At 73.4% G+C, this 57,194-nt stretch carries 48 protein-coding genes (1 of these 48 running past the window's edge); 21 read left to right on the top strand and 27 right to left on the bottom strand.

Annotation, left to right across the window (positions count from 1 at the left end):
• Together ABTY59_RS34690 and ABTY59_RS34685 are read right to left on the bottom strand one after the other, a co-directional pair.
• Positions 1-411, bottom strand: the 5' end (the start) of a protein-coding gene (locus ABTY59_RS34690; RefSeq protein WP_352023113.1) for an acyl-CoA dehydrogenase family protein. The gene continues 768 nt to the left of window position 1, outside the view; 411 of the gene's 1,179 nt are visible here — the first part of the coding sequence; it begins with the start codon at positions 409-411; the stop codon falls past the left edge of the window.
• A gap of 179 nt (positions 412-590) precedes the next feature.
• Positions 591-791 carry a hypothetical protein gene (locus ABTY59_RS34685; RefSeq protein ID WP_352023112.1) on the bottom strand — a complete coding sequence of 67 codons (201 nt, stop codon included), beginning with the start codon at positions 789-791 and terminating at the stop codon, positions 591-593.
• 160 nt (positions 792-951) lie between these two features.
• Between ABTY59_RS34685 and ABTY59_RS34680 the strand changes: the two genes are divergently transcribed.
• The gene (locus tag ABTY59_RS34680; RefSeq protein WP_352023111.1) at positions 952-1,797 is read left to right on the top strand and encodes a siderophore-interacting protein; all 846 of its coding nucleotides are present in this window, start codon (positions 952-954) and stop codon (positions 1,795-1,797) included.
• A gap of 70 nt (positions 1,798-1,867) precedes the next feature.
• Here ABTY59_RS34680 and ABTY59_RS34675 read toward each other — a convergent pair whose 3' ends face one another.
• Positions 1,868-5,320 carry an AfsR/SARP family transcriptional regulator gene (locus tag ABTY59_RS34675; protein WP_352023110.1) on the bottom strand — a complete coding sequence of 1,151 codons (3,453 nt, stop codon included), beginning with the start codon at positions 5,318-5,320 and terminating at the stop codon, positions 1,868-1,870.
• A gap of 276 nt (positions 5,321-5,596) precedes the next feature.
• Here ABTY59_RS34675 and ABTY59_RS34670 point away from each other — a divergent pair, with 276 nt between their 5' ends.
• Together ABTY59_RS34670 and ABTY59_RS34665 are read left to right on the top strand one after the other, a co-directional pair.
• A complete protein-coding gene (locus ABTY59_RS34670; RefSeq protein WP_352023109.1) occupies positions 5,597-7,681 on the top strand; it encodes a SpoIIE family protein phosphatase in 2,085 nt (694 codons plus the stop codon).
• A gap of 10 nt (positions 7,682-7,691) precedes the next feature.
• Complete coding sequence (locus ABTY59_RS34665; protein WP_352023108.1) at positions 7,692-8,720, top strand: PHP domain-containing protein; 1,029 nt, start codon at positions 7,692-7,694, stop codon at positions 8,718-8,720.
• A gap of 24 nt (positions 8,721-8,744) precedes the next feature.
• On the opposite strand, the gene ABTY59_RS34660 is transcribed toward ABTY59_RS34665, so the two are convergent.
• Entirely contained in the window at positions 8,745-10,142 is a 1,398-nt protein-coding gene (locus ABTY59_RS34660; protein WP_352023107.1) for an NADP-dependent succinic semialdehyde dehydrogenase, read from the bottom strand.
• A gap of 114 nt (positions 10,143-10,256) precedes the next feature.
• Entirely contained in the window at positions 10,257-10,916 is a 660-nt protein-coding gene (locus tag ABTY59_RS34655) for a ThuA domain-containing protein (RefSeq protein WP_352023106.1), read from the bottom strand.
• A 124-nt stretch (positions 10,917-11,040) separates the two neighbouring features.
• Here ABTY59_RS34655 and ABTY59_RS34650 point away from each other — a divergent pair, with 124 nt between their 5' ends.
• Both ABTY59_RS34650 and ABTY59_RS34645 read left to right on the top strand, forming a co-directional pair.
• Positions 11,041-11,856: a DUF3626 domain-containing protein gene (locus tag ABTY59_RS34650; RefSeq protein ID WP_352023105.1), complete on the top strand. Its 816-nt coding sequence runs from the start codon at positions 11,041-11,043 to the stop codon at positions 11,854-11,856.
• 83 nt (positions 11,857-11,939) lie between these two features.
• Positions 11,940-12,746 carry a class II aldolase/adducin family protein gene (locus ABTY59_RS34645; protein WP_352023104.1) on the top strand — a complete coding sequence of 269 codons (807 nt, stop codon included), beginning with the start codon at positions 11,940-11,942 and terminating at the stop codon, positions 12,744-12,746.
• Here the strand turns inward: ABTY59_RS34645 and ABTY59_RS34640 are convergent.
• The 4 genes from ABTY59_RS34640 to ABTY59_RS34625 all read right to left on the bottom strand — a co-directional run bounded on the left by ABTY59_RS34640 (position 12,710) and on the right by ABTY59_RS34625 (position 15,946).
• Entirely contained in the window at positions 12,710-13,372 is a 663-nt protein-coding gene (locus ABTY59_RS34640; protein WP_352023103.1) for a TetR/AcrR family transcriptional regulator, read from the bottom strand. The genes ABTY59_RS34645 and ABTY59_RS34640 overlap by 37 nt on opposite strands.
• A 136-nt stretch (positions 13,373-13,508) precedes the next feature.
• On the bottom strand, positions 13,509-14,801 hold the full coding sequence (locus ABTY59_RS34635; protein ID WP_352023123.1) for a streptophobe family protein: 1,293 nt from the start codon (positions 14,799-14,801) through the stop codon (positions 13,509-13,511).
• Positions 14,802-15,137: 336 nt separating this feature from the next.
• Entirely contained in the window at positions 15,138-15,743 is a 606-nt protein-coding gene (locus tag ABTY59_RS34630) for a universal stress protein (RefSeq protein WP_352023102.1), read from the bottom strand.
• The gene (locus ABTY59_RS34625) at positions 15,740-15,946 is read right to left on the bottom strand and encodes a hypothetical protein (RefSeq protein ID WP_352023101.1); all 207 of its coding nucleotides are present in this window, start codon (positions 15,944-15,946) and stop codon (positions 15,740-15,742) included. Before ABTY59_RS34625 ends, ABTY59_RS34630 begins: the two co-directional genes overlap by 4 nt.
• Positions 15,947-16,046: 100 nt before the next feature.
• On the opposite strand from ABTY59_RS34625, the gene yczR reads away from it, so the two are divergent.
• Together yczR and ABTY59_RS34615 are read left to right on the top strand one after the other, a co-directional pair.
• Complete coding sequence (yczR, locus tag ABTY59_RS34620) at positions 16,047-17,516, top strand: MocR-like transcription factor YczR (RefSeq protein WP_352023100.1); 1,470 nt, start codon at positions 16,047-16,049, stop codon at positions 17,514-17,516.
• 61 nt (positions 17,517-17,577) lie between these two features.
• Entirely contained in the window at positions 17,578-18,081 is a 504-nt protein-coding gene (locus ABTY59_RS34615) for an FBP domain-containing protein (RefSeq protein WP_352023099.1), read from the top strand.
• 63 nt (positions 18,082-18,144) lie between these two features.
• Here ABTY59_RS34615 and ABTY59_RS34610 read toward each other — a convergent pair whose 3' ends face one another.
• On the bottom strand, positions 18,145-19,326 hold the full coding sequence (locus ABTY59_RS34610; RefSeq protein WP_352023098.1) for an acyl-CoA dehydrogenase family protein: 1,182 nt from the start codon (positions 19,324-19,326) through the stop codon (positions 18,145-18,147).
• Between the two features lie 186 nt (positions 19,327-19,512).
• On the opposite strand from ABTY59_RS34610, the gene ABTY59_RS34605 reads away from it, so the two are divergent.
• From ABTY59_RS34605 to ABTY59_RS34590, 4 genes are all read left to right on the top strand, one after another.
• Entirely contained in the window at positions 19,513-20,721 is a 1,209-nt protein-coding gene (locus ABTY59_RS34605) for a CaiB/BaiF CoA transferase family protein (protein ID WP_352023097.1), read from the top strand.
• A 65-nt stretch (positions 20,722-20,786) separates the two neighbouring features.
• The gene (locus tag ABTY59_RS34600) at positions 20,787-21,461 is read left to right on the top strand and encodes a GntR family transcriptional regulator (RefSeq protein ID WP_352023096.1); all 675 of its coding nucleotides are present in this window, start codon (positions 20,787-20,789) and stop codon (positions 21,459-21,461) included.
• A 151-nt stretch (positions 21,462-21,612) separates the two neighbouring features.
• Positions 21,613-22,206, top strand: coding sequence for a TetR/AcrR family transcriptional regulator (locus tag ABTY59_RS34595; RefSeq protein WP_352023095.1), 594 nt, complete (start codon positions 21,613-21,615; stop codon positions 22,204-22,206).
• Between the two features lie 140 nt (positions 22,207-22,346).
• Positions 22,347-24,416, top strand: coding sequence for a galactose-binding domain-containing protein (locus ABTY59_RS34590; RefSeq protein ID WP_352023094.1), 2,070 nt, complete (start codon positions 22,347-22,349; stop codon positions 24,414-24,416).
• 65 nt (positions 24,417-24,481) lie between these two features.
• On the opposite strand, the gene ABTY59_RS34585 is transcribed toward ABTY59_RS34590, so the two are convergent.
• A complete protein-coding gene (locus tag ABTY59_RS34585; RefSeq protein WP_352023093.1) occupies positions 24,482-25,732 on the bottom strand; it encodes a YncE family protein in 1,251 nt (416 codons plus the stop codon).
• 153 nt (positions 25,733-25,885) lie between these two features.
• Between ABTY59_RS34585 and ABTY59_RS34580 the strand changes: the two genes are divergently transcribed.
• Positions 25,886-26,491, top strand: coding sequence for a CBS domain-containing protein (locus ABTY59_RS34580; protein ID WP_352023092.1), 606 nt, complete (start codon positions 25,886-25,888; stop codon positions 26,489-26,491).
• Between the two features lie 132 nt (positions 26,492-26,623).
• Here the strand turns inward: ABTY59_RS34580 and ABTY59_RS34575 are convergent, their stop codons facing one another.
• Positions 26,624-26,923 (bottom strand): DUF1876 domain-containing protein, encoded by a 300-nt coding sequence (locus ABTY59_RS34575; protein ID WP_352023091.1) that lies wholly within the window; start codon positions 26,921-26,923, stop codon positions 26,624-26,626.
• 97 nt (positions 26,924-27,020) lie between these two features.
• Positions 27,021-27,866 (bottom strand): maleylpyruvate isomerase family mycothiol-dependent enzyme, encoded by an 846-nt coding sequence (locus ABTY59_RS34570; protein WP_352023090.1) that lies wholly within the window; start codon positions 27,864-27,866, stop codon positions 27,021-27,023.
• Between the two features lie 169 nt (positions 27,867-28,035).
• Here ABTY59_RS34570 and ABTY59_RS34565 point away from each other — a divergent pair, with 169 nt between their 5' ends.
• From ABTY59_RS34565 to ABTY59_RS34550, 4 genes are all read left to right on the top strand, one after another.
• Positions 28,036-28,971, top strand: coding sequence for a LysR family transcriptional regulator (locus tag ABTY59_RS34565; RefSeq protein ID WP_352023089.1), 936 nt, complete (start codon positions 28,036-28,038; stop codon positions 28,969-28,971).
• Between the two features lie 38 nt (positions 28,972-29,009).
• Positions 29,010-29,372, top strand: a complete 363-nt coding sequence (locus ABTY59_RS34560) for a DUF952 domain-containing protein (protein ID WP_352023088.1) — start codon at positions 29,010-29,012, stop codon at positions 29,370-29,372.
• Between the two features lie 244 nt (positions 29,373-29,616).
• On the top strand, positions 29,617-31,086 hold the full coding sequence (locus tag ABTY59_RS34555; RefSeq protein ID WP_352023087.1) for a multicopper oxidase family protein: 1,470 nt from the start codon (positions 29,617-29,619) through the stop codon (positions 31,084-31,086).
• Positions 31,087-31,177: 91 nt separating this feature from the next.
• On the top strand, positions 31,178-32,566 hold the full coding sequence (locus ABTY59_RS34550) for an FAD-binding oxidoreductase (protein WP_352023086.1): 1,389 nt from the start codon (positions 31,178-31,180) through the stop codon (positions 32,564-32,566).
• Positions 32,567-32,633: 67 nt separating this feature from the next.
• Here the strand turns inward: ABTY59_RS34550 and ABTY59_RS34545 are convergent, their stop codons facing one another.
• Positions 32,634-33,101: a VOC family protein gene (locus tag ABTY59_RS34545; protein WP_352023085.1), complete on the bottom strand. Its 468-nt coding sequence runs from the start codon at positions 33,099-33,101 to the stop codon at positions 32,634-32,636.
• A gap of 534 nt (positions 33,102-33,635) precedes the next feature.
• Between ABTY59_RS34545 and ABTY59_RS34540 the strand changes: the two genes are divergently transcribed.
• The 3 genes from ABTY59_RS34540 (at position 33,636) to ABTY59_RS34530 (ending at position 35,219) form a co-directional block, all read left to right on the top strand.
• Entirely contained in the window at positions 33,636-34,154 is a 519-nt protein-coding gene (locus tag ABTY59_RS34540) for a GtrA domain-containing protein (RefSeq protein WP_352023084.1), read from the top strand.
• A gap of 62 nt (positions 34,155-34,216) precedes the next feature.
• Entirely contained in the window at positions 34,217-34,789 is a 573-nt protein-coding gene (locus ABTY59_RS34535) for an antibiotic biosynthesis monooxygenase (protein WP_352023083.1), read from the top strand.
• A gap of 178 nt (positions 34,790-34,967) precedes the next feature.
• Complete coding sequence (locus ABTY59_RS34530; RefSeq protein ID WP_352023082.1) at positions 34,968-35,219, top strand: EF-hand domain-containing protein; 252 nt, start codon at positions 34,968-34,970, stop codon at positions 35,217-35,219.
• 9 nt (positions 35,220-35,228) lie between these two features.
• Here the strand turns inward: ABTY59_RS34530 and ABTY59_RS34525 are convergent, their stop codons facing one another.
• The 13 genes from ABTY59_RS34525 to ABTY59_RS34465 form a co-directional block, all read right to left on the bottom strand.
• Complete coding sequence (locus ABTY59_RS34525) at positions 35,229-36,833, bottom strand: glycoside hydrolase family 13 protein (RefSeq protein WP_352023081.1); 1,605 nt, start codon at positions 36,831-36,833, stop codon at positions 35,229-35,231.
• 55 nt (positions 36,834-36,888) lie between these two features.
• Positions 36,889-37,764 (bottom strand): carbohydrate ABC transporter permease, encoded by an 876-nt coding sequence (locus ABTY59_RS34520; protein WP_352023080.1) that lies wholly within the window; start codon positions 37,762-37,764, stop codon positions 36,889-36,891.
• Between the two features lie 16 nt (positions 37,765-37,780).
• Entirely contained in the window at positions 37,781-38,743 is a 963-nt protein-coding gene (locus ABTY59_RS34515) for a carbohydrate ABC transporter permease (RefSeq protein ID WP_352023079.1), read from the bottom strand.
• A gap of 85 nt (positions 38,744-38,828) precedes the next feature.
• On the bottom strand, positions 38,829-40,247 hold the full coding sequence (locus tag ABTY59_RS34510; protein ID WP_352023078.1) for an ABC transporter substrate-binding protein: 1,419 nt from the start codon (positions 40,245-40,247) through the stop codon (positions 38,829-38,831).
• Positions 40,248-40,367: 120 nt separating this feature from the next.
• Positions 40,368-44,654 (bottom strand): discoidin domain-containing protein, encoded by a 4,287-nt coding sequence (locus ABTY59_RS34505; protein ID WP_352023077.1) that lies wholly within the window; start codon positions 44,652-44,654, stop codon positions 40,368-40,370.
• A gap of 205 nt (positions 44,655-44,859) precedes the next feature.
• Positions 44,860-48,222 carry a CARDB domain-containing protein gene (locus ABTY59_RS34500; RefSeq protein WP_352023076.1) on the bottom strand — a complete coding sequence of 1,121 codons (3,363 nt, stop codon included), beginning with the start codon at positions 48,220-48,222 and terminating at the stop codon, positions 44,860-44,862.
• Between the two features lie 169 nt (positions 48,223-48,391).
• A complete protein-coding gene (locus ABTY59_RS34495) occupies positions 48,392-49,402 on the bottom strand; it encodes a LacI family DNA-binding transcriptional regulator (protein WP_352023075.1) in 1,011 nt (336 codons plus the stop codon).
• Between the two features lie 143 nt (positions 49,403-49,545).
• Positions 49,546-50,988 (bottom strand): PP2C family protein-serine/threonine phosphatase, encoded by a 1,443-nt coding sequence (locus ABTY59_RS34490; RefSeq protein ID WP_352023074.1) that lies wholly within the window; start codon positions 50,986-50,988, stop codon positions 49,546-49,548.
• A gap of 702 nt (positions 50,989-51,690) precedes the next feature.
• Entirely contained in the window at positions 51,691-52,014 is a 324-nt protein-coding gene (locus ABTY59_RS34485; protein WP_352023073.1) for a plasmid stabilization protein, read from the bottom strand.
• 158 nt (positions 52,015-52,172) lie between these two features.
• Positions 52,173-52,358 (bottom strand): CsbD family protein, encoded by a 186-nt coding sequence (locus ABTY59_RS34480; protein WP_352023072.1) that lies wholly within the window; start codon positions 52,356-52,358, stop codon positions 52,173-52,175.
• A 178-nt stretch (positions 52,359-52,536) separates the two neighbouring features.
• A complete protein-coding gene (corA, locus tag ABTY59_RS34475) occupies positions 52,537-53,619 on the bottom strand; it encodes a magnesium/cobalt transporter CorA (RefSeq protein WP_352023122.1) in 1,083 nt (360 codons plus the stop codon).
• Positions 53,620-53,705: 86 nt separating this feature from the next.
• Positions 53,706-55,004 carry a molybdopterin molybdotransferase MoeA gene (locus ABTY59_RS34470; RefSeq protein WP_352023071.1) on the bottom strand — a complete coding sequence of 433 codons (1,299 nt, stop codon included), beginning with the start codon at positions 55,002-55,004 and terminating at the stop codon, positions 53,706-53,708.
• 478 nt (positions 55,005-55,482) lie between these two features.
• On the bottom strand, positions 55,483-55,803 hold the full coding sequence (locus ABTY59_RS34465; protein WP_352023070.1) for an STAS domain-containing protein: 321 nt from the start codon (positions 55,801-55,803) through the stop codon (positions 55,483-55,485).
• A 143-nt stretch (positions 55,804-55,946) separates the two neighbouring features.
• Here ABTY59_RS34465 and ABTY59_RS34460 point away from each other — a divergent pair, with 143 nt between their 5' ends.
• Positions 55,947-56,507 (top strand): hypothetical protein, encoded by a 561-nt coding sequence (locus ABTY59_RS34460; RefSeq protein ID WP_352023069.1) that lies wholly within the window; start codon positions 55,947-55,949, stop codon positions 56,505-56,507.
• A gap of 15 nt (positions 56,508-56,522) precedes the next feature.
• A partial coding sequence (locus ABTY59_RS37730; protein ID WP_502995466.1) for a hypothetical protein occupies positions 56,523-57,194 on the top strand: 672 nt, incomplete at its 3' end.

The raw sequence follows: 57,194 nt of genomic DNA, 5'->3' as shown, positions 1-57,194 counted from the left end.
GGCGGCCAGGTCGGTGCCCGCGTCGGGCTCGCTGTAGCCGATGGCGAAGTCGATCTCGCCGGAAAGGATCCGGGGCAGGAAGTACGCCTTCTGCTCGTCCGTGCCGTACCGCATGATCGTCGGGCCGACGGTGTTCAGCGCCATCAGCGGCAGCGGGACTCCGGCCTGCGCGGCCTCGTCGAAGAAGATGAACTGTTCCATGGGCGTCAGCCCGCGCCCGCCGTACTCGGCGGGCCAGCCCACCCCGAGCCAGCCGTCGGCGCCGAGGCGCCGCACGGTCTCGCGGTAGAAGCGCTTCTGGGCGGCCGGGTCCGCGTAGCGCGTGTGGACGTCCTCCGGGACCAGCCCGGCGAAGTACGCCCGCAGCTCGGCGCGCAGGCGGTTCTGTGCGGGCGTGTACTCGAGGTGCATGGCGTCCTCCCGTGGCGGCGTCCTGCGGCGTCCGCTGCGTCCCCGTGCGGTGCGACGCGCGACGGCCGACACGGTAGAACGTGTTCCATAAATGCGGAAGCCTCAGGAAGCCGCCCGGCAGCCCGCGACCCCGGTTCGGCGGCGGCCGATCCGGGGCCCACGGGAGGGTGATGTGCCTCCTACGGCAGGAGTTCGTCCATGCAGGCGCGGCCCTTCTCGGCCATGCGGCGTTCCGCCCAGGCGAGATTCTTCGGATTCACGTCGCGACCGGAGGCGAGGACCACGTCCTCCGGCGTGAAATCGCCCTCCGACCCTGTGTGCAGCAGCCGGTCGGGCGTCGGGAAGTCCCCCGGGGACGTCTTGTCGGGCTCAGCGTTCATGCCGCCTCCTACGTGTTCGTCCGGCACTCGCCATTCTCGTGTCCGGTCCCCGCGCGCGCATCCGGGGCCGCGGCCGCCCCGTGTCGACGGCCTGTCGGCGGCCTGTCGACTCGCAGCGGGAGGGTGGGGGGACCGATCCGCCGCCCCCGAGGAGTACGCGATGTCCCAGCCCCTGCCCCTGCACCGTCTGCGGGTGACCGCCGTCCGCCCGGTGACCCCGCGCACGCGCCGGATCACCCTCGGCGCACCGAGCCTCGACGGCTTCGCCCTCGCGGGCCCCGACCAGCAGGTCAAGCTGTTCTTCCCCCGGCCGGGCCGGACGGAGCCCGTCCTGCCCGCCCCCGGTCCCGACGGCGACGCGATGCGCTGGTACGGGGCCTACGCGGCACTCCCCGAGGCGGACCGCCCGTGGATGCGGAGCTACACCCTCCGGGCGCACGACCCGGCCGCCCGTACCGTCGACGTCGACTTCTTCCTCCACGGCGAGGGCGAGGAGGAGGGGCCCGCGACCCGGTGGGCCAGGTCGGCGCGCCCCGGCGACGTCCTCGGCATGTTCGGCCCGTCCGCCGCGTTCGCCGTCCCCGTCGACCCGTGCGCGGGTGACTGGACGCTGCTGTACGCCGACGCCTGCGCGCTCCCCGCGCTCGCCACGGTCGTCGCCGCGCTCCCGCCCGGCCGGCGGGCCCTCGCGTACCTCCAGCTGCCCGACCCGGCCGAGGAGCAGCCGCTGCCGACGGCGGGCGACCTGACCGTGCGCCGCCTGCCCGACGGCGCGTCTCCGGCCGAGGCCGTCCGCGCGGCCGTGCTGCCCGCCGGACGGCCCTCCGCCTGGCTGGCGGGCGAGGCCTCGGCGGTCCGCGCGCTGCGCCGCCACCTCGTGGAGGAGCGGGGCGTCGACCGCCGCTCGGTCCACTTCACCGGGTACTGGCGCCGCCGCCTCGCCCAGGACGACGCCCCGACCCCGGAGGACCTGGCCGAGGCACGCGAGCGGCTGTCACAGCACTAGTGCTGTGACAGGAAAGGTTCACCGGGTCGCGACGCCCGGCACGGCACTAGGTCCTGTCCTGCGCCGCGCATCAGGCGGGGCTCTCCGGACGGTGCCGGGAGCCGTCCGGGTCCCGTACGAGGTCGGCGGCCGCCCTGGCCGAGAGGCCGGCGCCCTCCTCGTACCGGTGGGTGTACGTCTCCGGGGGCAGGGCCGCGCGGAGCACGGCCTCCGCGCGGTCGCGGATCGCCTCCTCGGTCCGCGCCGTGAAGGGACGGAACCCGCCACCGGTGTCCGCGCCCGCGTGGACGTCGTACGCGCCGAGCAGCCGCGCCCCCGCCTCGGCGTCCCCCGGCGCACCGCGTCCGCCGCGGGCCCAGGCCGCCGTCCCGAACTGGGCGACCAGCAGGTGCGGGGCGACCAAGTGGGCGAGGGTCTCGACGTCCGCGACGGCCCGCGCGAGCCGCTGCAGGGCCCGGTCGTGATCCCCGTCGACGCAGTCCAGCCACGCCCAGGTCCCGCCGACGAGCCCCCAGAAGAGCGCGGGGGTGACCTCCCCGAACTCCTCCTCCAGGAGGGCCAGCTGCGCACGGGCGAGGCCGGTGCGTCCGGTGTGGCCGTAGTGCTGGGCGAGCAGCAGCCGCCCGGCGCCGGCGGACTCCGCTCCCCACTGCCCGGCCTCGTCGGCGGCCTCGACCAGGAGCCGCTCGGCCTCCGCGTCCCCCTCCGGGGACAGCCGGAGCCGTACGGCCGCGAGACGGGCCGTGAAGACCGGTACCTGGGAGCGCGCGCCGACCCGGGCGGCGGCCTCGGTGGCGCGCTCGAAGTCGGCGGCGGCCTCGGCGAGCCGCTCGTCCCGCTCGTAGGCCTCTCCCCGGGCGGCCAGGGACTCCGCGATCCCCCACGAGTCCCCCGCCGCCTCGAACAGGGCCAGCGCCTCGGCGGCGTCGCCCTCGCCCCGGCCGGCGAGCTTGGCCCGCATGAGGAGCGCGAAGCCCAGGTCCCAACCCGTGCCGTGGGCGCGGCCGGCGTCGACGATCAGGGTGAGGGTCTCGTCGAGGCCCGTGAGCTCCCCGGTCATCAGCCGGGCGAAGTACCACATCGTGCCGGGCTGGCGGCAGGTCTGCGGCAGCCCCGGGCGGTACGCGGCGACGAGCGCGGAGAGCCGGGCGCGGGTCTCGGGCCGTTCGAGGACGGTGGCGCCCTCGCCGCCCTCGGTCGCGAGGGCGTACAGCCGGCCTCCGCGCCGGGCCTCCCACAGCCGCTCGCCGGTCCACGGCGGCGGCACGTCCACGCACCGTCCGTCCAGCGGTTCCGCCGGGCGGACGGGCTCCTGGAAGGGGTCGGGGCCCAGACGGCCCGCCTCGGCGGCCCACGTGCGGGCGTCGACCTGGTGGTTGCGGAGCTGCCAGAACCAGCTGAGCGCGTGGACCAGGCAGAGCACCTCCTGCTCGTCGCCGAGCGCCACGGCCGTGCGCAGCGCGCCGCGCAGGTTGTCGTGCTCCCGCTCGCATCGGGCGACGGCGGCGACCTGCCCCGGGCCGCGCAGCTCCGGGTCGGTCCTGCGGGCGAACTCCCGGTAGTACGTGAGGTGTCGCCGCTCGACCGCCGCGCGCTCCCCGGCCTGGTCCAGCCGCTCCCCCGCGTACTCGGCCACGGTCTCCAGGAGCCGGAAGCGCATCCCGCCCCCGTCGGGGGCGGCCACGACGAGCGACTTGTCGACGAGGGCGCCGAGGAGTCCGAGGACGTCGAGGACGTCGACGTCCGGGGCGGCGGACGTGGCGTCCGGGGCGGCGGGCATGGCGTCCAGGGCGGCGGGCATGGCGTCCGGGGCGTCGGACGTGGCGTCCTGGGCCTCGGGGTCCGCGGCTTCGGCGTCCAGGGCCTCGGCGTCCTGGGCCCCCGCCGTGCCGCCCGCGCACACCGCCTCCGCCGCCGTCAGGTCGCAGCCGCCCGTGAACACCGCCAGCCGTCGCAGGACCGCGCGCTCGGCCTCGTCCAGGAGCTCCCACGACCAGTCCACCACCGCCCGCAGGGTCTGCTGGCGCGGCAGCACGGTCCGCGCGCCCGAGGTGAGCAGCCGGAAGCGGTCGTCCAGCCGGTCCGCGATCTGCCGGACCGACAGCATCCGCAGCCGCGCCGCCGCGAGTTCGATCGCCAGCGGCAGCCCGTCGAGCCGGCGGCAGATCTCCTCCGCCGCGTCCGGATCCTCCGCCGGATCGAACCCCGGGCGCGCGGACGCGCCCCGTTCGGCGAGGAGCCGCAGCGCCATGTCCCCGGGCAGCGGGCCCAGGGGCCGTACCTCCTCCCCCGGCACTCCCAGGGGCTCGCGGCTGGTCGCGAGGACGGTGACGCCGGGGCAGCGCGTGAGCAGCGCCTGGGCGAGTTCCGCCGCCTCGGCGACGACGTGTTCGCAGTTGTCGAGGACGAGCAGCATCCGCCGTCCGGCACAGTGCTCCACGAGGTCCGCGAAGCGGTCCTTCGGCCCGGCCGGGGCGACGGCCGGTGTGTGCCACAGCTGGGTCTCGCGGGCCCCGAGCGCGGTGAGGACGGCGGTGGCGACCGTGGACTCCTCGCGTACGGAGGCGAGTTCGGCGACGTGGACGGCGCCCTCGTACGTCCCCGCCGCCTCCAGGGCGAGCCGGGTCTTGCCGACGCCGCCCGGCCCGGTGAGGGTCACGAGCCGTCGCGACGTCCAGGCGGCGGCGAGCGAACCGAGTTCGTCGGTGCGGCCGATGAACGAGGTCAGTCGGGCGGGGAGGGAGCGCGCGGCCCCGGTCCGGGGCGGCACGGGCCCGTCGTCCGCGAGGAGTTCGGCGTGCAGGGCGCGCAGTTCGGGCCCGGGGTCCGTGCCGAGGCGGTCGGCGAGGGCCGCGCGCACCCCCTCGTACACCGTGAGGGCCTCGGCGGGCCGTCCGGCCGCGCGCAGGGCGCGGATCCGCAGCGCCTGGAGCGGTTCGTCGAGCGGCTGCCCGGCGGCGAGCGCGGCGAGCGGCGCGAGCACGTCGGCGGCCCGCCCGAGGGCCAGGTCGGCGGTGAGCCGGTCGCGCCGCGCCTGGGCGTGCCGCTGCTCGACCCGTACGACCACGGGGTCGGTGTCCCGTCCCGGCAGGTCCGCGAGGGCGGGCCCGCGCCACAGAACGAGGGCTTCGTCGAGGAGCGCGGCCGCACGCTCGGCATGCCCGGCGGCGAGTGCGGTGGCCCCTTCGGCGGCGAGCCGTTCGAAGCGGTGCAGGTCGACGGTGTCCGGGTCCGCGGCGAGCCGGTAGCCGCCGCCGGGGACGGAGACGACGGCCTCGCGGCCCAGGGCGCGGCGCAGTCGGCCGACGAGGGCCTGGAGCGCGGCCGTACGGCCCTGGTCGTCGGCCGGGTCGCCGTCGGCCCAGACCTGGCCGATCAGCGCGCCGGGGCCCACCGCGCGCCCGCCGGCCGCGGCGAGCGCGGTGAGGAGGGCGCGGAGCCGGGCACCGCTCAGGGCGGCCTCCGTCCCGTCGTCGGTACGGAAGGCCTGGCACGGACCGAGAACACGGTAGGGCGGCTGCACCGGCCCATTCTGCCCCGGGGCGGCGACCGGGGCGCCGGGCCCTCGGGTGCGGCCCCGTCGCGAGGTCCGGGGCACCGGGCCCTCGGGTTCGGCCCCGTCGCGACGTCCGGAGCGCCTGGCCCTCGGGGGCCCCGAACACCCATCCGCCCGGACGCCACGACGGACGCCGTGGCGTCCGCCCCGGGGCCGCCCGATTCGTCACCCTCCGCGGCGAACTCGCGCCACGCCGTGTCACCGCCATGGCGTCCGCGGGGCGCGGGTTCGACAATGGGGAGGATGACCGATGACGACCGGCGTACGCGCAGTGGCGAGATCGGGCCCGCCGAGTGGCTCGCCATGAACCGGACCGGCAGCTTCGACTGGGATCTCGACACGGGCACCATCGATGTCGACGAGTCCGGGCTGCTGATCTTCGGCGTGGCCCCGGACGCCTTCGACGGCAGCCCGGTGTCGCTCGTGACGCGCCTGGCCCCCGACGAGCGGGCCAAGCTGGAGGGCGTCGTCCGGACGGCCGTCAAGGGCGGCGCGGTCTCGTACACGGCGCACTTCCCCATCCCGCAGGCCGACGGTTCACCCCACTGGACGCACGTGCAGGCACGGATCCTGCGCTCCGCGGACGGCCGGGCCCGGCGGATCGTCGGCGTCGTGCGGGACACGACCGCCGAGGTCGCGCACTTCGCCTTCGTGCGCGAGCTGGAGAAGCGGCGCGAGGTGCAGACGAACATCGTCGAGCGGACGACGAACGCGCTGTCGCGGGCCGTCACCGTGGACGACGTGACGGCCGCCCTCACCGGTCCCGGCGGCCTCGCCCGCCTCGGCGCGGACGGTCTGGCGCTCGGTCTCGTCGAGAACGGCTCGCTCAACATCATCGCGCTCAGCGGTGAATCCCTCGACATCCTCAACGACTTCCGGAGCCGCCGTCTCGACCGGAGGCTGCCGCTGGCCGAGGCGGTGCTGAGCGGGCGGCCCCGGTTCGTCTCCAAGTTCCCCTCGCTGGGGCGGGACTTCCCCGAACTCGCGCCCTACGTGGCGCGGCTGGAGTTCCAGGCCGCCTGCTACCTGCCCCTGGTGGCGCAGGCGCGTTCGCTGGGCGGCATGGCGCTCTTCTACCGGGGCCGCACCTCGTTCAACGCGGACGAGCGCAACCTCGCCCTCGGTCTCGCGGCGATCGTCGCCCAGTCCCTCCAGCGGGCCATCCTCTTCGACGAGGAGCGGGAGCTGGCGACCGGACTCCAGGCGACGATGCTGCCGCGCCGGATCCCCCAGTTCTCCGGCGGGGAGATCGCGGTCCGTTACCACGCGGCCTGGAGCGGTCGGCAGGTCGGCGGCGACTGGTACGACGTGATCCCGCTGCCCCGGGGCCGGGTCGGGATCGTCGTCGGTGACGTCCAGGGCCACGACACGCACGCCGCCGCCATCATGGGGCAGCTGCGGATCGCGCTGCGCGCGTACGCCGGAGAGGGGCACGCCCCGTCGACCGTCCTGGCCCGCGCCTCCCGCTTCCTCGCCGAGCTGGACACCAACCGCTTCGCGACCTGCACGTACGCGCAGGTGGACCTGGCGAGCGGCACCCTGCGCGCCGTACGGGCCGGACATCTCGGGCCGCTGATCCGGCACACCGACGGCCGGGTCGGGCAGCCCAAGCTGCGGGGCGGGCTACCGCTCGGCCTGGCCACCGTGTTCGGGGAAGAGGAGTTCCCCGAGACCCGGCTCGACCTCGTGCCCGGCGAGACGCTGGTGCTCTGCACCGACGGGCTCGTCGAGCAGCCCGGCGCCGACATCGAGTCCGGTCTGGCCGCGCTGTCGGGCGCGATCAGCAGCGGCCCGCCACAGGCCGAGGCGCTCGCCGACCACCTCTCCGAGCGCCTCTGGGAGCGCTGGGGCTCGGGCGACGACGTGGCGCTGCTCGTGCTGCGGCGCAGCCCGGACCCGGGCACGCCCCGGGCGCCGCGCATCCACCAGTACATCCACCAGGCCGACCCGGCGGGCCTCTCCGACGCGCGCGCGGCCGTCGGGCAGGCGCTCCGCGACTGGGGCATGCCGGAACTCGCCGACGACGCGGAGCTGTTGACCGGCGAGCTCCTGGTGAACGTGCTGCTGCACACCGAGGGCGGAGCGGTGCTGACCCTGGAGGTGCTGCCCGAACCGGTGCGGCGGGTACGGCTCTCGGTGCAGGACCGGTCGAGCGCCTGGCCCAGGCGGCGCACCCCGGGAGAGGCCGCCACCTCGGGCCGGGGGCTGCTGCTGCTCGACGCGCTGGCGTCCCGGTGGGGCGTCGAGCCGCGCGGCGAGGGCAAGGCGGTGTGGTGCGAGATCGGGCCGGTGCCGGTGGCCGCCGAGGCCGCCCCCGGCGGTGGGTGAGGAGGTCGTCGTGGACCCCGTGGCCGCCCTGAACAGGATCGCGTTCCTCCTGGAGCGGTCCCAGGCGCCCGGCTACCGGTCGCGCGCGTTCCGTACGGCCTCGGCCGCCGTCGCCGCCCTCCCGGAGGGCGAGGCCGCGAGGCGTGCGGCCGACGGGACGCTGGAGTCCCTGAAGGGCGTGGGTCCGAAGACGGCGGCGGTGGTGCGCGAGGCGCTGGAGGGGCGCGTGCCGGAGTACCTCGCGCACCTGGAGGAGGAGGTGGAGGCCTCCCTGGGCCCGGCGGAGACGGACGGGCGGGGCGGCGAGGCGCTGCGGGCGGCCCTGCGCGGTGACTGTCACCTGCACTCGGACTGGTCCGACGGCGGGGCCACGATCGAGGCCATGGGGCGTGCGGCGGCGGACCTCGGGCACGAGTGGGCCGTCCTCACCGACCACTCGCCGCGGCTGACGGTGGCGCGGGGCCTGTCGCCCGAGCGGCTGCGGGAGCAACTGGACGTCGTGGCCGGGCTCAACGAGCGGTGGGCGCCCTTCCGGCTGCTGACCGGGATCGAGTGCGACATCCTGGAGGACGGCTCGCTCGACCAGGAGCCCGAGCTCCTCGCGCGGCTCGACCTGGTGGTCGGCTCGGTGCACTCGAAGCTGCGGATGGACTCCCGGTCGATGACCCGGCGTCTGGAACGGGCCGTGCGCGACCCGTCCGTGGACGTGCTCGGGCACTGCACCGGACGTCTGGTGGCCGGCGGCCGGCTGCGTCCCGAGTCCGCGTTCGACGCGGAGCGCGTCTTCGGGGCCTGCGCCGAGTCGGGCACGGCCGTGGAGATCAACAGCCGCCCGGAGCGGCTCGACCCCCCGCGCCGGCTGCTGCGCGAGGCCGTCGCGGCCGGCGTGTACTTCGCCGTCGACACGGACGCCCACGCGCCCGGTCAGCTGGAGTGGCAGATCCTGGGCTGCGCTCGGGCCGAGGAGTGCGGGGTGCCGCCGGACCGGGTGATCAACACCTGGCCGGCGGAGCGCCTGCTGGAGTGGACCGCGGAGTGAGCCGGCGAGGGACCGCCGTGGGGGTCAGGCCCGCTGCCAGACCGTGGTCGCGTTGCAGAACTCGCGGATGCCGTGGCCCGAGAGCTCGCGTCCGTACCCGGAGCGTTTGACCCCGCCGAAGGGCAGCGCCGGGTGCGAGGCCGTCATGCCGTTGACGAAGACCCCGCCCGCCTCCAGGTCGCGGACGAAGAACGCGACGTCCTCCGCCGAGCGCGTCCAGACGTTGGAACTGAGGCCGAACGGCGAGTCGTTGGCGACGGTCACGGCCTCCTCGATGTCGCTGACGGGGTAGACCGTGGCGACCGGGCCGAAGGCCTCCTCCTGGTGGATCCGCATCTCCGGGGTGATGCCGGTGAGGACGGTGGGGCGGTAGTACCAGCCGTTCCGCAGGGCCGGCTCCTCGGGGCGGTGGCCACCGCAGAGGGCGGTCGCGCCGCGTTCCACGGCGTCGTCGACGAGCGCTTCCAGGTCGGCCCGGCCCTGTTCGGTCGCGAGGGGGCCGACGTCGGTGGACTCGTCGAGGGGGTCGCCGACGGTGAGGGCGTTCATGGCGGCGGTGAAGCGCTCCGAGAAGTCGTCGTACACGTCGCGGTGGACGATGAACCGCTTGGCGGCGATGCAGGACTGCCCGTTGTTCTGCACGCGCGCGGTGACGGCGGTCTTGACGGCTCCGACGATGTCGGCGGACGGCATGACGATGAACGGGTCGCTGCCGCCGAGCTCCAGGACGGTCTTCTTCACCTCGTCGCCCGCGACGGCGGCGACGGCCCGGCCCGCGGGTTCGCTGCCGGTGAGGGTGGCGGCCACGACCCGGGGGTCCCGAAGGACGCCCTCGACCTCGCGGGAGCCGATGAGGAGGGTCTGGAAGCAGCCGTCGGGATATCCGGCGCGGCGGAAGAGGTCGCCCAGGTAGAGCGCGGTCCTCGGCACGTTGGAGGCGTGTTTGAGGAGGCCGGTGTTGCCCGCCATGAGCGCGGGCGCGGCGAAGCGGATCACCTGCCAGAGCGGGAAGTTCCACGGCATGACGGCGAGGACGGGGCCGAGGGGGCGGTAGTGGACCCGGGCGGTGTCCGCGCCGGAGTCCTGGACGTCGCTCTCGGCCGGGTGTTCGTCGGCGAGCAGCCGCTCGGCGTTCTTGGCGTACCAGCGCATGGCCTTGGCGCACTTGGCCGCCTCCGCGCGGGAGGCCGCGATGGGCTTGCCCATCTCGGTGGTCATGGTGCGGGCGATGTCCTCGTTGTCCTCGTCGAGGAGGGTCGCGGCGGCGCGCAGCAGCCGGGCGCGTTCGGCGAAGGACGTCGTGCGGTACTGGCGGTAGGCCTCGTGCGCGGCGGCGACGCGGCGCTCGACCTCCTCGGGCCCGTGGGCCTCGTAGGTGCGCAGCGTCTCGCCGGTCGCGGGGTTCACGGTGGCGATGCCCATGACGTTCCTCCTCCTGCCATCGGCCCCCGTCTTCCCAACCTTCCGCTCCCCATGCGTCGGCGCAACAGGGGCGGGGCGCCGGGGTGACCGCCCGGCCGGCCGGGTCCGTCGGGCTCAGGCGGTGAGCCAGGTCAGGGCGCCGGAGAGGTGGGCGCGGAACGCCGGGTCGCGGTACGCCTCCGAGGCGTGCCCGAGGGCGGTGAAGAGGACGCGCCCCCGGTCGACGCCGCGGCACCAGACGAGCGGGTGGTCGTCGCCGTGGGTGCCCCCGCGGTACGCGGACTCGTCGGCCCGGGCGAGGATCCGCGCGCCCGCGGCCCCCGGGTGGGAGGTGAAGTTGTACCACTCGTCGGTCCAGGCCCAGCGGTCCGGGAGGGGGGCGGTCGCGGGGTGGTCGCGGGCGTCGACGAGGACGGTGCCGGGCTGGATCTCGGGGTGGCCGTCGAAGCGGGTGCCGAGCAGCTCGCCGTAGAAGGGCCAGTCCGGTTCGGCGTTGGCGGCGGCGTGCACGGCGAGGAGCGAGCCGCCGCCCCGGAGGTACGCCTCGAAGGCCGAGCGTCCGTCGGGCGTCAGGACGTTCCCGGTCGTGGACAGCAGGACGACGGCGGCGCACCGCCCGAGGCGCTCGGGGGTGAAGGCGCCGGGATCCTCGGTGATCTCGGGCGTGTGTCCGAGCTTCCGCGCCAGCTCGGCGAGGGCGGCGGCGCCCGCGGGGATCGAGTCGTGGCGGTATCCCGCCGTACGGGTGTAGATCAGGACGTCGGCGGTGGGCACGCGGTGGACTCCAGGGACGGTACGGGACGGGCCGAGCGGCAGGGGAAAGCGCTTTCCCCTCCGGGGGACCGTAGCCACCCAAAACCCCGGGCCGCAAGCCCCGGCCCTGCGCCACACTGCTCCGATGACGCCCCTGCACGCTCATGCCCGGGCCGCCCTCGCCCATGTGGCCGACCGCTCCACCGGCGCCCCGCTCGACCCGGCCCTGCGGGTCACGCTCAACTTCCACCCGCACTTCCTCGACCGGCTCGCGGACGAGGGGGTCTACCGCTCCCAGTTCGTCACCGGCACCGGCAACGGCGGCCTCACCGCCCGCCCGGGCGGGGACCGTTGGCGCTGGGAGAGCCGCATCTTCGGCGGGGCCTACGACGAGGCACCGGCGGAGGCCCGTCCGGTCTACGGCGCCCTGGACTTCCGCCGCCGCCCCTTCGGCGCCGCCCCCCGCTTCGGCTCCGCCCATCTGCGGCTCTCGGCCGCCGCCCTGGACCGCGCGACCTTCTGCTACCCGGACAGCTTCCTGGAGCCGGCCGACTTCGGCGTCGCCTCCCGGATGGGGCTGATCGCCCTCGCCGAGGCCGACGCCCAGGATGCGCTCGACGACTCCATCGAGGCACAGGTCCACGGCCTGGTCGTGATCGGGCGGGACGTGGAGGCACTCGTCCTGGATCCGAGCCACCGGGGCACGGAGGTGGAGGAGGCGGCGCGGCGGCTGCCGTGCGCCGTGGAGTGGCACGGGGGGTTCCGCGTCTCCGTCGACGAGCTGCGGCGACACCCGTCGTTCCGGGGGCCCGCGTACGTGGAGCTCGCGGCCCGGATCGCCGTCGACGGGCTCCTGGACCCCCGGATCGTCCAGGAGGCGTCCGCGTCGGGGCGGTACGACCCGCTGGACGTGAAGCGGGTCTGGCACTGCCTGGCCCGCTTCGGGGCGCCCGCCGTGTGATCCGTTGTCGTATCGGATACATCTCTGTATCTTTTGGCGCGCCGTGCGTCCCGCCCGCGCCCCACGCTCACCGAGGAGCCGTCATGAGCACCGTGCCGCCCGCCATCGCCGCCGCCGTCGGACCGCTGCCCGAGGGCGCGATCGTGCCGCTGCCGCCCACCTTCGCGACCGTCGAGGAGGAGCGCCGCCACCGCAAGGAACAGCTCGCCGCGGGCTTCCGGATCTTCGGCAGGTTCGGCTTCTCGGAGGGCGTCGCCGGACACATCACCGTCCGCGACCCGGGCGACCCGAACGCCTTCTGGGTCAACCCGTTCGGGATGAGCTTCACGCAGATCAAGGCCTCGGACCTGATCCTGGTGAACCACGAGGGGAACGTCCTCGAAGGTCGCAGGCCGGTGAACCGGGCCGCGTTCGTCATCCACTCGCGGGTGCACGCGGCCCGCCCCGACGCGGTCGCCGCCGCGCACTCGCACTCCCTGCACGGCAAGGCCTTCTCCAGCCTCGGCGTCCCGCTCGACCCGATCACGCAGGACGCCTGCGCGTTCTTCGAGGACCACGGGATCTACGACGACTACCGGGGCGTGGTCAACGAGACCGAGGAGGGCGAGCGGGTCGCGAAGGCTCTCGGCGCGTACAAGGCGGTCATCCTCAAGAACCACGGGCTGCTCACCGTCGGCCACTCCGTCGCCGAGGCCGTGTGGTGGTTCGTCACCATGGAGCGCTCCTGCCAGGCGCAGCTCCTCGCGATGGCGGCGGGCACCCCGCAGCTCATCGACCGCGAGACGGCGCTGCTCACCCGGGGGCAGATCGGCGGGCACCTGGCCGGCTGGTTCCAGGCGCGCCCGCTGTGGGATCAGATCACCGCGTCCGACCCGGACCTGTTCGACTGACCGGCGGGCCCCCGGCCGGGGATCTCGCGGGTCGTCGCCTCCAGGAGCGGGGCGAGGAACTGCCGTTCCAGGGTGCCGGGCGGCAGCTCGGCCGGTTCCACGTAGCTCTGCGCGAGACCGCCCTCGCGCAGGGCGATCAGGAGGCGGGCGAACCGGTCGGCCTCCACGGTCAGCTCGCGTCCGGCCCTGCGCAGCACCAGCGTGAGGCCGCGGGCGATCTCGGCCCGCAGCCGCTCGTCGTGGCGGGCGAGCACCCAGGCGGCCTGCGGGTCGCGGATGGCGTGCAGGGTGAACTCGGTGGTGACGAGGTACCACTCCCGCTCGTCCGGCTCGACGCGCGCGGCGAGCTCCGCGAGCCGGGTGAGGGTGTACTCCTCGGGGGTCAGCGCGTCGATGGCCTCGGCGAGGCGCCGTACGGTCCGCTCGCTGTGCTCGTCGAAGAGGGCGAGGAAGAGCTCTTCCTTGCTGGCGAAGTTCGAGTAGTACGCGCCCCGCGTGTAGCCGGCGCGCTCGCAGATCTGCTCGATGGTCGTCGCGTGGAAGCCGTGCTCGGCGAAGGTCTCCAGGGCCGCCTTCAGGAGCGCCGCGCGGGTGCGGGGCCGCCGCCTGGTGACACCTTTCGGCACGGGTGGATCCTCCTCGCTCGGGCCGCTCGCGCGGCGGACGCCCACCTTACCGGCGCCGCCTTCCCGGACGGCCGGGGCATCCCGCCCCGGATCTCGCCCCGTGGTCCGTCCCGGGCCCGCGCCCTGTCCTGCCCGGCTACTCGACCTCGCCCCTGCGGCGGACCCGGGTGGCGAGGAGGCCGCCGAGGAAGCCGAGGACCAGGCCCCAGAGGAGGGCGAAGCCGGTCGTCTTCCAGACGTGCGGACGGAGCACGACCTCACCGCCGAGGGAGTCGAGGTCGCCGATGCCGAGGACGGAGAGGCCGAAGTGGGCGTCGACGAGGGTGACCGGGGCGGCGACGAGCATCGTGAGGGCGAAGGCGACGCCCAGGTGAAGGGCGTGCCGCCCGACCGGCATCCGGGCCGGGGAGCGGACGGCGGCGAGGAAGGCCGCGCCGAGCACCAGGACGCCGGCGACGGGCAGCAGCCACCACGCGCGCGCGTCCTGGGCGGCGAGCGAGGACAGGTCCACGGTCGAGAGGCCGGAGCTGTCGCCGTCGCCGCGCAGGACGGCGTCGAGGATCTGTGGCATGGGCAGGCCGAAGGGACCGTCCACCCTGCCTTCCCAGGAGCCGCCGATGCCCACGCCGAGGGCGAGCCAGGTGACGTTGGGGAGGCCCAGGAGGAGGACGGCGAAGGTGTCCGCGGGGTGGCCCTTCGTCGCCGCCACGACGATCCCGATGACCAGGCCCACGACGACGTACGCGAGGAGCAGCAGGAGCATCGCGAAGGCGGCGGGCCGGACGGCCTCCTGGTGGCGGACGAGCCGGGACGGCAGCGGGGTCCTGCGGGAGACGAGGAGCGCGATGACGAGGACGCCGAGGATCCACAGGAGCCCGTAGAAGAGCGTGGGCCCGAGGTCGGTGCGGAAGCCGACGGTCGGGTTCACGGCGTCCAGGAGGTCGCCGAACAGGTCCATGAGGGGGTCCCCGGAGTCGCCGCCGAGGGTGAGGGGGAAGTCGTGGCGGGCGAAGGCCGAGAGGCCGGCGAGGGCGGCCAGCCAGAGCACGACGACGGCGGCCGCGCGGAGCAGGAGTTCACGGGCGGCGGTCACCGCGTGGTGGCGCAGGGGGCGCAGGAAGCAGAAGCCGGTGACCAGTGCGCCCACCAGGGTGACGGTGAGCGGCATGGCGGTCAGTTCGCCCTGCGTTCCGGCGAGGGCGCCCGCGTCTCCGGAGAGTTCGACCTTGCCGCCCGCGGCCATGACGACGACCGCTGCGAGGACGGCGCCGAAGCCGCCGGGCAGGTCGGCGGCGCCCGCGGCCCAGAGCCCGAGCACGGCGACGACACCCATCGCGGCGAACCCGGCCGCGACGGCGGCCAGGGCCTGGAGGACGACACGCGCGTAGCGCCCGGCCGGGGTCGCGGGGGACCGCGCGGGGGTGGGCATCCGACTGCTCGTCACCCTGCCCACGCTAGTGCCGGCGACGGGGGTCCGCTTGCGGGCCGGGAGGCCGCGGCTCACCGCCCGGCCTCCTTCGGCGCCCGCGCGTACCGGGGCTCCGGGTGACGCGGGGTCGCCCCCCGACCCCCGTGGGTGCCCGCCGGTACCGACGCTCCGGATGAAGCGGGCTCACCGCCCGACCCCCGTGGGTGCCCGCCGGTACCGACGCTCCGGATGAAGCGGGCTCACCGCCCGACCCCCGTCGACACCCGCCCCCACCGACGCTCCGGATGACGCCCGCGGCGCGGAGGCCGCCCCGGGGCCGCCGTCGTCCGGCGGCCCTCAGGCGCGGCCCGGCGACGGTCCGGCCCCGCCCGCCGGACCGGGTCCCGCGGCGCGCCCGTCCCGTACTCCCGCACCGGTCCGGCCGTCCGGTGCGCGGACGCGGGCGTGGCGTCGCAGGACGCGGGCCTCGCCCGGGAACAGGGCCGGACCCGGCACGGTCAGGACCGGGCCGGAGGCGCGGCGCAGGACCCCGCGCAGCACCGGGCGGCGGCGCGGCCGGGCGAGGCGGCCCCGGCCCGGCGCCGAGCCGAGGACGAGCAGGTCGCCGGGGCGGTCGGCCGCCGCGCACAGCGCGGCCGCCGGGGCGCCCCGGACGACCCGGCCCTCGAAGGCGAGGCCCGCGGGGACGCCGCCGAGGCCGTCGACGAGCGCGTCCTCCAGGCGCCGCCGGGCGTCGTCGCCCCAGAGGCGCGCCCAGGCACGGTCGGGCATCCGGGCGAAGAGCCCCTCGCCCTCCGGGGGTTCCCAGACCAGCACCGCCAGGAGCGGTGTGCCGTCGCGGCGGGCGAGGGCGGTCGCGTACCGCAGGGCGGCGAGCGAGGCGAGCGAACCGGTCACTCCGACGACGATCCGGCCGTCGCCGCGCGGGTGCGGGCCGGTCACGCCGGTTCGCCGGCGTGGGCGCGGGGCCTCGGCGTCGCGGTGCGGCGCTCCTGGGGGCGCGTCGTCCTCGGGCGCAGGGCGCGGAGCCGGGCGCCGACCGGCAGGGCCCGGAGCCAGGCGCCGACCGGAAGGGGCCGGGCCGCCCGCTCCTCCGCTCGCCGCTGCCACATCCGCTCGTCCCGGTCGGTGAAGTGTCCGGACATCGGTCGTCTCCTTTCCCTGAGGACCATGGCCACCAGGCCACTGGAGAGGAGTCTGTAGTCTTATTGGCCCGGACAGCAGAGCCAATGAGGAGTGATTGGCATGGCAGTGGCACGTGTGGTCCACACAGCGGACCGGACCCTGACGGGTCGCCAGCTCGCATCGCTCCTCACCCCTCCCCCGGAGGGCCGTTTCGGCTACCGGGAGCTGGCGCGGGCCGTGCGGGAGGCGCTGCTCGACGGCCGGGTGGCGCTTCGCCTGCGGCTGCCGGCCGAGCGGGAGCTCTCCGCGGTCCTCATGGTGAGCCGGACCACCGTGACGGGGGCGTACGACCTGCTCCGGGAGAGCGGTTACGCGCACAGCAGGCGCGGCGCCGGCACCTGGACCGCGCTGCCGGACGGGCAGGCGCCGACCGTCCTCGGCGCCTTCCAGGACGACTCCGGCGGCACCATCGACCTGGCGCTCGCCGCGCCGCCCGCACCGGAGGAGGAGCTGTCGGCCGCCCTGGCGGTGGCCGCGGCCGAACTGCCGCGCTATGCCGGATCGCAGGGCTACCACCCGTACGGACTGCCCGCGCTGCGCGCCGCGATCGCCGACCGCTACACGGCCAGGGGCCTGCCGACCCTCCCGGAGCAGATCCTCGTCACCACCGGAGCGCAGCAGGCCGTCTCGCTGGTGCTGACCCTGCTCGGCCGGGCGGGCGACCGGGTGCTCGCCGAGAACCCCTCGTACACCAACGCCCTCGACGCGATGCGCGGGCGCCTGCTCCGGATCACCCCGGTGCCGGTGACCGAGGCGGGCTGGGACACCGGGCTGATCGACGCGGCGCTGCGGCAGACCGCGCCGCGCCTGGCCTATCTGATCCCGGACTTCCACAACCCGACCGGGCGGCTCATGCCGTCCGAGCAGCGCCGGGAGGTCGCGCGGTCCGCGCGGGCCACCGGGACCTGGCTGGTGGTCGACGAGACGCTGACGGACATGGCGCTGGACGTGCCCGCGCCGGTGCCGTTCGCGGCGACGGCCGGCGGGGGCGACGGCGAGCAGATCGTCTCCGTCGGCTCGCTGAGCAAGAGCTGCTGGGGTGGCCTGCGGGTCGGCTGGGTGCGGGCCGCGTCCCGCGTGGTGACCGAGCTGGCCCGGGTCCGGATCACCGCCGACCTGGCCGGTTCCGTACTCGACCAGCTGGTGGCCGTCGCCCTGATGGACCGCCTCGACGCGATCCTGCCGCAGCGCCTCGACGGGCTGCGGCTGCGGCGGACCGCGCTGACCGAGGCGCTCGCCCGCCATGTGCCCGAGTGGCGGTGGACGGTGCCGCCGGGCGGGATGTGCCTCTGGATCGACCTGGGCCGTCCGGTGGCCTCGTCCCTCGCGGCCCGTGCGCTGCGGCACGGGGTACGGGTGGAGGGCGGCGCCCGGTTCGGGGTGGACCCCGGCACGCACGAGCACCGGCTGCGGATCCCGTTCACCGCGCCCGTGGACGTGTACGAGGCGGCGGCGGAGCGGCTCGCGGCGGCCCTGGACGGCGCCCCGGGCCACTTCGCCGATCCGGCGCTGCCGGACTGGGTGGCCTGAGGAGCCGGGGCGGCCCTTATTCGGGTGCCCGGCCCGCGCCGGTCCGTGTACGGTCCACCGGGTGGAACCTCTGACCGACAAACAGATCCGCTCGTCCTTCGTGAACTGCACCAAGGGCGAGGCGGCTCGCCTCAGGCTGCCCCTCGACTTCGCCGAACTCCCCTGGGAGGACCTGGACTTCCTGGGCTGGGTCGACCCGGGAGCGCCGCTGCGGGCGCACCTGGTCGTGCCGCGCGAGGAAGGGCCGCTCGGTGTGAGCCTGCGGGTCCCCGCCACCGGCCGGACCAGCGCCGTGAAGTCGAGCATGTGCCAGGTCTGTCTGACCGCGCACGCCTCCTCGGGCGTCACGCTCCTGGTGGCGCCGCTGGCGGGCAGCCGCGGCCGCGAGGGGAACACGGTCGGGATCTACCTCTGCGCGGACCTCGCCTGTTCCCTGTACGTCCGGGGCCGGCGGCAGCCGAAGCTGCGCCACCGGCGCCACGAGGAGTCCCTCACCCTCGACGAGCAGGTCGCCCGGCTGACGGGCAACCTGGACGCGTTCGTCGACCGGGTGACGGGGGGCTGACGGCCTGGGCGCGGCCTCGGCCCGGCCGGCGCGGCCCGGTCGTCCCGGCCCGGCCCGCCGCGTTCAGCGGAAGGCCTGCTCGCCGGTGAGCGCCTTGCCGATGACCAGGGAGTGGACCTCGCTCGTGCCCTCGTAGGTGAGCACCGACTCCAGGTTGTTGGCGTGGCGCAGCACCGGGTACTCCAGGGTGATGCCGTTGGCGCCCAGGATGGTGCGGCACTCGCGGGCGATCGCGATCGCCTCGCGGACGTTGTTCAGCTTGCCCACGCTGACCTGCTCGGGGGTGAGCGCGCCCGCGTCCTTGAGGCGGCCGAGGTGGAGGGCGAGGAGCATGCCCTTGCCGAGCTCGACGGCCATGTCGGCGAGCTTCTGCTGGGTCAGCTGGTAGGAGGCGAGGGAGCGGGCGAAGACGACCCGGTCCCTGGCGTAGGAGATCGCGGTCTCCAGGCAGTCGCGGGCGGCGCCGAGGGCGCCGAAGACGATGCCGAAGCGGGCCTCGTTGAGGCAGCCGAGCGGGCCGGAGAGGCCACGGGCCTCCGGGAGCATCGCGTCGGCGGGGAGGCGCACGTCGTCGAGGACGAGTTCGCTGGTGACGCTCGCCCGCAGCGAGAGCTTCATCCTGATCTCGGGGGCGCTGAAGCCGGGGGTGCCGGCCGGGACGAGGAAGCCGCGGACGCCGTCCTCGGTGCGGGCCCAGACGACGGCCACGTCGGCGACCGATCCGTTGGTGATCCACATCTTGGTGCCGTTGAGCACCCAGTCGGAGCCGTCCCTCTTGGCGTGGGTGCGCATGGCACCCGGGTCCGATCCGGCGTCGGGCTCGGTGAGGCCGAAGCAGCCGATGTACTCGCCGGCCGCCATCTTCGGCAGCCACCGCTGCTTCTGCTCCTCGGAGCCGTACTTCCAGATCGCGTACATCGCGAGGGAGCCCTGCACGGAGACGAGGGAGCGCAGTCCGGAGTCGACGGCCTCCAGCTCCAGGCAGGCGAGGCCGTACGCGACGGAGTTGGTGCCCGCGCAGCCGTAGCCCTCCAGGTGCATGCCGAGCACGCCGGTGCCGCCGAGGGTGCGGGCGAGCTCACGGGCGGGGATCTCGCCCTTCTCGAACCAGCCGGCGACGTGCGGCCGCAGCTCGCGGTCGGCGACGGCGCGCACGGTGTTCCGGATCTCCCGCTCCTCGTCGGTGAGGAGTCCGTCGACGGCGAGCAGGTCGAAGGGGTGGACGGGGGTGGACGGCGACTTCACGGACGGCCTCCTGGCGGCTGTGGCAACGCGGTGGCAACTCGGCGAGCCGAAGCGTAGCCCCAGATCGAATATTGGATCCAGTATTGAATTTCCGACACCCGAGCCGTACGGTCCGATTGGATCCAATCCATGGGCCGGGATCGGACCACCGGTCTCCGGTACGCCGGCGGGAGCGAGGAGAGCGGAATGCGCGCAGAGCGGCCGGACACCCCGGGGACGGCGCCGGAGGCCGGAGCCCTGTCCGGAATCGTCGTCGCCGACTTCGGCCGGGTCCTCGCCGGGCCGTACATGACGATGCTCCTCGCCGACCTGGGCGCGGACGTGATCAAGATCGAGCGGCCCGGGTCCGGCGACGACACGCGCGCGTGGGGCCCGCCGTTCGCCGCGGGCGAGGCCACCTACTTCCTCGGCGTGAACCGGAACAAGCGCTCCGTCGCGCTGGACCTCACCGACCCGGGTGACCTGGCCACGGCCCGCGCGATCGTGGACCGCGCGGACGTGCTCGTCGAGAACTTCCGGCCGGGCACGATGGAGAAGCTCGGCCTGGGATACGAGGACGTGCGGGCGGACAACCCCGGGCTCGTCTACTGCTCGGTGACCGGTTTCGGCACCGAGGAGGGGGCCCGGCTGCCGGGCTACGACCTGCTCGTCCAGGCCATGGGCGGGCTCATGAGCGTGACGGGCGAACCGGACGGGCAGGGCACCAAGGCCGGGGTCGCCCTGGTCGACGTCATCACCGGCCTCCACGCGGGCATGGGCGTCCTCGCCGCCCTGCGGCACCGGGAACGCACCGGGGAGGGACAGCGCGTCGAGGTCTCGCTGCTCGGCTCCCTCCTCTCGGCCCTCACCAACCAGGCCGCCGCCCATCTGGGCGCCGGGGTCGTGCCGCGCGCGATGGGCAACAGGCACCCGAGCATCGCACCGTACGAGGTGTTCGAGGCGCGGGACCGGCCGCTCGTCCTCGCCGTGGGCAACGACCGGCAGTTCAGGACCCTGTGCGGGCGGCTCGGGCGACCGGACCTCGCCGGGGACCCCCGGTTCGCCACCAACACCGCCCGGGTCGCCCACCGGGAGGAGCTGGTCGCGGCACTCGCCGCCCCGCTCGGCGCCCGTACCGCCGACGCCTGGTTCGAGGAGCTCACCGCGGCCGGCGTGCCCTGCGGGCCGATCAACGACCTGGCCGCCGCCTTCGACCTCGCCGACCGGCTCGGGCTCGCCCCGCGCGTCCCGGAGTCCGCGGCCGGCCCCGGCCAGGTCGCCCACCCGATCCGGCTCGGCGCCACCCCTCCCTCCTACCGCGCCGCTCCCCCGCGCCTCGGCGAGCACACGGACGGCGTGCGGTCGGAGCTCGGCGGAGCCGTCCACGGGCCGTCGGCGCAGGACGGCGACGCGTAGGAAGATGGTCGGCACCGGCGGCGGGTCCGCCGGCGGGGACGTGAGGGAACGGAAGGTCACAGGCGATGAGCAGCGCGGTGCAGAAGCGGCGGCCGCAGACCGCCCAGCAGTTCGTCCTGGAGGAACTGCGGCGCGCCATCACCAGCGGGGAGCTCAGGCCCGGGCGGCCGATCCGGCAGGAGGCCCTGGCGGCGCGGTTCGAGGTGAGCCGGGTGCCGCTCCGGGAGGCGCTCAAGGCCCTGGAGGCCGAGGGCCTCGTCGTCCACCACGTCCACCGGGGCTACTTCGTCGCCGAACTCTCCCTCGCCGACCTGGAGGAGATCTACCGGATCCGGGAGCTGCTGGAGACCGAGGCGGTCCGCGCGGCCGTGCGGCGGCTTCCGGAGGACACGGTCGACACGCTCGAACGGATCCAGCGCGAGGTGGAGCGGGCCGCCGAGGCGGCGGACGTGGCCGCCATGGCCGTGGCCAACCGCCTCTTCCACTTCACCCTGATCGAGGCGTCCGGGATGCCGCGGCTGGTCCGCCTCGTCACGACCCTGTGGGACTCCACCGACGCGTACCGCTCGCTCTACTACACGGACTCCCCGCACCGGGAGCAGGCGGTACGGGAGCACCGCGCCGTGATCTCCGCCCTCCGCGAGCTCGACGCGGAGGCCGCCGTCCGGCTGCTCGACGAGCACCGGGCGCACGCGGTGGCGGCGCTGCGCTCGGTACTGGAAGCGCCCGAACAGGACTGACCCCGGCCGTCGTCGTCCCGCGTGCGGAGCCGGACGGCGGCACGAGCCCGGCCCGGTGGGCACGGCACCCCCTCGGCGGCCGGACGGGATCGCGTGCGGCGCCGCGGGCGGAGGCGGCGGTTACCCTGTGCGCCGGACGCGAGGAGGAACCATGGCGCGGATGCCGTCGGCCGAACGACGCAGGCAGCTGGTCGAGGCGGCGATCAGGGCGATGACCAGGGACGGCGTGGCCCGGACCACCACCCGCTCGATCTGCGCCGAGGCAGGCGTGTCACTGAGCGTCTTCCACTACTGCTTCGACTCCAAGCAGGCCCTCCTGGAGGCCGCCATCGAGTCGATCAACGACACCTACGTCGTCCACGTGATGTCGGCGGTCGAGCCCAGGACGACCCTGCACGAGACGGTGCGGGGCGCCCTCGGCACGTACTGGAAGCACGTCACCGCCCATCCGGCCGAGCACATGCTGACCTATGAGCTCACCCAGTACGCCCTGCGCGAGGAGGGGTTCGAGCACCTGGCGCGGGCCCAGTACGAGCAGTACGTCGCCTCGGGGACCACCCTGATCGAGCAGGTCTGCGCAGTGTGCGAGGTCGAGCCGAAGGTGCCCGTGAACCTGCTCGCGCATCTGCTCGCGGCGATGATCGACGGGCTGACGCTGCAGTACCTGGTGCTGGGCGACGAGCGGACCGCCGCGGCGCTGCTCGACGCGACGGCCGAACAGCTGGTCACGCTGATCGGGGGCTGACAGGTCATCAACAGGTCATTTGACCCGGACTCTTGACTCACTCGGCGTTCCTCGCGATCCTCAGGCCGAGCCGCTGTTACCGCAAGAAACATTCGGCGGCCCACGCCCGGTACACCCCCATGACCGAAGGCTCGCTGACCATGAATCGACCAACAACGCGCAGAGCGGGCGGGCGGTTCGCCCTCGTCTCGCTCTTCATCGCCCTGGCCACCGTCGTCTTCGGCGCCGGGCCGGTCCCCGCGGCCGACGCCGGTTCGTGGTGGGAACCCACCGCTCGGCCCGCACCCGACTCCCAGATCAACGTCACGGGCGCCCCCTTCAAGGGCACCGACGCGCAGGGCAAGGTGCGCGGCTTCGTCGACGCGCACAACCACCTGATGTCCAACGAGGGCTTCGGCGGCCGGATGATCTGCGGGGCGACGTTCTCGCCGGCGGGTGCCGCCGACGCCCTGAAGGACTGTCCCGAGCACTACCCGGACGGCTCGGGGGCGCTCTTCGAGCACCTCACGGGCGGTGACAACGGCAAGCACGACCCGGTCGGCTGGCCCACGTTCAAGGACTGGCCCGCCAACAACTCGCTGAGCCACCAGCAGAACTACTACGCCTGGGTCGAGCGCGCCTGGCGCGGCGGCCAGCGGATCCTCGTCAACGACCTGGTGACCAACGGACTGATCTGCTCGCTCCTGCCGCGTGACCGCAGCTGCGACGAGATGACCGCGATCCGGCTCGAAGCCCGCAAGACCTACGAGCTCCAGGACTACATCGACGGCATGTACGGCGGGCCCGGCAAGGGCTGGTTCCGGATCGTCACCAGCGCCGACCAGGCCCGCTCGGTGATCAAGGACGGCAAGCTCGCCGTCGTCCTCGGCGTGGAGACCTCGGAGCCCTTCGGCTGCAAGCAGATCCTGGACGTCGCCCAGTGCAGCCAGGCCGACATCGACAAGGGTCTGGACGAGCTGTACGGACTCGGTGTGCGCAGCATGTTCCTCTGCCACAAGTTCGACAACGCGCTCTGCGGCGTCCGCTTCGACAGCGGCACGACGGGCGTGGCGGTCAACATCGGCCAGTTCCTCTCCACGGGCACCTTCTGGGCGACCGAGAAGTGCGCGGGGCCGCAGCACGACAACCCGATCGGCCTGAACGCCGCCCCGGCCGCGATGGCCGAGAAGCTGCCGGCGGGGGTGAGCGTCCCCTCGTACGCCTCCGACGCCAAGTGCAACACCCGGGGTCTCACACGGCTCGGGGAGTACGCCCTGAAGGGCATGATCCAGCGCGGGATGATGCTGGAGCTCGACCACATGAGCGTCAAGGCCGCCGGGCGGGCGCTCGACATGCTGGAGGCCGAGGAGTACCCGGGCGTCCTGTCCAGCCACAGCTGGATGGACCTGGACTGGACCGAGCGGCTCTACCGGCTCGGCGGTTTCGCGGCCTCGTACATGCACGGCGCCCAGGGCTTCGTCGGCGAGGCCTCGCAGAAGGCGGAGCTGCGGAAGAAGTACGGCGCCGGGTTCGGCTACGGCACGGACATGAACGGCGTCGGCGGCTGGCCGGGCCCGGTCGGCAACGACGCGCCGAACGCCGTGAAGTACCCGTTCCGCAGCTTCGACGGGGGCTCGGTCATCGACCGTCAGGTCACCGGGCAGCGCACCTGGGACCTGAACACGGACGGCGCGGCGCACAACGGTCTCGTGCCGGACTGGATCGAGCAGATCCGGCTCACCCCCGGCGGCCCGAGCGTCGTGGACGAGCTGTCGCACGGAGCGGAGTCGTACCTGACGACGTGGAAGAAGACCGAGGACCACGAGCCGGGCGTGAACCTGGCGGCCGGGCAGCCGGTGTCGGCCTCCACCACCCAGTGGTGGAACCCCTTCGTGAACTTCTCGCCGGGTCTCACCGTCGACGGCGACACGGGGACCCGCTGGGCCAGCGAGTGGTCGGACGACCAGTGGCTCCAGGTGGACCTGGGCTCGGTGCGCCGGGTCGGCCGGGTCACGCTGGACTGGGAGCGGGCCTACGCGCGCGCGTACCGGATCGAGCTGTCCGAGGACGGCGCGACCTGGCGGGACGTGTGGTCCACGGACGCCGGTGACGGCGGCTACGACACGGCGACGTTCGACTCGCAGTCGGCCCGTTACGTGCGCGTCCACGGGGTGAGGCGGGCCACGGACTGGGGCTACTCGCTCTACGAGGTGGCCGTCAACAGGTCCTGACCGCAAGGGGGAAGGGGCTGTCGGATCCGCGTGCGGATCCGACAGCCCCTTCCGTGTGCGCGGGTTCAGCCGGCCGTGGGGCCCGTCCAGTCGGCGGGCACGCGGGCGAGACGTACGCGCTGGGGGTGGTCGCCGACCTCGACGGAGGCGACGCGCCGCCCGGTGGCGAAGTCGATCGCCGTGACGCGGTCCGCGCCGCTCTCGGAGATCACGCAGGACCGGCCGTCGCCGCTCACGGTCGCCCAGTACGGCTTGGAGGCCTCGACGAGCGGGCCCTGCTGGAGCGTGGCGCGGTCGACGACGGTGGCGTAGTCGTCCATCGTCCCGGCGACGCAGAGCTTGGCGCCGTCGGGGCTCATCGAGAGGCCGTGGTGGCGCGAGTCGTTGACCCAGGTGGTGCGGTCGGGGTCGGTCGCCGGGTTGCCGGGGAGGTTCTTGAGGCGGGTGATGCGGTCGGACTCGACGTCGTACTCCAGGAAGCCGTTGAAGAACGAGACCTGGAAGTAGACCTTCTTCTCGTCCGGGGTGAAGACGAGCGGCCGGACGGCGTCGGAGAGGTCGCCGCGGCCGAAGGCGTCGAGGCGGGAGCGCATGTCGATGACGCGGACGGTCTCGAAGGTGCGGGCGTCGACGACGGTGATCTTCCGGTCGCCCTTGGTCCAGTCGAGCCAGGGGGCGTCGAGCGCGGTGGTGACCTCGCCGATGGACATGTTCCAGAGCAGGCCGTCGGAGGTGAAGACGTTCTCGTGGGGCTTGTCGCCGGTCGCGAAGGAGCCGACCTGGCGTCCGGTCGCGATGTCCAGGACGTGCACGGTGTTCGCGGTGGAGGCGGAGACCGCGACGCGGGTGCCGTCGGGTGAGACGGCCATGTGGTCGGCCCGGTAACCGGCGACCGGGAAGCGCCAGTTGATCCGCCCGGTGCGCAGGTCGAGGGAGACGACGTCGGCGAAGCTCGGCCGGGAGACGACCATGGAGGCGCCGTCGGGGGTCGCGTACATGTCGTCGACGAACTGGTCGTGACCCTCGCCCGGTCCGGTGCGGACACCGAGGAAGAAGGCGAGCTTCACCGGGTTCAGATAGATCTCGCGCAGGCGCTCCTCCTTGTCGGGGATCACGTTCACCCGGCCGACGCGGTGGAGGTCGCCGCGGGCGGCGATGACGTCGGCGGTGCCGTCCCAGTTGTTGCCGACGAACATCACCTCCTGGAGCCCCGCGGGGGCGGCGGCTCCGGTGCCGCCGGTCGTGGTGACGAGCGCGAGGGCGGCGGCGAGGGCTCCGAGAAAGCGGCCGGTCCCGGACGTTCGGGGAGAGGGCATGAGGTTCCTTCTTCCGTGGCGCGACGCAGACTTACCGGAGGTAACCATGGTCACGTCGAGCCCACAAGACTCTGGGAGGCACCCCCTCCGCGTCTCGCGTCCCGCCCGGTGCGGGATCATGGAAGCAGGAACGCAGAAGGGACGGAACGGACGATGAGGCACCGCAGTGTCGCGGACCTGATGACCCCCACCGCGGTCGCGGTGCAGCGCGGGACGTCGTTCAAGGAGATCGCGCGGCTCCTCGACGAATACGGCATCACCGCGGTCCCCGTGGTCGACGACGAGAACCGGCCGGTGGGCGTGGTCTCCGAGGCGGACCTGCTGCGGCGGCACACCGCGAAGGACGGGCCGAGCTCGGCGGAGGCGATGATGTCGAGCCCGGCCGTCACCGCCCGGCCCTCCTGGACGGCGGTCGAGGCGGCCCGGCTGATGGAACGGCACCGGGTGAAGCGGCTCCCGGTCGTGGACGCGGACGGCCGGCTGATCGGGGTGCTCAGCCGCAGCGACCTGCTCCAGCTGTTCCTGCGCCGGGACCGCTCGATCCAGGAGGAGGTCCGCGAGGACGTCATCGTCCGCATCCTGCGCCTCTCCCCCTCGGCCGTGCACATCGACGTCGACGAGGGGCGGGTGACCCTGAGCGGCACCCTGGAGCGCCCGGGCCTCGGCCCGATCCTGGTCCGGCTGTGCGAGACGGTGGACGGGGTGGTGGAGGTCGTGGACCGGATGACGTACGAGGGGGAGGGCGAGGTCGCGCTTTAGGGGGCGGCCGTCCCCCGAGGGCGAGACACCCCCCAGGGGGCCGGCCGTCCCCCCGGGCACGGCGCACCGGCCGGGGTACGGCCGGTGCGGAGGCACGGACGGCCGATGCGCGTCAGACGGGCGGCGGTTCCGTCAGGAGACCGCCTCCGGCCAGCCGTACCCGGGGCCGGTGTGCTGAGGTACGGTCCCGGCGCCCACCGCCTCCATCTCCCGGTTGGCCTCTCGCATGAGCTTGCCGGCCAGGTCCTTCATCGCCCGGCTCGCGGCGAGCTCGTCGCCGATCGCCGGCACGTCCACGTCCGCCGGGTTGCACCGCGCCGAGCCGTGGCCCGTGAGGGTCGAGTTTCCGGTGGTCAGCCGCGCCTCGGCCTTCGTCCTGCCGCCGTCCTCGGTCAGCTCGACGCCGACCGTCCACTCCAGCGTGCGGCTCATGGTCCGCCTCCTCGCCTCGCCGGGCCGCGCGGAACCGGGGCGCGGCCCCTTCCGATACCTCCAGGATCCATCCGGCGCGGCGGGAACGCGCGGCGGCCTACGGCGCGCGGAAGAGGCGGGGGAAGCGGGGGGCGAGCCAGGGCTTGCGGCCCCAGCCGAGCGCCTTGCCGCGCGCGATCACCGGCCACGGGTCGACCCGCCCGAGGCCGAGGAGCAGGAAGGCGACGGGCTCCGTGAGGATCGTGCAGTCGGGGCGGGCGGGCGGCTCGTGACCGGTCCTGACCACGCCGTCCGTGACGGTCACGCCGAAGCCGGGGCCGCCTCCCCGGAGCCGTACGGCGAAGGTCGCGGTCAGTCCCGCGACGGCCGCCGGGTCCGCGACCCGGGGCATCGCCTGGACCATGAAGGGCAGGGTGAGCGCGACGCGGCGGGGGTCGAGCATGTGGGGGCGGCCGAGGGCGAGGGCGAGGTCGTAACCGTGGCCGAGCATGTGGGTCAGCAGGTACGAGCCGAGGACGGCCGGGGTCATGCGGCCCAGCGGGGTGGACAGGAGCTCCGCCGGGTCGCGCTCCTCGACGTCCGCGAGGAACGCGGCGGCCTGGGCCGTGATCATCTCGGCCAGCGGGCCCGGTGACCGCTCGTCGAACGCGGCGAGGGCGGTCTCGTTGGCCTCGGCCAGGCTGCCGGGGGTGCCGTCGCCGTACGGGCGTTCGCGGCCCGCGGCCAGGTCGGCCATGAGGGCGTTCGCCTGCGCCAGGTGCGCGGCGGCCTCTCCGACCGTCCAGGTGGAGCGGGGCACGGGGAGCCGGCCGGTGTCCGCCGGGCGTCCGCCGGGCGCCGGTGCGCGCAGGACCGCCGCGATGTCCTCGGCGGTGGCCCGTATCGCCTCGGCCAGTCCTGCGGGAAGCACCTCGTGACGTGTCCCGTCCGTTCGCCGCGTCATGCTCGCGCCCCTCCCTGACTCCGGCGGTCCCCGTGGACGACCGGTAGGCCAGGGACCGTACCAGCGAGTAGCCCCGCTCGCACCGGTCGCGTCAGGACGCATCTCGGCCGGCCGTGGCGCTCCGTCCTCCGCGCGCGTTCACCCATAGCCGTCCCGCTAGGCTCCTCCCATGAGGCATAGGGATTCCGATGGCGTGGACGGTGCCGGCGTCGCGCAGCCGGTGGCCGACCTGAATCTGTTGCGGACCTTCCTGGCCGTCCACCGTTCCGGATCGTTCACCGCCGCGGCCGGGCTGCTCGGGCTGTCGCAGCCGACGGTGACCACCCAGATCCGCGCCCTGGAGCGGCAGACGGGCCGTGAGCTGTTCGAGCGGCTGCCGCGCGGGGTCGCCCCGACGCCCGTCGCCCACGACCTCGCGGCCCGGATCGCCGGACCCCTCGACGCGCTGGCCGCCGTGACCGGGCCCGAGGCCGCGCCCCACGAGCGGGCCGCTCCCGTCCATCTGGCGGGCCCGGCCGAACTGCTCTGCACGCGCGTCCTGCCGACGCTCGCCCCGCTGGCCTCCTCGGGCGTACGGCTCCGGGTCGCGCCGGGCCTGACCGAGCCGCTCCTCGACGAGCTGCGCGCGGGCCGGCACGACCTGGTGATCGCCACGTTCCGGCCGCGCGGGCGGGCGCTGGCCTCCGTACCGCTCAGTGACGAGGAGTTCGTGCTCGTCGCGGCGCCCGTGTGGGCCGACCGCGTCGAGGAACTCGACGGGCCGGCGGCACTGCGTACGGTCCCCCTGGTCGCGTACGCCGAGGACCTGCCCATCGCCCGCCGCTACTGGCGGCACGTGTTCGGGGCGCGACTGTCCCGCCCCGCCGACGTGACCGTCCCCGATCTGCGCGGGGTCCTGGCCTCGGTCGTCGCCGGGGCCGGGTTCAGCGTCCTGCCGCGCTACCTCTGCCAGGCCGAACTGGCCTCCGGCGCCCTCGTGCTCCTGCACGCTCCGGAGGATCCGCCGCTCAACACCGCCTACCTGGTCCAGCGCCCCGGCCGCCCCGACAACCCCGACGTGACCCGCGTACGGGACGTCCTGATGGAGGCCGGGCGCTCCTGGTGACCTCCGGACGCACCACGGGGTCCTGCTATAACCGGCCCATGATCTACCACGTCGTGACATCCGCCGCCTGGTCCGCCCGGCCGGAGGAGCCGTACGCCCCCGCGTCCCTCGCGGAGGACGGCTTCGTGCACTGCTCCCCCGACGAGGCGACGACCCTCGCCGTCGTCAACGCCTTCTACCGCGACGCCCCGAGGCCGCTCCTGGTGCTCCTCCTCGACGAGAGCCGGCTCACCGCGAGGACGGAGTGGGAGGCGGCCGCGCCCACGCCGCCGCCCGGTGTCGCCGGGGACACGCTGTTCCCGCACGTGTTCGGGCCGATCGACCGCTCCGCCGTCGACGGGATCCTGGAGGTCGCCTGGCACGGGGACGGCCATGCCACGGGTCTGACGGCGTCCGGCTGACCGGCCGTCGGCTCACCGGCTGCCCCGCACGGAGTACCTGGTGCGGGGGCGGGCCGAAGGGCCCGCACGCCAGGCGCCGCGCCGGAGGGCCGTTCCCCCCGGGGCGGCGGGGGGCCGTGGCGCGGTCGTCGTGGTGTGCGGTTCGCGCCGCTCTCGGCTAGACCTGGATCACAGGGTGTCGGCCGGCCTGCCGGAAGCCCCTCGTTCCGGCGTCACTTGCCGCCCACCCCCCGGGAGGAAGTCGATGATCAGCCGTCGCAGAGTGCTCGGCGGGGCCCTCGCCGCCGCAGGCCTGCCGCTCCTCGCCCCCGGCTCCCCCGCCGGGGGCGAGGCGTACGCGGCGGAGGCCCTGCCCCAGGCCGGCCCCCGCCGCGCGCCCGACCCCGTACCCCCCGCTTTCACGACGGCCATGCCGGTCCCGCCCGTGCTGCGCCCGCTCACCACGTCGGGCGGAGTGGACTTCTACGAGCTGACCATCCGCAAGGCCGCCGTCCCGGTCCTCCCGGGCACGACGACCGACGTCCTCACCTACGACGGGCACTTCCCCGGTCCCGTCATCCACGCCCGCTCCGGGCGCCGGGTCCTCGTCCGCCACCGCAACGCCCTCGGCATGCCCGTCTCCGTCCACCTGCACGGCGCGAGCGTCCCGCCCTCCTCCGACGGCGGACCGATGGACGTCTTCGCCCCCGGCACCTCGCGCACGTACGTCTACACCAACCGCCAGCCCCACGCCTCGCTCTGGTTCCACGACCACGCCCACCACATGGAGGCCGAGCACGTCTACCGCGGCCTCTCGGGCACCTATCTGCTGACCGACGACCTCGAACAGCGGCTTCCGCTGCCCAAGGGCCGGTACGACGTCCCGATCACCCTCCGCGACGCCCGCTTCGACGCGACCGGACAGCTGGCGTACACGATGGCCGACCGGAACCGCACCACCGTCCTCGCGAACGGCAGGCCCACCCCCTACTTCCAGGTCGCGGCCCGCAAGTACCGCTTCCGGCTGCTCAACGGCTCCAACCTGCGGCTCTTCGCGCTGAGTCTGTCCGACGGCACCCCGCTCACCCAGATAGCCTCGGACGGCGGACTGCTCGAACGCCCCGTCGCCGTGCCCGTCCTCACGCTCTCGCCCGGCGAACGGGCCGACGTGATCGTCGACTTCTCCCGCCACCCGGTCGGCACCAAGCTGATCCTCGCCAACAGCGGCCCCGGCAGCCCGGCGCAGGTCGGCAAGGTCCTCCGCTTCGACGTGGTGCGCACCGCCGACGACCCCAGCAGCGTCCCGCCGGTGCTGCGGTCCCTGCCGCCCGCCGCCGCCCTGCCCAAGGCCGCCGTCACCCGTCAGATCGACCTCAGCATGGACGAGGACGGGCGGCCCGATCCGCGGGGATTCATCAACGGGCAGCTGTACGACCCCGATCGCGTCGACACCACCGTGGCCTTCGGGTCGTCCGAGATCTGGAACGTCACCAACACCAACAAGCGGGTCGCGCACAACTTCCATCTGCACCTGGTCCAGTTCCGCGTCCTGGAACGCGGCGGGCTGCCCGCGGGTCCGACGGAGGCCGGCCTGAAGGACACGGTCCGGGTGATGCCCGGCGAGACGGTGAAGCTGCACGTGACGTTCGACGGCTTCCGGGGCGACTACGTGTACCACTGCCACATGCTCGACCACTCGGCCATGGGCATGATGGCCACGTTCCGGGTCCGGTGAGGGGCCCCGCCGGGCTCGCGGCGCCCGGGTGACGGAGGGAGACTGAAGGGGTAGCGCGGCCGGCAGTCAGGGGTGCCCAGGAGGAGTGGTCATGGGCGGCACGGCGGTGGACACCCTGCGCGAGGCGCTGCGCGGCGAGGTGACGGGCCCGGAGGACACGGGATACGACGAGGCCCGCCGGATCTACAACGCGATGATCGACCGCAGGCCGGCCGTCATCGCCCGGTGCGCGGACACCACGGACGTCCGGGCCGCCGTCCGGTACGCCCGGGAGAGCGGCATGGACCTCGCCGTCCGCGGCGGCGGACACAGCGGCGCCGGCCTCTGCCTGATCGACGGCTCGCTGGTGATCGACCTGTCCGGCATCCGCGGGGTGCGCGTCGACCCCGAGCGGCGCACGGCCCTCGTGGGCGGCGGCAGCCAGCTCGGGGACCTGGACCACGAGGCGCACGGCTTCGGGCTCGCCACGCCCGCCGGGATCATGTCGACGACGGGCGTCGGCGGACTGACCCTGGGCGGTGGGCACGGGCACCTCACCCGTGCGTACGGGCTCACCATCGACAACCTGCTCGCGGCGGACGTGGTGCTCGCGGACGGTTCGGTCGTCACCGCGTCGGCCGACGAACACCCGGACCTCTTCTGGGCGTTGCGCGGCGGCGGCGGCAACTTCGGGGTGGTGACCTCCTTCACGTACGCCCTGCACCCGGTGGACACCGTCGGCGTGGGCGTCACCCTGTGGGAGCCGGAGCACATCGGGGCGGTGCTGCGCTGGTACCGCGAGTTCCTGCCGGCGGCCCCCGAGGACCTCAACGGCTTCTTCGCCACGCTGACCGTCCCGCCCGGGCCGCCCTTCCCGGAGGAGATCCACGGCCGGAAGATGTGCGGTGTGGTGTGGTGCAGCACGGGCGCGACGGACGAGGAGGGCCTCGCGAAGACCTTCGCCTCCGTGTCCGATCCGGCCCCGCCCGCCTTCCACTTCGCGATGCCGATGCCGTACCCGGCGCTCCAGTCGATGTTCGACGAGCTGATCCCGAAGGGACTCCAGTGGTACTGGCGCGGTGACTTCTTCGACCGGATCACGGAGGAGGCGATCGACGTCCACCGCGCCTTCCTGGAGAACATCCCGACCGCACTGTCGACGATGCACCTCTACCCGGTCGACGGCGCGGCCCACCGGGTGGGCCCCATGGACTCGGCCTGGGCCTACCGGGACGCGGTGTGGTCGGGCGTGATCGGCGGCATCAGCCCCGAACCGTCCGAGGCGGACGCGATCCGCACCTGGGCGGTGGACTACTGGGAGGCCCTGCACCCGCATTCGATGGGCGGCGCCTACGTGAACTTCCTCGGCGAGGACGAGGCCCGGGACCGGGTGCACGCCACGTACCGAGGGCACTACGACCGGCTGGCCGAGGTGAAGCGGACGTACGACCCGGACAACGTCTTCCGGCACAACCAGAACATCGTCCCCGCGGAGAGCTAGTGCTGCGACCCGGTGAACCGTTCCGGTCACAGCACCGGCCGAGGGGACGACGTCTCCTCCCGGACCGTCAGTCGCCGGCCGCCAGGGCCTCCCTGGCCCGCTTCTCCACCTCGTCCTCAGGGACGTCCTCGACGTGCGTGGAGACGTTCCAGCGGTGGCCGAACGGATCCTCCAGCCGGCCGGTGCGGTCGCCGTAGAACTCGTTCTTCACGGGGGACAGTTCCCTGGCGCCCCGGGCGAGGGCCTCGGCGAAGACGGCGTCGACGTCCTCGACGTACACGTGCAGCGTGACGGGCGTGCCGCCCACGGCCTTCGGCGAGCGGAAGTCCATGCCGGGGAACTCGTCGGCGAGCATGATGAGCGAGTTCCCGAGCTCCAGCTCGGCGTGGCCGATGGTGCCGTCGGGCGCCGGCATCCTCATCCGCTCGGTGGCGCCGAGCACGTCGACGTAGAAGTCGATCGCCGCCGCCGCTCCGTCGACGCAGAGGTACGGCGTGACGCGCGGATATCCCTCGGGGATGGGCTGGACGGTCACCGTTCTCCCGCCTTTCGGAACACGGGCGGTCGACGCCGACCGCCGGGTGGGACCACTGATATCCCGAACCCGCGGGCGGTGCTCCGGCGCCGCGCGGCGGCGCGGCGCCGAATCGCCCTGAAGGAGGCCGCGGCCGGCTCGCCCGTGGCGCGGGTCCTGCAGTCCGGGCGGGTCCTGTTCCTCGGGATCCGCGTCGTCGTCGTCGTACCGGAAGTCGTACCGGAAGAGGCACATGGGGTGCTCCTGGTGGAGGGGAGGGCGCCGGGGCCCCCGGCGCGGGGAGGCGGTCCGGGGGCGGCACCGAAGCTATCCCCGGTTCCGGGGCCGTCCGGCCGCTCCTGACGCGGCCTTGACGGCGAGCGGCGAGGTCCATGCGGATCACTGACGCGGGACCGCGCTCCGTGCGGCGCCATAAAGGGGTCGCAGTGGTGCCATACGCGTGCCATAGTGATGCCAAGCGCGGCACGCGCCCCGGTCTCGTCGACCGAGGGCGCGCGGTGGCGCCGGACACGTCATCGAGGGGGCGGACGGATCATGGACACCACGCAGGACCGGGAGCGGACGGCGCCCGGCGCACTCGCCGCCTTCACCCGCTTCGCGCTCTGCGGCGGCGGGGTCGGCCTCGCCGCCGGCTTCGCGGTGACGGCGCTGGCCGGTCCGCTCCCCTGGCTCCTCGCGAACGCCCTGGTCACCGTCGCCTCGACGCTCCTCGCCACCGAGCTCCACGCCCGCTTCACCTTCGGCACGGGCGGACGCGCGACCTGGCGCCAGCACACCCAGTCGGCCGGTTCCGCCGCGGCCGGGTACGCGGTGACCTGTCTGGCGGTGCTCGCGCTGCAGTGGCTGGTGGCGTCACCCGGCGCCGCGCTCACGCAGGTCGTCTACCTCTCGGCCTCCGCCCTCACCGGCGTGGCGCGGTTCGCGGTGCTGCGGCTGGTCGTCTTCGCACGGAACCGCTCGCGGGCCGCGGTCACCGCCCGCACCCCCCGGCCCGCGGCCCTGGCCCGCTCCTCGTCGCCGGCCGACCCGGCCGCACTCTGCCGCGCCGCCTGACCCGTCCCGGGAGGGCACCCCGTACAGTGTGGACGGGCGCGGCGCGATCATGAGGAGTATCGGTGACCGCGGTCAGTCTCGAACACACCCACGTCCCCGCCGACACCGGCGAGGTGACCCTGCTGATAGCCCGCCGGGTGGAGCCCGGCCACGAGGCCGCCTTCGAGGTGTGGGCGAAGGGCATCCTCGACACGGCGGCCCGCTTCCCCGGCCATCTCGGGTACGGGCTCTTCCGCTCCTCGGGCGGCGACGCCCCCTGGTTCCTCGTCCACCGCTTCCGCGACGCGGAGGCCTGCCGCATCTGGCAGGAGTCCCCCGAGCGGGCCGAGTGGTTCGCCGACTGCCGGGGCCATCACCACACGGAGATCGCGCGGCGCGAGCTCACGGGCATGGAGACCTGGTTCGCGAAGCCGGGCTCGACGCGGCCCGCGCCGCCCCGGTGGAAGATGGCGATCAGCGCGACGCTCGCGATCTACCCCATCTCCGTGCTCGGCGGCCTCTTCCTCACCCCGCACCTCACCGGCCTGCCCGTGCTGCTCAGCAGCGCCGTCGTCGCCTGCGTCTTCAACGTCCTGATGACGTACGTCGCCATGCCCACCGTGAGCAGAGCCCTGCGCGGCTGGCTCACCCCGTAGCGAGCGCGGCGGGGAGGGCGTCGAGGCGGAGGGGGAGATCACGCGGAACCACGAGGCTCCGGACGGGAGGGCCCGGCCCCCGCGTCGGGGTGAGGCAACCCCGGGGGTGGTCGGCGCGTCCTCCCTCGTATGACGCGTCGGCCGCACCCGCGCCCGGCCCCTTCCGACAGGACACGTGATGAGCGACAAGGCCCGCATCCTCTTCGATGCGCTCGACCTCGACCAGGACGGCACGCTGACCCGTACCGAGGTCATCCGGGCGCTGCGGGAGAAGGGGCCCACCCTGGCCGCGCGGGGGGTCATACCCGTGTGGGGCGTCGGCGGTGACGACGATTCCGCGGCCCTCTTCGACGCGGCCGACCAGAACGGCGACCGCGTCCTGAGCTTCGAGGAGTTCGCCGCGGTGGTCGACCGCCGCTTCGGCTGGTGATCCCCCGGTTCAGGCGCGGAGCCAGACCGCGGTGTCGGGCGGAAGGGTGCCGTCGGGGTCGAGCGGGCCGCTGGCGAGGAGGAGTGCGCCGTGGGCGGGGAGCTCCGCCGGGGCGCCGGAGAGGTTGACCACACAGATCACGCCGTGCGCGCGGGCGAAGGCGAGGACGCCGTCCGGGGCGGGGAGCCAGGTGAGCGGTCCGTCGCCGAAGCCGGGCACGGTGCGGCGCAGTCCGAGCGCGGTGCGGTAGAGGGTGAGCATCGAGTCGGCGTCGGTGCTCTGGCGGTCGACGGCGTAGCGGGCCCAGTCCGCCGGCTGCGGCAGCCAGGGGTCGAGGCCGGTGCCGAAGCCGTACGAGGGGGATTCGGCCTCCCACGGGAGGGGCACCCGGCAGCCGTCGCGGCCGGGGTCGGTCCCGCCGGAGCGGAAGTGCATGGGGTCCTGGATGCGGTCGCGGGGGATGTCGGCCTCGGGCAGGCCCAGTTCCTCGCCCTGGTACAGGTAGACGGAGCCGGGCAGGGCCAGGGTGAGGAGGGCGGCGGCGCGGGCGCGCCGGGTGCCGAGGTCCAGGTCCGTGGGGGTTCCGAAGCGTTTGGCGGCGAAGTCGAAGGCGGTGTCGGCGCGCCCGTAGCGGGTGGCGGTGCGGGTGACGTCGTGGTTGCAGAGCACCCAGGTGGCGGGAGCGTGGACGGGGGCGTGCTCGGCGAGGGTGTCGTCGATGGTGGTGCGGAGCTTCGCGGGTTCCCAGGGGCAGGCGAGGAAGTTGAAGTTGAACGCGGTGTGGAGTTCGTCGGGGCGGAGGTAGCGCGCGAAGCGTTCGGCGTCGGGGAGCCAGACCTCGCCGACGAAGACGCCGCCGTACGCGTCGGCGATCGCGCGCCAGGAGCGGTAGACCTCGTGGATCTCGTCCTGGTCGATGTACGGGTGGGGGTCGACGCCCTCGACGAAGTCGCGGAGGCCGGGGTCCTTGGTGAGGAGGGCCGCGGAGTCGATGCGGACGCCGGCGACTCCGCGGTCGAACCAGAAGCGGAGGACGTCCTCGTGTTCGCGTCGGACGTCGGGGTGCGACCAGTTGAGGTCGGGCTGTTCGGGGGTGAAGAGGTGGAGGTACCACTCGCCGTCGGGGACGCGGGTCCAGGTGTCGCCGGAGAACTGGGAGGGCCAGTCGTTGGGCGGGAGTTCGCCGTGCTCGCCGCGGCCGGGGCGGAAGTGGAAGCGGGCCCGCTCGGGGCTGCCGGGGCCGGCGGCGAGCGCGGCCCTGAACCAGGCGTGCCGGTCGGAGACGTGGTTGGGGACGATGTCGACGATGACGCGGAGGCCGAGGTCGGCGGCTTCTGCGATGAGCTTCTCGGCCTCGTCGAGGGTGCCGAAGGCGGGGTCGATGGCGCGGTAGTCGGCGACGTCGTAGCCGCCGTCGACCATCGGGGAGGCGTACCAGGGGGTGAACCAGACCGCGTCGACGCCGAGTTCGGCGAGGTGGGGCAGTCTCGCCCGGACGCCCGCGAGGTCCCCGGTGCCGTCGCCGTCGCCGTCGGCGAAGCTGCGCGGGTAGACCTGGTAGATGACGGCGTCGCGCCACCAGTCGGCGGTGCGGGACGGGTTGGGGGCTGCCACGTGAGGGTCCTTTCGGGCAGGGGTGTGTGCGGAGGAGGTGAGGGGGCGGGGCGGGTCAGCCCTTGAGGCCGCCGGCGGTGAGGCCGCTCATGATGTTCCGCTGGAAGATCAGGAAGACGACGAGTGTCGGCAGCGCGGCGATGGTGAGGGCGGCGATGAGGATGTTGACGGGGACGCCGTTGGAGAGGGAGTAGATGCCCACGTTGAGGGTCTGCTTGCCGGGGTCGGGGAGCGTCAGCATCGGCCAGAGGAAGTCCTTCCAGACGCCGACGACCGCGAAGATCGACACGACGCCGAGGATCGGCCGGGAGATCGGCAGGACGATCGACCGGAGGATCCTCAGGGGGCCGGCGCCGTCGATGGAGGCGGCGTCGAGGAGATCCTTGGGGATCGAGTCGAAGAACCGCTTCAGCAGGAAGATGTTGAAGGCGTTGGTGACGGACGGCAGCCAGATCGCCCAGGGGCTGTTCAGCAGGTTGCGTTCGACGATCGGCACGTCGAGCACGGTGAGGTACTGGGGCACGACGAGGACGGTCGCCGGGATCATCAGGGTGGCGAGCATCATGCCGAGGACGGCCTTGCCGAGGACGGGCCGCAGCTTGGACAGCGAGTAGGCGGCGGCGACGTCCAGGACGAGCTGGAAGGCGAGGGCGCCGAAGGCGTAGTAGAGGGTGTTGAACAGGAGGGTGGCGAGGTCCATGACCTCCCAGGCCCGGGTGTAGTTCTCCGGGGTGAAGGTGCCGGGGACCAGGGTGGGCGGGGTCCGGATGACCTCCTGCGCGTCCTTGAAGCCGCTGGAGACCAGCCAGTAGAGGGGGCCGAGGAAGACCAGGGTGAACAGGACCAGGACGAGGCCGAGGACGATCCGGTAGGCGGCCCTGCCGCCCGGCCGGGCGAGCGCGGCGGGTGCGATGAGCGTGCGTGTGGACATGTGTGTCTCCCGGGTCCTACTCGTCCTCGGCGCGGCTGAGCTTGACGTACGCGGCCGAGAACCCGGCCAGGAGCACGAGCAGCATCAGGCCGAGTGCGGCCGCGGCGCCGTAGTTGTTGAAGCTGAAGGCGTACTGGTAGATGAGGTAGACGACGGTGGTGGTGGACCCTTCGGGTCCGGCGCCGCCGGTGAGCAGGAACGGCTCGACGAAGACCTGCATGGTCGCGATGACCTGCATGAGCAGCATCAGCGAGAGGACCAGCCGGGTCTGCGGGACGGTGACGTGCCAGATCTTGCGGAGGAGGCCGGCGCCGTCGAGTTCGGCGGCCTCGTACAGCTCGCCGGGGATCGACTGGAGCGCGGCGAGGTAGATGAGGGTCGCGCCGCCCATGTTCATCCAGGTGGAGGCGATGACGACGGCGAGCAGGGAGATGTCGGGGTCCTGGAGCCATTGCTGCGCGGGCAGGCCGAGGAGGTCGAAGAGCTCGTTGAGGAGGCCGTAGCCGGGGTCGTACAGGTACTTGAAGAGGAGGACCGAGGCGACCGGGGGCAGCATGACGGGCAGGTAGACGAGGAGCCGGAGGTAGCCCTGGGCGTGGCGGAACTCGTTGATGACGAGGGCCGCGACGAAGGGGACGGCGAAGCCGAGGACGAGCGCGAAGGCGGTGTAGAGGAGGGTGTTGCCCCAGGCCTGCCAGAAGGCGGGGTCGTTCGCGACGGTACGGAAGTTGTCGAAGCCGACCCAGGTGCTGCGGCCGCTCTCGGTCTTCTGGAAGGCGAGCAGGAACTCGCGGACCATCGGGTACCAGGAGAAGACCGCGAAGCAGAGGACGGCGCCGATGAGGAAGCCGTGGGCGGTCAGGTTGCGCCGGACGGCCTTGGCGAGGTGCCCGGTGGCCCTGCGGGGCTCCGGCTCGCGGGGTGGGGAGGGGAGGGGGGCCGCTCCCGCCTTGCTCGGGATCGTACGGAGGGCCGGCATCGTCGCTCCTTGGTGCTGGGGGTGCCGCTGCTGAGGGTGCTGGCGGGCGGGGCGGACCGGGCCGGCCCGCCGCCGCCCGGGCGGGTCACTGGTTGGCCAGGACCTGGTTGACCTGGGTCTCCGCGGTGGCGAGGAGCTTGTCGACGTCGGCGTCCTTGTTGGTGAGGAGCCCGGACATCACGTTGTCCAGGACCTTGTAGACCTCCTGGGCCTTCGGCGGCTCGGCCTTGCCGGCGACCGGGTTGTCCATGAAGGACTTGAAGTTGGCCACCGGCATCGTCGCGTTCCCGGCGCGGCCGGCGTCGTCGGTGGCCTTGGAGGCGTTCAGCCAGAAGTTGGGCTGCGGGACGCCGACGGGGAGGCCGTCGGCCTTGGTGCGGGCCCAGTCGAACTGGCCCTTGCCGACCGTGAGGTTCTTGTAGGTGAGCCAGGCGACGGCGGCCTTGATCTTGTCGGGCGAGATGCCCTTCTTGACCATGTAGTTGTTGCCGCCCGCGAGGGTGTTGCGGCCGCCGGGTATCGGGCCCATGCCGAAGTTCTCGTACTTCGCGCCGAGTTGCTGGACCATGTACGCGATGTCGTCGGGGGCGGCGAGGAACATGCCGAGCTTGTCGGTGGCGATCTGCTTCTGGAGGTCGCCCCACTTCAGCAGCTGGGTCTTGCCCATGCTGTCGTCCTCCCAGCGCATGGCGTGGAGGTTCCTCGCGACCTGCTTGCCGATCTCGTTGTTGAACGCGGCCTTGGTGCCGCTCGGGTCGACGACGTCGCCGCCGAGGCTGTACATCTGGGCGGTGAAGTGCCAGCCGCCGGTGTTCCCCGCGCTGTACTCGCCGAAGCCGGAGACGCCGTTGCCGAGGGCCGCGATCTTCTTGGCGGCGGCCCGGACCTCCTCCCAGGTGCGCGGCGGGTTGTCGGGGTCGAGGCCGGCGTCCTTGAAGAGCTTGCGGTTGATCAGCAGGCCCATCGTGTAGTTGCTGGTGGGCAGGCCGTAGAGCTTGCCGTCCTGCTTGAGGGAGCCGAGGACGTCGGGGTCGATGTCCTTGAGGAGCGGGACGCTCTTGTCGGTGACGTAGGCGCTGATGTCGGCGGCGCCGTCCTCGGAGAGGACCTGCGGCAGGTCCGTGAAGTAGGTGTAGAAGACGTCCGGCTGCGACTTGGCCTTGAGCATCGCGGTGAAGCGCGGGGGTTCGAGGCACTGGCCGGGGGTGGAGCGGCCCTCGATGGTGACGTTCGGGTACGTCTTGTTGAACTCGGCGACGTCCTCCTTCCACTCCTTGAGCTCGGCCGCCTTGGCCGCCGGCGGCATGCAGTCGATGGTGAGCGTGACCTTGGTCTTGGGGTCGAGCGGCACGGAGGGGTCGGAGGACCCGCTCGCGCCGTCTCCACCGGTGCCGTTGTCGCTGCTGCTGCTCGTGCCGCAGGCGGCGAGGGCGGTGAGCGTGAGGGCGGAGACGAGGGCGACGGCGGCGGGTCGGCGGGTACGGCGGAGCCGGGCACTTCTCATGAGTGGTCCCCTTCGGGCGATGCGCGGGTGGGTGAGTGGGGTGCGCCACACTCAACCACCCGCGACAAGTGAACGCAAGATATCGCGCTGATTTCGGAAATGCGCGACAGCCTGCTGCAACTACGGGTTGATGTTGATCTTGAACGTGCTGGTCGTGTTACGGATGTCGACGGCGTTCCCGCTCGTCCTGAGACCGTTGAACGTCACCTCGCCCACCGCCGGACCCTGGCCCGACTCGGGCAGCTCGTTGGCCCACAGGCCGAAGCCGGACTTCGCGTCGAAGGCGTCACCGCTCCTGCGCGCCCCGGTGACGGAGACGTCGCTGAAGACGGTGTCCTTGATCGGGAACTGCGGCTGCCCGCCCACGTAGTTCGTCTGGAACATCACCCCGCTGTAGGTGGGGTCGACGATGTCGACGTGGTTGACCCGGATCCCCTGGAAGACCTTCGACGCGGAGAAGACCCAGATGCCCGGGAAGGTCTGCGCGCCCCAGAAGTGCCCGCCGGCGCGGACGATCGAGATGTTCTCGAAGGTCGTCGGACCGGTTCCGAATCCGTTCATCGGATAGCCGAAGTCCAGGGAGGAGATGGTGATCCCCGAGTAGACCAGGGTGTCGGCGATGTGGATGTTCCGGAAGGTGTTGTCGTAGCCGCCGTAGACGGCCACGCCCGCCGCCCGCCAGGTGAGCGTGCTGGTCAGGTTCTCGTAGACGTTGTTCTTCATGTCCGCGCCGCCCGCGTCGATCGCCGAGAACAGCGCGAAGCTGTCGTCACCGGTCGCCCGCGCGTCGTTGTTGGTCACCAGGTTGTCCGTCGACCCGTTGGTCATGTTGACGCCGTCGGCGAACAGGTTCCGGATCCGGGAGTTCTTGATCGTGATCCGGTCGGTGTTGGCGCCCCAGTAGAGGCAGACGAAGTGCTCGTTCCAGATGTCGTCGATGACGATGTCCGACACGTTCGCGAAGTCGAAGACCTTGCCGGGACCGTCGATGCGCGAGGTGTAGTTGCCGAAGTACGCGAAGCCCCTGAAGAGGGACCCCTTCGCCGACGCCTCGGCACGGAAGCCGACGTCCGTGTTGTCCTGCGTCGAGGGCGCGTGGAACGTCGTGTACCAGGGCCCGGCGCCGACCACCTTGACGGCCTTGCCGTACACCTGGAACTTGCTCGACGTCTGGTAGTCGCCCGGCGGCAGGTAGACGCCCACCAGGGCGCCCGTGGTGTCCATCCGGACCCGGTCGAGGGCGTTCTGCACGTCCTGGTGGGTGAAGCCCGCCGGGACCGCGTACGCGGCCGGGTCGGGGTTCGCCACCGGCGCGACCTGCTCCAGGTTCACGAAGTCGATCGCGTACGTGGAGGTGTTCGCCGTGTCCTTCTGCAGCCGGATCCGGCTGCCGGCCGGCACGGTCTCGCCGAGCATCAGGCGCGCCTCGTCGTAGATGTGCCGCGGGCCGCCCGCACTCGGGGAGTTGCCCGGCGCGGTCTCGGAGCCGTACAGCCAGGCGTACTTCGAGGTGAGCGGCAGGGCCTTCTTGAAGACCCCGTCGACGTAGACGTCGATCGTGGAGTCGATCCCGCCGCCGCCCGGGGCGTCCGGGATCGAGAACCGCGTGACCAGGGTGTTCGTCGAGGCCCGGGTGGTGAACTCGACGTACTCCCCTGTCGCGTCGAGGTTCACCGCCTTGCGGCCGGAGGCCTCGCCCGCGATGTCGCCGACCGTGCGGTTGGGACCGACGACGGTCGCCCCGCCGCCCGCGACGCCGTCCTCCGCCTCGTACATGTCGTACGGCATGTGCGCGCCGCGTCCGACGAAGAGCGGCTGGGTGGCGGTGTTGTTGCTCCGCTTGACCGGCAGCTCGTTGCTGTCGTCGGCGAGGACCGTGCGGACGGTGTACGAGCCGTTCGCGGCCGTCCAGGGGCCGAGGTTCACCTCCGTCCGCGCCCCTGCGGCGAGGGTGCCGCCGTAGGAGCCGCCGAGGGTCTTCACGGTCCCGCCCTGCTCGTTCAGCAGGGTGAGCGTGACGGCGTGGGTGCCGCCGGCGGTGGCGACCGTGCCCTGGTTGCGCACCGCGACCTTGAAGGTGACGGCCTCGCCCGCCGAGGGGCTGGAGGGCGAAGTGGTCACCGAGGCGGCGACCGGGTCGGAGCTGTCCACCGGCCGCACCACGAGCGCGGTGGGGCTGGTGTACGTGTTGTCGGTCTCGTTCTGCTCGACGACCGCGTCCGCCTCGTCGGCGACGGCGCTCAGCTCGTACGAGCCGGCGTCGCGGGCGCCGAGGGAGGCGGTGACGGTGGTCTGGGCACCGGCGGCGAGCGCGCCCACCGCGGCCGTGGCGACCTTGGTGCCGCCGAGCCGTACGGCGAGGCCGCTGGCCGGGGCGGGGGCGCTGCCGTCGTTGCGGACGGTGGCGCTCACCGTGACCGGGTCCGACTCGACGGGCGAGGCGGGCGAGACGGTCAGGCCGGTGACCCGCAGGTTCGGGTTGGGCGCGGGGACGCCGATCACCTGGAACTCGGCGATCTGGCCGGCCGGGGCGCCGGTGTTGGCCGTGATCCGGAGCTGCACGTCGGCGACCCGGGCGGTGAGCGGGATCGTCACCTGGTTGCCGCTGCCGGGGTCGAAGGCGTGGCTCTTCGCGGCGACGAGGCTGGTGAACCCGGTGGCGTCCTGCGCGCGGCCGAGGACCTCGATCGTCTGGGAGCGGGCGCCCCAGGCGGTGTCGGGGTTCAGCTTCAGGACGAGCCGGTCGACGTCGGCGTCGGCGCCCAGCTTGACGGTGAGGGTGTTCGGGTAACTGCCGCCCGCACCCTCCCAGTAGGTCGCCGTGCTGTTGTCGTTGGCGTTGGCGGCGACGAAGGTGTGGACCGTGGAGGACGCGCTGATCGCCTTGGAGACGGCCAGGTTGGAGCCGGTGGCGCCGCCGCCGTTGCGGGTGACGCCGTTGCTGGCGCCGGAGGTGTTGCCCGCCGCGTCCTTGGCGCGGACGGTGTAGGTGACGGTCGCGGAGGCGGGCTGGGTGTCGGTGTAGGCGGTGACGTTCCCGGCGACGGTGCCGCGCAGGACGTTGTCGGCGTAGACGTCGTAGCCGGTGACGCCCGTGTTGTCGGTGGCGGCGGTCCAGGTGAGACGGATCTGACCGGAGGCCGGCTCGGTGTAGGCCAGGTTCGCGGGGGCGGTCGGCGCCTGGGTGTCGCCCGCGTCGCCGATCCGGGTGACGGTGTTCGAGTCGCCGGACTGGTTCCCGGCCGCGTCGCGCGCCCTGATCCTGTAGGACACCGTCTGGTTCGCCGGGCGGGTGTCGGTGAAGGTGGTGACGTTCCCGGCGACGCTGGTCAGCAGGCTGCCGTTGGCGTAGACGTCGTAGCCGGTGACGCCCGTGTTGTCGGTGGCGGCGGTCCAGGTGAGACGGATCTGACCGGAGGCCGGCTCGGTGTAGGCCAGGTTCGCGGGGGCGGTCGGCGCCTGGGTGTCGCCGCTGGTGGGCCCGTAGACCTCGAACTCGGAGAACTGGGCCGCGTTCTGCACCGTGTTGGCGGTGACGAGGACGCGGACGTACCGGGTGGTGGTGGCGCCGAAGGTGATCGTCGTGCTGCGGCCGCCCGCCGCGTCGAAGGCGTACGCCTGGGCGGCGGTCAGGTCCGTGAAGGAGGTGCCGTCGGTGCTGCCCTGGATCTTGAGGGTCTGGCTGCGGGCCTCCCAGGTGTCGGGCAGTCGCAGGGCCACCCGGTCGACGCGGAGGGCGGCGCCCAGGTCGGCCTGGAGCCACTGCGGGAAGGCGCCGCCGCCGCTCTCCCAGTACGTGGCGCGGTTGCCGTCGTTGGCGTTGGCCGCCGCGTAGGTCTGGGTGCTGCTGCTCGCGGTGAGCGTCTTGCCGGCGGCGAGGTTCGGGGAGGTGCCGTCGGCGCCGTGCACCTCCAGTTCGGAGAGCTGGGCGGCGGTCCAGCCGGTGTTGGCGGTGATGTCGACCCGTACGAAACGGGCCTGGGCGGCCGGGAAGGCGATCGTGACGGTGTTTCCGGCGCCCGGGGTGAAGGCGTAGGTCGCCGAGGTCTTCAGGGTGGTGAACGCGGTGCCGTCGGCGCTGCCCTGCACGGAGAGCGTCTGGTTGCGGCTCTCCCACCCGGCCGGGAGCCTGAGCACCACCTCGTCGACGCGGGTGGAGGCGCCGAGGTCGGCCTGCACCCACTGCGGGAGGGCGGAGCCGGAGCTCTGCCAGTACGTGCCCTGGTTGCCGTCGGTGATGTTCGCGGCGCCGTACTCGGCGTGCGCGCTGCTCGCGGCGGCGGTGTCGCCCAGGGCCAGGTTGGGACCGCCGGCCGCGTGCGCGGTCATCAGCGGACCGCCCAGCGCCAGGAGGCTCGTCGCGATCGCGGCGCTCAGGCACCGTGATCTCCAGTTGCGGATCCTCATCGCTCCTCGTTCTCTGCATGGGGGGATGACGTCCAGAATTCGCGCTCGAATGTCAATTCTTTGCGCGGGACGCTCAGAGAGTTCCAGAGGATCGAGGGGTCGTCTACCGCTTGGGCGTCGTGAGTTGAGAAGGCGTCAGGCGCTGTGCGGAGGCATGCCGAAGCGGCGGTCCGCCGGTGGACGGACCGCCGTTCCGGGGCCTGGATCAGGGACGGTTCACGACGAACTGCGAGCCGGGTTCGACGAGGACGTCTCCCTCGGCCGTGTTCGCGAAGGTCACCCCGGTCAGGGTGGCGCTGCCGCGGGCCCCGCTCATGGCGAGGATCCCGGAGCCGTTGACCGTGCCGTCGATGCGGACGTTGCCGACGCGGACGTCGGGCATGGCTCCTCCGCCCGTCTTGAACTGGATGCCGTCGTAGGTCGAGTCGAGGATCTCGGTGTCCCGGATGGTGACGCCCGGGATGTCCTGCCCCTGTGCGAAGAGGGTGATGGCGCCGAACTCCTGGTCCTCGTTCCAGAAGGCGCCGCCCGTGCGGTACAGGGCGTTGCCGGCGATCAGCGTCTGCCCGGAGAAGGGCAGCGGGTCGTGGTCGGTGGCCAGCATGATCCCCGGGTAGTTCATGGTGTCGGAGACCACGTTGTTCTCGATGGTGTTGCCGTACCCGCCGTAGACGGCGATGCCGTTGGCCCGCCACGGCAGCTGGACCGTGTTGTTGCGGAAGTGGTTGTCGTGGCCGACGTCCACCGAGGTGTCCTTGACGTACTTGCTGGCCCAGACGGCGAGGGCGTCGTCGCCGGTGTTGCGGAAGGAGGAGTCGTAGACCGTGGAATTGCGGGTGCCGTTGGCGAAGTTGATGCCGTCGGCGTAGGTGTCGCGGATCCGCATGCCGCTGAACTCCAGGCCGTCGCCGGGCCCCCACAGCTCGGGGATGTTGGAGTAGTCGCGGCCCACCCAGACACCGACGTTGGCGTGCTCGATCCAGACGTTGCTGATCTTCGTGTTCCTGCCGAAGCGTCCGTTGAGCCCCACTCCGCCCTCGGCGTTGCCGTCGCCGCCCCGGATGGTGCCGGAGCCGAAGATGGCGATGTCCGAGATCCGGGTGTTGTCGTCGATGTCGAAGCCGAAGTTGCCCTCGTGCGGGTGGTTGATGCCGCCCGCGTTCTGCGGCGGGGTCAGCGTGTAGAGCTGCGAGTGCCACATGCCGGCGCCGCGGATCGTGACGTCACGGATGCCGACCTGGTTGTACTGCCCGCGGTTCAGGGGGTCGTCCGTGAGGATCTTCTGCTCCTGACGCCACTGACCCGCCGGGATCCAGACGCAGGCGATCTCGCCCTTCTGGTCGGCCGTGACGGCACGCTGGAGGGCGTCGGTGTCGTCGATGCCGTCGTTGGGCACGGCCCCGTACTCGGTGATGGAGACGCAGCCGGCCGGCTGCGGCGTGGGCGGGGCCACCTGCTCCAGGTCGATCAGGTCGAGCACGTAGAAGGAGGCCCGGTCGTCGCTGTCGCGCTGGAGCCGGAAGCGGGTGCCCGGCGGGTACGACCGGGCGAGCAGGGTGTGCGACTCGTCGAAGAGCCGGCGGGCGTCGCCGCCGGGGCGGTTGGTCAGGCCCTCCGGGTCGTCCGTGCTGCCGTACAGCCAGGAGTGCTTGGAGGAGAGGGTCAGCTTCCGGACGAAGACGTCGTTCGCGTAGAGGCTGAGGGTGGCCTCCTGACCGCCCCCCGCCGCCGCGTCCGGAAGGGAGTTGCGCACGGTCAGGGCGTTGGCCTGGTTGACCGAGGTGAACTCGACGTACTGGCCGTTCGCGTCGAGGCGCACGGACCTGCGGCCTGAGGACTCGGTGGCGAAGTTGGTGTGCCCGAAGGTGCGGAGCCGGTCGGCGGTGAGCAGGGTGCCCTGGTAGCGGGCGTCCTCGGCCTCGTACTCGGTGTAGGGGACGGCGGCGCCGCGTCCGACGACGAGGGACCGGCTGAAGACGTTGTTGCTCTCGTCGGTCTCGGCGAGGGTGCCGGTGGCGTCGGCGGTCGCGGTCAGGGTCACGCCGCCGCTGGTCGCCGTCCACGTCCCGGAGACCGCGACGGTCACGGTCTGGCCGGCGGCGACGGCGCCGGTGGTGCCGTTCAGGGTGGTGGTGCCGGCGGTGAGGCGGGTGACGGTGCCGGCCGGGACCGCGGTGGTGCCGCGGTTGTGGACGGCGACGGTGAAGGAGACGGGCGTGCCGACCGCGGGCGCCGACGGGTTGGCGTTCACGGCGGTGACCATGAGGTCGGGCCCGGGGCTCTGGCCGACGGTCAGCTTCGACGCGGCCGTGCGGCTGTTGTTGGAGTCGTCGAGCTCCGCGACCGCGTTCGCCGGGTCGGCCGCCGCGGAGACGGTGTACGCGCCGACCGGGCGGCGGCCGACGGGGACGGCGACCGTGGCGGAGGCCCCGGCCGGGAGGGAGGCGACCTGGGCGGTGCCCGCGACGACGCCCTCGACGCTGACGTTCAGCGCGGAGGCGGGTGCCGCCGCGGTGCCGTTGTTGCGGACGGTCGACCGGACGGTGACCTCGTCGGTCTCGCTGGGAGCGGCGGGGGTCCAGGTGAGGTCGGTGACGACGAGGTCGGGGGCCGGGGCCGCGGTGCCGAGGACCTGGAGCTCGGCGACCTGGGCGCCCGGGGCGCCGGTGTTGGAGTGGAAGGCGAGCCGGATGTCGGCGAAGCGGCCGGAGACCGGGACGGTCACGGTGTTCTGCCCGGAGGACGGGCTGAACGCGTGGTCCGCGCGCGGCGAGAGGGTGGTGAAGGCCGTGGCCCCGACGGCGCGGCCGAGGACCTCGAAGGACTGGGTGCGCGGCCCCCACGCCTGGTCGGGGTCGAGCTTGACCACGACGCCCTGCACGTCGGCGTCCGCGCCGAGCCGCACGGTGAGGCTCGCCGGGAAGCCGGCCGACTCCCAGTAGGTTCCGGTGGAGTCGTCGACGGCGTTCGCGGCCTGGTAGTTCTGGGTGACGGAAGTCGCTTCGACCGGCTTGCCCCGGGCCAGGTTCGTGCCGCCGACGGGCGGCTCTACGGTGCCCGGTTCGCCGTAGACCTCCAGTGCGGAGAGCTGGGCCGCGTTCCAGCCGGTGTTGGCGGTGATCTGCACCCGTACGTACCGGACCTGACTGCCGTTCAGGGCGAGGGACACGGCGTTCGCGGCGGCCGGGTCGAAGCGGCGGGCCTGGGCACCGGCCAGGGGCGTGAAGGCGCTGCCGTCGGTGGAGCCGAGGACGGCGAGGTTCTCGTCGCGGGCCTCCCAGCCGGTGGGCAGCTTGAGGACGACGCGGTCGACGCGGACCGCCGCGCCGAGGTCGACCTGGGCCCACTGCGGGAAGGCGCCGGCCGGGCCCTCCCAGTAGCTGGCCTGACTGCCGTCGGTGAGGTTGCCCGCCGGATATCCGCCGAGGGCGCCGGAGACCGTGGCCGGTCGGCCGAGGGCGAGGTCGGGGTCGGCCGCCGCGGCGGCCTGCGCGGGGACGGGCAGCAGCCCGAGGGCGATCAGGGCGGCGATCAGCAGACCGATCGCCGTTCGTCGTCGTCCGTACACAGTGACTCGCAATCTTTTGAGTTATTCAGTCAATGTTTTGCGGTTACTGGTGGCACAGGTTTCCCCCGGATGACGACTCTGTCAACGGAACGGACAGGAAAATGACAAAGGCGCCGCTCCCCGAGCCGCCCGGAGGGCGGTGGGGAACGGCGCCTGGAAGGTGCTTCCGCTAGCGGGCCGGCGGCGGTGCGGTGGAGCCGCGCACGACCAGTTCCGGTTCGAAGAGCAGCTCGCCCGGGTGGGAGTGCACGCCCTGGATCTGGGAGCAGAGCAGCTCGACGGCCGCCCGCCCCATCGCCTCGATGGGCTGGCGCACGGTCGACAGCGGCGGCTCGGTGCAGTTCATGAAGGCGGAGTCGTCGAAGCCGACGACCGAGACGTCCTGGGGGACGCGGAGGCCGCGCCGACGAGCGGCCCTGATCGCCCCGAGCGCCAGCGGGTCGCTGGCGCAGACGATGCCGGTGACGCCCTGCTCCAGAAGACCGTTGGCGGCGGCCTGGCCGCCTTCGAGGGAGAAGATCGAGCGCACGATGCGCTCCTCGGGCAGCTCCGTGCCGGCCGCCTCGGCCGCCGCGCGGGCGGCCGTGAGCTTGCGCCCGGAGGGCACGTGGTCGGCGGGGCCGAGGAGCAGCCCGATCCGCTCGTGCCCGAGCGAGGCCAGGTGGCGCCAGGCCTGCTCGACGGCGACGGCGTCGTCGCAGGCGACACAGGGGAAGTCGAGCCCCTCGATGGAGGCGTTGATGAGGACGACCGGGATGTTCCGCTCGGCGAGCTGGTGGTAGTGGTCGTGCGGGGCGTCGGCCTGCGCGAAGAGCCCTCCCGCGAACACGACGCCGGACACCTGCTGCTGGAGCAGCAGGTCCACGTAGTCGGCCTCGGAGACTCCGCCCTTGGTCTGGGTGCAGAGCACGGGGGTGAGCCCCTGCTGGGCGAGGGCGCCGCCGATGACCTCGGCGAAGGCCGGGAAGATGGGGTTCTGGAGCTCGGGCAGGACGAGTCCGACGAGCCGGGCGCGCTCACCCCTGAGCTGGGTGGGCCGCTCGTAGCCGAGCACGTCGAGGGCGGTGAGCACCGACTGCCGGGTGGCCTCGGACACCCCCGGCTTGCCGTTGAGGACGCGGCTGACCGTCGCCTCGCTGACCCCCACCTTCTTCGCCACCTGAGCAAGTCGTCGCGTCATACACGCAAGACTAGCGCAAACACCGCAAGAGTTTGACAGCGAGTTGCAGTTCTCGCGCAAACCGCAGGAGAACGAGGGCCCCGTGACGTCCCCGGCGTGCCGGATCCGCGGTGACCGGTCCCGCGGTGACCGGTCCCGCGCGGTCAGGATTCCTCGGGCACCCGGATGTCCAGGACGCAGAGGTCGTCGCGGTTGCCCGCCCGCAGCGCGGCCAGCGTGTGGGCCGTCACGTCGCCCCTGCCCTCCGCCACGATCCGGACGGCGGTCTCCGCGAGCCGCGCCAGGCCCTCCTCGATGTCCTCCCCCGGGTCCTCCACGAGACCGTCCGTGTAGAACAGCAGGTGGTCGCCGGGCAGCAGGGCGAGCGACGCCTGCCCGTACGCGGACCGGAACGCGGCACCGAGCATGCAGCCCTCCGGCTGGGCGAGGAAGCCCGCCTGGCCGTCCCGGATCAGCAGCGGCGGCAGATGCCCGGCCCGCACCCAGGTGAATTGTCGGTCGCTCGGCTGGTAGCGCCCCATGACCATGGTGGCGGTGGCTCCGCCCCGGTCCGTCGCCGTGTGGAGGAGGAGCGAGTTGAGCCGCCCGAGGACGACGGGCAGGGCGGACCCGGTGACGGCCATGCCCTTCGTGTAGAACCGCAGCTGGGCCATGGTGCCGACCGCGGGCAGCCCGTGGCCGGCCACGTCGCCGACGACGAACAGGGCGCTCTTGTCCGGCAGCTCGATCGCGGAGTACCAGTCGCCCCCGACGTTCACCCCGCTGTCGGCCGGGACGTACGCGACGTCGACGCACAGACCCGCGAGGTCGAGCGACTGCTCGGGGACCGGCAGCAGCGTGTCCCTGAGCCGGGCCCCCAGCGCGCGCTCGGCCTTCAGCATGCCGCGCTGGACCAGGTTGGCGCGCTCGCTCTCGACCAGGGCGAGTTCGGCGTCGCGCAGGGCCGTGAGGTCCTGGAAGAAGCCGTGCACCTCCAAGGGGGCGCCGTCCGCGTCGGTCCGCGTCGTCGCCACCATCCGCAGGTGCCGCACCCCGCTCCCCGTCCCGATGCGGAACGGCTCGTCGACCGACCGCCCCTCGCCGAGGAGGCGCTGCACGGCCGCACCCATCCTCGGCATGTCGTCCGCGACCAGGCGGCCGGGCAGCTCCTCCATCCGGATCGGGCCCAGGGCGGGGTCGCGGTCGAAGACGGCGTACACCTGGTCGGACCAGGTGACCGTGTCCGTGACCAGGTTCCAGTCCATCCAGCCGAGATTGCCCAGGCGCTGCAGTTCGGTGAGTCTGCCGGCCTCCCGCTCACTGGTGTCGTGCCGGATCCAGGACACCACCAGCCGGTCCCCCAGCCGGGACACCCGCACCGAGTACAGCGACTCCCGTGGGACCCCCGCGGACACCTCCTCGTAGGTGAAGGGTTCGCTCTCGTAGGCCGAGCCGGTGTCCAGCGTCTCCCGATAGGCGTCCCACAGGGCGGTGCCCGAGACGGTGGGGTACGTCTCCAGGATCCGCCGCCCGACCAGCTCCCGGCCCCGGTGCCCGGACACGTCGACGGACTCCGGTGCCGCCGCGTCGATCCGGTAGTCCTCCACCTCGCCCGTCTCCGAGCGCAGCGGGTGAGCAGCACCGCCGGACCCGGCAGGGCGTCGAGGACGGCCTGGACGGCCTCGGGGCCCTCGTACGGAGAGCCGTGGCCATGGCGGCCGCGAGGCGCGTCGTCGCGGAGCGGGCCGGCGCAGAGCCGGACCGCACGCCGGAGCAGGGTGCGGGTGACCGGGTCGAAGACGCCGGCCCGGGAGCGGAAGAAGCCCACGACCGCGGTCGGCGGCGCGCTTCCCGGCACGGCGAGCCACGCGCGCGAGGGCCATCGCTCGGGCAGGTCTCCGATCAGCAGGTGTTCGACGGCGTCGGTGTCGGGGTCCTCCAGCCAGACGCCCTCGCGGGTGGTGGTCGCCTCCAGCGGGGCGATGCCGCCGAGCGGCGGGATGTGGCTCCACTGCTCGGCCAGCGCCGCGTCGATGCCGGCGTGTCCTGCCAGACTCAGGCTTCCGGTGGCGGCCGGCCGGTAGATCATGACGGCTTCGACGTCCTCGGCGTCACCGAGGACCGCTCGCAGGAGCTCCGCCACGTCGTGCGCGGAGCCGGCACCGGCGAGGCCCTCGGCTTCGGTGTCGCTGCCTGTGTCGCTCTCGGTGTCGGGAAGCGCGGGATCGCCTTCCATACGATGAGCATGCCACGCCGGGCTTCTCCGCGCGGCCCGCCCAGGGCGCCCCCGACTGCGGTCCGGCGGCGTCTCAGTGTCCGAGCTCGCGCTTGAGCTCGGCCTTGTTCATGGACGACCGGCCGTGCAGGTTGCGGCGCTGTGCCTCCGCGTAGAGCTGGTCGTACGTGGGGCCCTGTGCGCCGCTGTGCGAGCGCAGCCCGCCGCGCCTGCCCGAGGACATGTCCTGGGTCGAGCTCTTGCTCGCCGTCCTGGACTCCCCCGCGCGGGCCCGCTCCTTGTTCACGGTGCGCGCCGCGATCTCCTTCGCGCGCTCGGTGCTCTCGCCGCGCTTCTCCGCGCTGTCCTTGATGTGCTCGTACTGCCGTTCACGCTTGGGACTGGATCCTCGGGGCATGACGACTCCTTCGCCCGGTGGGGCCGGTCGGCCGACACCACGGCGCGGTGCCCCCGATCGGCTGTCGATCTCCCGAACAGCCGGACGCCCACCCGCCCCGCCCCTCGCAGCCTCGTACCCGGCTGTCGGGGGGTGGTGGCGGGTGGCGCCCCGCGCGGTCACATCCTCTTCTTCTCGCCCATCTTCCGCATGCGGGCGGCGGTGTCCGACGCGGACTCCTCGACACGTCCCTTGACCTGCTCCGCCTTGCCCTTCATCTCCATGCTCTCGTCATCGGTCATCGAGCCGATCTGTTCCTTCGTCTTGCCCTTGACCTGCTCGGCCTTGCCTTTGATCTTGCCCATGGAGCCTGCCTCCCGGATGACGGGTACCGCCCGGTGCGAGGTACCGACTGCCTGGCGGGTACCCGCGAAAGCCGACGCCATGCTCAGGTTCCGGAGAGCGTGGCGCAGTCGCGGAGCGTGATGTTCTCGGCTGCCCCGCGGGCGACGCGCCGCCGGGAGACGGCGCGGCCCCGGGGCGTCAGAGCCAGCCGTTGCGGCGGAAGCCGCGGTGGATGACGAAGCAGGCGACGGCCATGACGCCGAGGACCAGGGGGTAGCCGTAGGTCCAGCGCAGCTCGGGCATGTGCTCGAAGTTCATCCCGTAGACCCCGCAGACCATCGTCGGGACCGCGATGATCGCCGCCCAGGCGGTGATCTTCCGCATGTCCTCGTTCTGCGCGACGGTCACCTGCGCGAGGTGGGCCTGGAGGATCGAGTCGAGGAGTGTGTCGTACGAGGCGACCTGCTCGGTGACCCGGGCCAGATGGTCGGCCACGTCACGGAAGTACGCGCGTATCTCGGCCGCGACCACGGGCACCGGTTCGGCCGCCAGCCGCAGCAGCGGACGGCCCAGCGGTGTCACGGCCCGCTTGAGTTCGAGGAGTTCGCGCTTGAGCTGGTAGATCCGGCCGACGTCGCCCCGGTGGCCCTGCTCGGAGAAGACCGCGCTCTCGATCGACTCCAGATCGTCCTGTACGGCGTCGGCGACGGCGAGGTAGTCGTCGACGACGTGGTCCGCGATCGCGTGCAGCACCGCGGACGGCCCCTTGGCGAGCTGTTCGGGTTCCGACTCCAGGGCCTCGCGGAGCGGGCCGAGGGAGCCGTGACCCCCGTGACGGATGGTGATGACGAAGTCGGGGCCGGTGAACGCCATCAGCTCGCCCGTGTCCACCACCTCGCTCGACGCCGTGAGCTCCTCGTGCTCGACGTAGCGCACCGTCTTGAAGACCGCGAAGAGCACGTCGTCGTACTGCTCCAGCTTCGGCCGCTGATGGGCGTGCACGGCGTCCTCGACCGCGAGCGGGTGCAGCCCGAACAGCTCGGCCAGGCCGGCGAACTCCTTCTCCTCCGGTTCGTGCAGACCGATCCACACGAACCCGTCACCCGCCTTGCGGACGCGCCGCACGGCCTCCTCCACCGACCTGACGCCGTCCTGTCGCACACCGTCCCGGTACACCACGCAGTTGACCACCGCGCTGCCGAGCGGCGACCGCGCCGGGTGACTGAGGTCCACGGCACGCCGGTACGTGCGGCGGACGGCGCTGCGGAGGCGGTGGATCATCGACACGGGGGCTCCTTCGGCAGATGACCGGCCAGTCTGCCAGCATCCCCTTCGAGCGGGCGCCGGTGGCGGCGCGGCCGTCCGTCTCAGCCGTCCCGGAGCAGCAGCAGCGGCGCCGGATCCCCGTCCGTCCACGCCGGGGGCAGCGCGGCCAGCGCGTCGGCCACGGCGGCGCCCCGGAGGAAGGCCGCCCCGTGCCCTCCGAGGATCCGGGCCTCGCCACCGGCCCAGGACACCGGCACCAGGCGGGTGGACCCGGGTGCCGTCCGCGCCCGGCCCCGGACCGGCAGGTGCGGCAGCGGCGGAAGCGGGCGCCCCGACAGTCCGGCGAGGAGCGGGCCGAGGAGCGTACGGGCGGCGACCAGGGCCGCGTACGGATTCCCCGGCAGCCCGACCACCCACGGACCGCCGGGGAGCCGGGCGAGCAGCATGGGGTGGCCCGGCCGGCAGGCGACGGTGTCGACGGTCATGCGGGCGCCGGCGTCGGCGAGGAGCCGCCGGAGCTGGTCGGTGTCCCCGACGGACGTCGATCCGGTGACCACGACGACCTCGGCGTCGTGGCGCGCGTGCACGGCCGCGGCGAGGCCGCCCGCCGGCCGGTCGGGGACGTGCCGTGAGGACACCGTCTCGCCTCCGAGTTCGCCGACCAGGGCGGGGACCAGCGGGCCCAGCGCGTCGCGTACCCGCCCTGGTTCCGGGACGCCCGAGAGGTCCAGCTCGTCACCGCTGACCAGCAGGGCGACGCGGGGGCGGGGCCGGACCGGCAGGGTGTCGTGGCCGCACGCGGCGGCCAGTCCGATCAGGGCCGGGCCGACGCGCGTTCCCGCCGGGGCGAGACGGTCGCCCTCGGCGGCGTCCTCGCCGGTCCGCCGGATGTGCCGGCCGTCCGTCTGCTCGGGCCCGAGCACCCGGCCGCCGGCGGACGAGGCCAGTTCCTTCGGCAGGACCGCGGTGGCGCCCCTCGGCACCAGGGCCCCGGTGGAGATCTGCGCGGCGTCGCCCGCACGCAGCTCGCCCCGCCACGCGGTGCCGGCCCGCGCGCCGCCCCGGACCGTCCACGGGCCGGGGCCGGACACCGCGAAGCCGTCCATGGCCGCCGTGTCGAAGGCCGGGACGGGCCGGAGGGTGCGCAGGTCCTCGGCGAGCGTCAGCCCGGCGGCGTCACGCGGCGGTACGGTCCGGCTCCCCGCCGGTCCCGCCGCTCCGTGCGCCAGCGTCCTGGCCTCCGCCCAGGACACCGCGTGCGCCGCATGGGCCTCGTGAGCCGCGTGGGCCGTGTGCGCCGTGTGCGCCTCGTGCGCCTCGTGCGCCTCGTGCGTCGGAGGTGCCGACGGGGCCGGGCGGGCCTGGTGCGCGGGAGGGGCTGTATGCGTCGTGGGCGGCATGGCCCCAGTGTCGGGCCGCGGTGTTTCCGGTCGACGCATCCGTGATGTCCCCGCCGCGCCGTCCGGCTCACCCTCCGCGCCGGGCAGCCGTGAGGGCTCGCGCCGGGGCGGCGGGCCGGGGCGGCGGGCCGGGGGTCCGCGAGGTGCCGTCCGGCCGGCGGACATGGCGGTACCTGCAGCCCATAGGAGGAACGCATCCGCTAGATCTCTTCCGGAGTACTCCTCGCAGATGTGTGCCGAGAAGCCGCCATTACCTCTTGGATGATTATCTGTATTCAGGCCGCTCCCGACGGCTTCTTTTCCGTGTCGGCGTCCAATCGCCTCCCCCAGGGGAGGCCTGTTTGACTGACGGCACCGGCCCAGCGCGGAGGAGTGGCTCTCGCCGCGAGGGGACAACCGGCCAGGAGGCCCTGCGCGTCGCTCGCGGTGTTCGGCGCGCAGGGGCCTCGCCGCCCCCCGCCGGACTCCGGGTGGCGGATCAGTCCGCTGCCACGGGGCCGTACGAGAAGAGGCCGTATGTCCTGGTGAACTCCAGGAGTCTGATCATCTGGTGGCTCGGTGCCGCCAGCACGAGGTGGCGCCCCGCGTCCAGCGCCCGCTGCCTCGCCGCCAGGAGCACGTTGAGCCCTGAGGAATCGCAGAAGCTGGAGTTCCGCAGGTCGACCACGACGTCCGAGCCCGCGGGGGCCCGGGTCACGGCCTCCATGAGGGAGACACGAAGCTGTTCCGCGTGTTCGAGGTCCATTTCGCCGCTCACGCGGACCACGTTCCGGCCCGTGTGCGCAGCACCGGTGACCATGGTGCACCTCCTGTGTGACAACCGGCCCCTGCCCCGCCCGGTGCGCTCCATGCCTCACGGAACGCCCGAGGCCGACCGTTTCGCCCCGGCGCCGATGGGCAACCGCCGTGGCAAAGGCCCGTCACAGTCAAGGGGGCCGGGTCATGTCCACCGGAACCATTCTGGCCATCGTCATTCCCGTCGCGGTGGTGATCGTGCTGATCGCCACCGCGATCTTCCTGGACCGTCGCCGACGGCGGCGCCTGCGCGAGCGGTTCGGCCCCGAGTACGACCGCACGGTCGACGAGACGGGGAGCCGACGAGCCGCCGAGTACGACCTCGGCACGCGGGAGGAGCGCCACGAGTCGCTCGACATCCGGCCGCTCGACCCCGACGTGCGGGAACGGTACGCGCGCGAGTGGAGCGGGGTGCAGGAGCGCTTCGTCGACCGGCCCGAGGCATCGGTCCACGACGCGGACCGGCTCGTGACCTCCCTCATGCGCGAACGCGGCTACCCCACGGACGACTTCGAGCAGCGCGCACGGGACCTGTCCGTGGAGCACGGCCGCACCCTGGAGCACTACCGCGCGGCACACGAGGTCGACCGGCTGGGAACCGACCACCAGGCCACCACGGAGCAGCTGCGCGGAGCGATGATCCACTATCGGGTCCTCTTCGACGAACTGCTCTCCAACGGAAGCCGGCCCGGCTCCGGCCGGTCCTGAGAGGCGGACTCCGCCATGCACGACAACGACACCCCCGCACCGACCGGAACCGGACTCTCCACCGACGACATCGCCCGGTCCCGCGAACGTGAGCACGCACCCGAGACCGGTCCGGACACGGGCCGCCGCAACGAGGCGCGGGACACCGGCGCGGCACCCAGCTACCCGGGTGAGGCCACCGGCACGGACGGTCCGCCCCGTACCGAGGACGAAGCCGTCTCCGAGAGCCGAGCCGTCTCCGAGGGCCGAGCCGTCTCCGAGGGCGAAGCCTCCGGCGGCGAGGGCGCCCCGGCCGACGGACTGCCCCGTCTGATGGACGCCGAGGAGGAGGAGGGCTTCGAGGCCCGGTGGCGCGAGCTGCAGAGCCTGTTCGTCGACGACCCCCGCAGGGCCGTGCACGAGGCCGACGCTCTCGTGGCGGACGTGATGCAGAAGCTGGCCACCACGTTCGCCGACCGCCGCAAGGAGCTCGAAGCCCAGTGGCGGCAGGGCGAGGACGTGGACACCGAGAGTCTGCGCACGGCGCTGCGCCGGTACCGCTCCTTCTTCCACCGGCTGCTCAGCACGGGCGGGGACGGCGCACCGGGACGTGCCCTTCCACACGCCCTCGGCGTGCTCGGGCTTCAGGAACAGCTCGAAGCCGTCCTCGCCGGTGTAGCCGGTGCGGGCGATCAGCGCCGGCACGCC

Source organism: Streptomyces sp. NPDC096079 (assembly GCF_040303145.1).
GTDB lineage: Bacteria > Actinomycetota > Actinomycetes > Streptomycetales > Streptomycetaceae > Streptomyces.
This window is presented reverse-complemented; position numbering and strand designations above follow the sequence as displayed.

Excerpts from the sequence above, each read along its gene's own strand:
- ABTY59_RS34685 (WP_352023112.1), bottom strand. The coding sequence starts at position 791 with ATGAACGCTGAGCCCGACAAGACGTCCCCGGGGGACTTCCCGACGCCC.
- ABTY59_RS34680 (WP_352023111.1), top strand. The coding sequence starts at position 952 with ATGTCCCAGCCCCTGCCCCTGCACCGTCTGCGGGTGACCGCCGTCCGC.
- ABTY59_RS34670 (WP_352023109.1), top strand. The coding sequence starts at position 5,597 with ATGACCGATGACGACCGGCGTACGCGCAGTGGCGAGATCGGGCCCGCC.
- ABTY59_RS34660 (WP_352023107.1), bottom strand. The coding sequence starts at position 10,142 with ATGGGCATCGCCACCGTGAACCCCGCGACCGGCGAGACGCTGCGCACC.
- ABTY59_RS34650 (WP_352023105.1), top strand. The coding sequence starts at position 11,041 with ATGACGCCCCTGCACGCTCATGCCCGGGCCGCCCTCGCCCATGTGGCC.
- ABTY59_RS34645 (WP_352023104.1), top strand. The coding sequence starts at position 11,940 with ATGAGCACCGTGCCGCCCGCCATCGCCGCCGCCGTCGGACCGCTGCCC.
- ABTY59_RS34635 (WP_352023123.1), bottom strand. The coding sequence starts at position 14,801 with ATGCCCACCCCCGCGCGGTCCCCCGCGACCCCGGCCGGGCGCTACGCG.
- ABTY59_RS34625 (WP_352023101.1), bottom strand. The coding sequence starts at position 15,946 with ATGTCCGGACACTTCACCGACCGGGACGAGCGGATGTGGCAGCGGCGA.
- yczR (WP_352023100.1), top strand. The coding sequence starts at position 16,047 with ATGGCAGTGGCACGTGTGGTCCACACAGCGGACCGGACCCTGACGGGT.
- ABTY59_RS34605 (WP_352023097.1), top strand. The coding sequence starts at position 19,513 with ATGCGCGCAGAGCGGCCGGACACCCCGGGGACGGCGCCGGAGGCCGGA.
- ABTY59_RS34600 (WP_352023096.1), top strand. The coding sequence starts at position 20,787 with ATGAGCAGCGCGGTGCAGAAGCGGCGGCCGCAGACCGCCCAGCAGTTC.
- ABTY59_RS34595 (WP_352023095.1), top strand. The coding sequence starts at position 21,613 with ATGGCGCGGATGCCGTCGGCCGAACGACGCAGGCAGCTGGTCGAGGCG.
- ABTY59_RS34590 (WP_352023094.1), top strand. The coding sequence starts at position 22,347 with ATGAATCGACCAACAACGCGCAGAGCGGGCGGGCGGTTCGCCCTCGTC.
- ABTY59_RS34585 (WP_352023093.1), bottom strand. The coding sequence starts at position 25,732 with ATGCCCTCTCCCCGAACGTCCGGGACCGGCCGCTTTCTCGGAGCCCTC.
- ABTY59_RS34580 (WP_352023092.1), top strand. The coding sequence starts at position 25,886 with ATGAGGCACCGCAGTGTCGCGGACCTGATGACCCCCACCGCGGTCGCG.
- ABTY59_RS34575 (WP_352023091.1), bottom strand. The coding sequence starts at position 26,923 with ATGAGCCGCACGCTGGAGTGGACGGTCGGCGTCGAGCTGACCGAGGAC.
- ABTY59_RS34570 (WP_352023090.1), bottom strand. The coding sequence starts at position 27,866 with ATGACGCGGCGAACGGACGGGACACGTCACGAGGTGCTTCCCGCAGGA.
- ABTY59_RS34565 (WP_352023089.1), top strand. The coding sequence starts at position 28,036 with ATGAGGCATAGGGATTCCGATGGCGTGGACGGTGCCGGCGTCGCGCAG.
- ABTY59_RS34560 (WP_352023088.1), top strand. The coding sequence starts at position 29,010 with ATGATCTACCACGTCGTGACATCCGCCGCCTGGTCCGCCCGGCCGGAG.
- ABTY59_RS34555 (WP_352023087.1), top strand. The coding sequence starts at position 29,617 with ATGATCAGCCGTCGCAGAGTGCTCGGCGGGGCCCTCGCCGCCGCAGGC.
- ABTY59_RS34550 (WP_352023086.1), top strand. The coding sequence starts at position 31,178 with ATGGGCGGCACGGCGGTGGACACCCTGCGCGAGGCGCTGCGCGGCGAG.
- ABTY59_RS34540 (WP_352023084.1), top strand. The coding sequence starts at position 33,636 with ATGGACACCACGCAGGACCGGGAGCGGACGGCGCCCGGCGCACTCGCC.
- ABTY59_RS34530 (WP_352023082.1), top strand. The coding sequence starts at position 34,968 with ATGAGCGACAAGGCCCGCATCCTCTTCGATGCGCTCGACCTCGACCAG.
- ABTY59_RS34520 (WP_352023080.1), bottom strand. The coding sequence starts at position 37,764 with ATGTCCACACGCACGCTCATCGCACCCGCCGCGCTCGCCCGGCCGGGC.
- ABTY59_RS34515 (WP_352023079.1), bottom strand. The coding sequence starts at position 38,743 with ATGCCGGCCCTCCGTACGATCCCGAGCAAGGCGGGAGCGGCCCCCCTC.
- ABTY59_RS34510 (WP_352023078.1), bottom strand. The coding sequence starts at position 40,247 with ATGAGAAGTGCCCGGCTCCGCCGTACCCGCCGACCCGCCGCCGTCGCC.
- ABTY59_RS34505 (WP_352023077.1), bottom strand. The coding sequence starts at position 44,654 with ATGAGGATCCGCAACTGGAGATCACGGTGCCTGAGCGCCGCGATCGCG.
- ABTY59_RS34495 (WP_352023075.1), bottom strand. The coding sequence starts at position 49,402 with ATGACGCGACGACTTGCTCAGGTGGCGAAGAAGGTGGGGGTCAGCGAG.
- ABTY59_RS34485 (WP_352023073.1), bottom strand. The coding sequence starts at position 52,014 with ATGCCCCGAGGATCCAGTCCCAAGCGTGAACGGCAGTACGAGCACATC.
- ABTY59_RS34480 (WP_352023072.1), bottom strand. The coding sequence starts at position 52,358 with ATGGGCAAGATCAAAGGCAAGGCCGAGCAGGTCAAGGGCAAGACGAAG.
- corA (WP_352023122.1), bottom strand. The coding sequence starts at position 53,619 with ATGATCCACCGCCTCCGCAGCGCCGTCCGCCGCACGTACCGGCGTGCC.
- ABTY59_RS34470 (WP_352023071.1), bottom strand. The coding sequence starts at position 55,004 with ATGCCGCCCACGACGCATACAGCCCCTCCCGCGCACCAGGCCCGCCCG.
- ABTY59_RS34465 (WP_352023070.1), bottom strand. The coding sequence starts at position 55,803 with ATGGTCACCGGTGCTGCGCACACGGGCCGGAACGTGGTCCGCGTGAGC.
- ABTY59_RS34460 (WP_352023069.1), top strand. The coding sequence starts at position 55,947 with ATGTCCACCGGAACCATTCTGGCCATCGTCATTCCCGTCGCGGTGGTG.